This window comes from Kitasatospora sp. NPDC058190 (assembly GCF_042883685.1).
Classification (GTDB): domain Bacteria; phylum Actinomycetota; class Actinomycetes; order Streptomycetales; family Streptomycetaceae; genus Kitasatospora.
This window is the reverse complement of sequence record NZ_JBHVVI010000044.1, coordinates 1-54,358: the sequence shown is the minus strand read 5'-3', so window position 1 is coordinate 54,358 and position 54,358 is coordinate 1. Positions and strand designations below refer to the sequence as shown.

General features: G+C 70.7%; 59 protein-coding genes and 8 pseudogenes (1 of these 67 cut by a window edge). 46 read left to right on the top strand and 21 right to left on the bottom strand.

The window, feature by feature from the left end:
- Positions 1–1,927, top strand: the 3' portion of a protein-coding gene (locus ACFVWU_RS21135; RefSeq protein ID WP_387623076.1) for a xanthine dehydrogenase family protein molybdopterin-binding subunit. The gene continues 182 nt to the left of window position 1, outside the view; the window shows 1,927 of its 2,109 coding nt (coding positions 183–2,109); its start codon lies beyond the left edge, outside the window; the stop codon is at positions 1,925–1,927.
- Between the two features lie 445 nt (positions 1,928–2,372).
- Here the strand turns inward: ACFVWU_RS21135 and ACFVWU_RS21130 are convergent, their stop codons facing one another.
- On the bottom strand, positions 2,373–2,546 hold the full coding sequence (locus ACFVWU_RS21130; RefSeq protein ID WP_387623073.1) for a CsbD family protein: 174 nt from the start codon (positions 2,544–2,546) through the stop codon (positions 2,373–2,375).
- Positions 2,547–2,732: 186 nt separating this feature from the next.
- Here ACFVWU_RS21130 and ACFVWU_RS21125 point away from each other — a divergent pair, with 186 nt between their 5' ends.
- Positions 2,733–3,128 carry a thiol-disulfide oxidoreductase DCC family protein gene (locus ACFVWU_RS21125; RefSeq protein ID WP_387623070.1) on the top strand — a complete coding sequence of 132 codons (396 nt, stop codon included), beginning with the start codon at positions 2,733–2,735 and terminating at the stop codon, positions 3,126–3,128.
- 135 nt (positions 3,129–3,263) lie between these two features.
- Here the strand turns inward: ACFVWU_RS21125 and ACFVWU_RS21120 are convergent.
- Positions 3,264–4,475 (bottom strand): annotated as a pseudogene (locus ACFVWU_RS21120) (IS3 family transposase).
- A 79-nt stretch (positions 4,476–4,554) separates the two neighbouring features.
- On the opposite strand from ACFVWU_RS21120, the pseudogene ACFVWU_RS21115 reads away from it, so the two are divergent.
- Positions 4,555–5,203 (top strand): annotated as a pseudogene (locus ACFVWU_RS21115) (metallophosphoesterase).
- Positions 5,204–5,729: 526 nt separating this feature from the next.
- On the opposite strand, the pseudogene ACFVWU_RS21110 reads toward ACFVWU_RS21115, so the two are convergent.
- Positions 5,730–6,188: pseudogene (locus tag ACFVWU_RS21110) on the bottom strand (IS5/IS1182 family transposase); the annotation flags it as partial.
- A 368-nt stretch (positions 6,189–6,556) separates the two neighbouring features.
- Positions 6,557–6,757 carry a hypothetical protein gene (locus ACFVWU_RS21105; RefSeq protein ID WP_387623067.1) on the bottom strand — a complete coding sequence of 67 codons (201 nt, stop codon included), beginning with the start codon at positions 6,755–6,757 and terminating at the stop codon, positions 6,557–6,559.
- A gap of 9 nt (positions 6,758–6,766) precedes the next feature.
- Here ACFVWU_RS21105 and ACFVWU_RS21100 point away from each other — a divergent pair, with 9 nt between their 5' ends.
- Both ACFVWU_RS21100 and ACFVWU_RS21095 read left to right on the top strand, forming a co-directional pair.
- Positions 6,767–7,333: an STAS domain-containing protein gene (locus tag ACFVWU_RS21100; protein ID WP_387623064.1), complete on the top strand. Its 567-nt coding sequence runs from the start codon at positions 6,767–6,769 to the stop codon at positions 7,331–7,333.
- Positions 7,324–7,812 (top strand): ATP-binding protein, encoded by a 489-nt coding sequence (locus tag ACFVWU_RS21095; RefSeq protein ID WP_387623061.1) that lies wholly within the window; start codon positions 7,324–7,326, stop codon positions 7,810–7,812. Before ACFVWU_RS21100 ends, ACFVWU_RS21095 begins: the two co-directional genes overlap by 10 nt.
- Before the next feature lie 251 nt (positions 7,813–8,063).
- Here ACFVWU_RS21095 and ACFVWU_RS21090 read toward each other — a convergent pair.
- Positions 8,064–8,408: pseudogene (locus ACFVWU_RS21090) on the bottom strand (plasmid stabilization protein).
- Between the two features lie 172 nt (positions 8,409–8,580).
- Here ACFVWU_RS21090 and ACFVWU_RS21085 point away from each other — a divergent pair.
- The 15 genes and pseudogenes from ACFVWU_RS21085 to ACFVWU_RS21015 all read left to right on the top strand — a co-directional run bounded on the left by ACFVWU_RS21085 (position 8,581) and on the right by ACFVWU_RS21015 (position 18,495).
- Positions 8,581–9,498: a SigB/SigF/SigG family RNA polymerase sigma factor gene (locus ACFVWU_RS21085; RefSeq protein WP_387623058.1), complete on the top strand. Its 918-nt coding sequence runs from the start codon at positions 8,581–8,583 to the stop codon at positions 9,496–9,498.
- Positions 9,499–9,567: 69 nt separating this feature from the next.
- On the top strand, positions 9,568–11,376 hold the full coding sequence (locus tag ACFVWU_RS21080) for a thiamine pyrophosphate-requiring protein (RefSeq protein WP_387623055.1): 1,809 nt from the start codon (positions 9,568–9,570) through the stop codon (positions 11,374–11,376).
- A gap of 102 nt (positions 11,377–11,478) precedes the next feature.
- Positions 11,479–12,199: pseudogene (locus ACFVWU_RS21075) on the top strand (enolase C-terminal domain-like protein).
- Positions 12,168–12,521: an STAS domain-containing protein gene (locus ACFVWU_RS21070; protein ID WP_387623052.1), complete on the top strand. Its 354-nt coding sequence runs from the start codon at positions 12,168–12,170 to the stop codon at positions 12,519–12,521. The pseudogene ACFVWU_RS21075 and the gene ACFVWU_RS21070 overlap by 32 nt, the downstream one beginning before the upstream one ends.
- Before the next feature lie 16 nt (positions 12,522–12,537).
- Positions 12,538–13,023, top strand: a complete 486-nt coding sequence (locus tag ACFVWU_RS21065) for an HAD family hydrolase (protein ID WP_387623049.1) — start codon at positions 12,538–12,540, stop codon at positions 13,021–13,023.
- Positions 13,010–13,060 (top strand): annotated as a pseudogene (locus ACFVWU_RS21060) (hypothetical protein); the annotation flags it as partial. The gene ACFVWU_RS21065 and the pseudogene ACFVWU_RS21060, both read left to right, overlap by 14 nt.
- Positions 13,061–13,488: 428 nt before the next feature.
- The gene (locus ACFVWU_RS21055) at positions 13,489–13,812 is read left to right on the top strand and encodes a SpoIIE family protein phosphatase (RefSeq protein WP_387623047.1); all 324 of its coding nucleotides are present in this window, start codon (positions 13,489–13,491) and stop codon (positions 13,810–13,812) included.
- 120 nt (positions 13,813–13,932) lie between these two features.
- On the top strand, positions 13,933–14,592 hold the full coding sequence (locus ACFVWU_RS21050; protein WP_387623044.1) for a nucleotidyltransferase domain-containing protein: 660 nt from the start codon (positions 13,933–13,935) through the stop codon (positions 14,590–14,592).
- A complete protein-coding gene (locus tag ACFVWU_RS21045) occupies positions 14,589–14,843 on the top strand; it encodes a BON domain-containing protein (protein WP_387623041.1) in 255 nt (84 codons plus the stop codon). Before ACFVWU_RS21050 ends, ACFVWU_RS21045 begins: the two co-directional genes overlap by 4 nt.
- Positions 14,840–15,571 (top strand): metallophosphoesterase, encoded by a 732-nt coding sequence (locus ACFVWU_RS21040; protein ID WP_387623038.1) that lies wholly within the window; start codon positions 14,840–14,842, stop codon positions 15,569–15,571. The genes ACFVWU_RS21045 and ACFVWU_RS21040 overlap by 4 nt, the downstream gene beginning before the upstream one ends.
- A 13-nt stretch (positions 15,572–15,584) precedes the next feature.
- Complete coding sequence (locus ACFVWU_RS21035; RefSeq protein WP_387623035.1) at positions 15,585–16,226, top strand: DedA family protein; 642 nt, start codon at positions 15,585–15,587, stop codon at positions 16,224–16,226.
- Between the two features lie 415 nt (positions 16,227–16,641).
- The gene (locus ACFVWU_RS21030) at positions 16,642–16,866 is read left to right on the top strand and encodes a DUF6480 family protein (protein ID WP_387623033.1); all 225 of its coding nucleotides are present in this window, start codon (positions 16,642–16,644) and stop codon (positions 16,864–16,866) included.
- Positions 16,867–17,185: 319 nt separating this feature from the next.
- Positions 17,186–17,644, top strand: coding sequence for an SRPBCC family protein (locus tag ACFVWU_RS21025; protein WP_387623031.1), 459 nt, complete (start codon positions 17,186–17,188; stop codon positions 17,642–17,644).
- Positions 17,645–17,815: 171 nt separating this feature from the next.
- Positions 17,816–18,253: a hypothetical protein gene (locus ACFVWU_RS21020; protein WP_387623028.1), complete on the top strand. Its 438-nt coding sequence runs from the start codon at positions 17,816–17,818 to the stop codon at positions 18,251–18,253.
- A 29-nt stretch (positions 18,254–18,282) separates the two neighbouring features.
- The gene (locus ACFVWU_RS21015; RefSeq protein WP_387623025.1) at positions 18,283–18,495 is read left to right on the top strand and encodes a DUF6296 family protein; all 213 of its coding nucleotides are present in this window, start codon (positions 18,283–18,285) and stop codon (positions 18,493–18,495) included.
- Positions 18,496–18,550: 55 nt separating this feature from the next.
- On the opposite strand, the gene ACFVWU_RS21010 is transcribed toward ACFVWU_RS21015, so the two are convergent.
- Positions 18,551–18,907, bottom strand: coding sequence for a CBS domain-containing protein (locus tag ACFVWU_RS21010; RefSeq protein ID WP_387623022.1), 357 nt, complete (start codon positions 18,905–18,907; stop codon positions 18,551–18,553).
- A gap of 224 nt (positions 18,908–19,131) precedes the next feature.
- Between ACFVWU_RS21010 and ACFVWU_RS21005 the strand changes: the two genes are divergently transcribed.
- The 11 genes from ACFVWU_RS21005 to ACFVWU_RS20955 all read left to right on the top strand — a co-directional run bounded on the left by ACFVWU_RS21005 (position 19,132) and on the right by ACFVWU_RS20955 (position 28,185).
- Complete coding sequence (locus tag ACFVWU_RS21005; protein WP_387623019.1) at positions 19,132–19,458, top strand: hypothetical protein; 327 nt, start codon at positions 19,132–19,134, stop codon at positions 19,456–19,458.
- Positions 19,459–20,205: 747 nt separating this feature from the next.
- The gene (locus ACFVWU_RS21000) at positions 20,206–20,772 is read left to right on the top strand and encodes a DJ-1/PfpI/YhbO family deglycase/protease (protein ID WP_387623016.1); all 567 of its coding nucleotides are present in this window, start codon (positions 20,206–20,208) and stop codon (positions 20,770–20,772) included.
- 787 nt (positions 20,773–21,559) lie between these two features.
- Positions 21,560–22,066 (top strand): hemerythrin domain-containing protein, encoded by a 507-nt coding sequence (locus tag ACFVWU_RS20995; RefSeq protein ID WP_387623014.1) that lies wholly within the window; start codon positions 21,560–21,562, stop codon positions 22,064–22,066.
- A 45-nt stretch (positions 22,067–22,111) separates the two neighbouring features.
- Positions 22,112–22,672: a hemerythrin domain-containing protein gene (locus ACFVWU_RS20990; protein WP_387623012.1), complete on the top strand. Its 561-nt coding sequence runs from the start codon at positions 22,112–22,114 to the stop codon at positions 22,670–22,672.
- 342 nt (positions 22,673–23,014) lie between these two features.
- Positions 23,015–23,266 (top strand): hypothetical protein, encoded by a 252-nt coding sequence (locus ACFVWU_RS20985; protein WP_387623009.1) that lies wholly within the window; start codon positions 23,015–23,017, stop codon positions 23,264–23,266.
- 423 nt (positions 23,267–23,689) lie between these two features.
- Positions 23,690–24,199 carry a beta-class carbonic anhydrase gene (locus ACFVWU_RS20980; protein WP_387623007.1) on the top strand — a complete coding sequence of 170 codons (510 nt, stop codon included), beginning with the start codon at positions 23,690–23,692 and terminating at the stop codon, positions 24,197–24,199.
- Between the two features lie 28 nt (positions 24,200–24,227).
- A complete protein-coding gene (locus ACFVWU_RS20975) occupies positions 24,228–24,515 on the top strand; it encodes a hypothetical protein (protein WP_387623004.1) in 288 nt (95 codons plus the stop codon).
- A 407-nt stretch (positions 24,516–24,922) separates the two neighbouring features.
- Complete coding sequence (locus ACFVWU_RS20970; RefSeq protein ID WP_387623001.1) at positions 24,923–26,005, top strand: Ku protein; 1,083 nt, start codon at positions 24,923–24,925, stop codon at positions 26,003–26,005.
- 18 nt (positions 26,006–26,023) lie between these two features.
- Positions 26,024–26,587, top strand: coding sequence for a DUF488 family protein (locus tag ACFVWU_RS20965; RefSeq protein WP_387622998.1), 564 nt, complete (start codon positions 26,024–26,026; stop codon positions 26,585–26,587).
- A gap of 458 nt (positions 26,588–27,045) precedes the next feature.
- Entirely contained in the window at positions 27,046–27,462 is a 417-nt protein-coding gene (locus tag ACFVWU_RS20960; RefSeq protein ID WP_387622996.1) for a DUF5709 domain-containing protein, read from the top strand.
- An 84-nt stretch (positions 27,463–27,546) separates the two neighbouring features.
- Complete coding sequence (locus tag ACFVWU_RS20955) at positions 27,547–28,185, top strand: endonuclease (RefSeq protein WP_387622993.1); 639 nt, start codon at positions 27,547–27,549, stop codon at positions 28,183–28,185.
- 472 nt (positions 28,186–28,657) lie between these two features.
- Here ACFVWU_RS20955 and ACFVWU_RS20950 read toward each other — a convergent pair whose 3' ends face one another.
- Both ACFVWU_RS20950 and ACFVWU_RS20945 read right to left on the bottom strand, forming a co-directional pair.
- Entirely contained in the window at positions 28,658–29,050 is a 393-nt protein-coding gene (locus tag ACFVWU_RS20950) for an STAS domain-containing protein (protein WP_387622990.1), read from the bottom strand.
- 422 nt (positions 29,051–29,472) lie between these two features.
- Complete coding sequence (locus ACFVWU_RS20945) at positions 29,473–29,796, bottom strand: hypothetical protein (protein WP_387622987.1); 324 nt, start codon at positions 29,794–29,796, stop codon at positions 29,473–29,475.
- Positions 29,797–30,032: 236 nt separating this feature from the next.
- On the opposite strand from ACFVWU_RS20945, the gene ACFVWU_RS20940 reads away from it, so the two are divergent.
- On the top strand, positions 30,033–30,299 hold the full coding sequence (locus ACFVWU_RS20940) for a hypothetical protein (RefSeq protein WP_387622984.1): 267 nt from the start codon (positions 30,033–30,035) through the stop codon (positions 30,297–30,299).
- A 752-nt stretch (positions 30,300–31,051) separates the two neighbouring features.
- Here ACFVWU_RS20940 and ACFVWU_RS20935 read toward each other — a convergent pair.
- Complete coding sequence (locus tag ACFVWU_RS20935; protein WP_387622982.1) at positions 31,052–31,390, bottom strand: hypothetical protein; 339 nt, start codon at positions 31,388–31,390, stop codon at positions 31,052–31,054.
- A 724-nt stretch (positions 31,391–32,114) separates the two neighbouring features.
- On the opposite strand from ACFVWU_RS20935, the gene ACFVWU_RS20930 reads away from it, so the two are divergent.
- Complete coding sequence (locus ACFVWU_RS20930) at positions 32,115–32,387, top strand: hypothetical protein (RefSeq protein ID WP_387622979.1); 273 nt, start codon at positions 32,115–32,117, stop codon at positions 32,385–32,387.
- A gap of 880 nt (positions 32,388–33,267) precedes the next feature.
- Here the strand turns inward: ACFVWU_RS20930 and ACFVWU_RS20925 are convergent.
- Positions 33,268–33,441, bottom strand: a pseudogene (locus ACFVWU_RS20925) (pirin family protein); the annotation flags it as partial.
- Positions 33,442–33,536: 95 nt separating this feature from the next.
- Here ACFVWU_RS20925 and ACFVWU_RS20920 point away from each other — a divergent pair.
- Positions 33,537–34,691, top strand: coding sequence for a tyrosine-type recombinase/integrase (locus tag ACFVWU_RS20920; RefSeq protein ID WP_387622977.1), 1,155 nt, complete (start codon positions 33,537–33,539; stop codon positions 34,689–34,691).
- A 53-nt stretch (positions 34,692–34,744) separates the two neighbouring features.
- Here the strand turns inward: ACFVWU_RS20920 and ACFVWU_RS20915 are convergent, their stop codons facing one another.
- From ACFVWU_RS20915 to ACFVWU_RS20875, 9 genes and pseudogenes are all read right to left on the bottom strand, one after another.
- Positions 34,745–34,936: a helix-turn-helix domain-containing protein gene (locus ACFVWU_RS20915; protein WP_387622974.1), complete on the bottom strand. Its 192-nt coding sequence runs from the start codon at positions 34,934–34,936 to the stop codon at positions 34,745–34,747.
- Positions 34,937–35,615: 679 nt separating this feature from the next.
- The gene (locus tag ACFVWU_RS20910) at positions 35,616–37,613 is read right to left on the bottom strand and encodes a putative Ig domain-containing protein (RefSeq protein WP_387622972.1); all 1,998 of its coding nucleotides are present in this window, start codon (positions 37,611–37,613) and stop codon (positions 35,616–35,618) included.
- A gap of 476 nt (positions 37,614–38,089) precedes the next feature.
- On the bottom strand, positions 38,090–38,929 hold the full coding sequence (locus ACFVWU_RS20905) for a TIGR03943 family putative permease subunit (RefSeq protein WP_387622969.1): 840 nt from the start codon (positions 38,927–38,929) through the stop codon (positions 38,090–38,092).
- Positions 38,926–39,933, bottom strand: a complete 1,008-nt coding sequence (locus tag ACFVWU_RS20900; RefSeq protein WP_387622967.1) for a permease — start codon at positions 39,931–39,933, stop codon at positions 38,926–38,928. Before ACFVWU_RS20900 ends, ACFVWU_RS20905 begins: the two co-directional genes overlap by 4 nt.
- Positions 39,934–40,389: 456 nt before the next feature.
- Complete coding sequence (locus ACFVWU_RS20895; protein ID WP_387622964.1) at positions 40,390–41,562, bottom strand: hypothetical protein; 1,173 nt, start codon at positions 41,560–41,562, stop codon at positions 40,390–40,392.
- Positions 41,555–42,334, bottom strand: coding sequence for a TIGR03943 family putative permease subunit (locus tag ACFVWU_RS20890; protein ID WP_387622962.1), 780 nt, complete (start codon positions 42,332–42,334; stop codon positions 41,555–41,557). Before ACFVWU_RS20890 ends, ACFVWU_RS20895 begins: the two co-directional genes overlap by 8 nt.
- On the bottom strand, positions 42,322–43,335 hold the full coding sequence (locus ACFVWU_RS20885) for a permease (RefSeq protein WP_387622960.1): 1,014 nt from the start codon (positions 43,333–43,335) through the stop codon (positions 42,322–42,324). The genes ACFVWU_RS20890 and ACFVWU_RS20885 overlap by 13 nt, the downstream gene beginning before the upstream one ends.
- A 501-nt stretch (positions 43,336–43,836) precedes the next feature.
- Positions 43,837–44,538 (bottom strand): TIGR03943 family putative permease subunit, encoded by a 702-nt coding sequence (locus ACFVWU_RS20880; protein ID WP_387622957.1) that lies wholly within the window; start codon positions 44,536–44,538, stop codon positions 43,837–43,839.
- Positions 44,526–45,481, bottom strand: a pseudogene (locus tag ACFVWU_RS20875) (permease). Before ACFVWU_RS20875 ends, ACFVWU_RS20880 begins: the two are co-directional and overlap by 13 nt.
- Positions 45,482–45,838: 357 nt before the next feature.
- Here ACFVWU_RS20875 and ACFVWU_RS20870 point away from each other — a divergent pair.
- From ACFVWU_RS20870 to ACFVWU_RS20825, 10 genes are all read left to right on the top strand, one after another.
- Entirely contained in the window at positions 45,839–46,807 is a 969-nt protein-coding gene (locus ACFVWU_RS20870; RefSeq protein ID WP_387622954.1) for a metal ABC transporter solute-binding protein, Zn/Mn family, read from the top strand.
- Positions 46,804–47,712, top strand: coding sequence for a metal ABC transporter ATP-binding protein (locus tag ACFVWU_RS20865; RefSeq protein ID WP_387622952.1), 909 nt, complete (start codon positions 46,804–46,806; stop codon positions 47,710–47,712). The genes ACFVWU_RS20870 and ACFVWU_RS20865 overlap by 4 nt, the downstream gene beginning before the upstream one ends.
- Positions 47,702–48,631: a metal ABC transporter permease gene (locus ACFVWU_RS20860; RefSeq protein ID WP_387622950.1), complete on the top strand. Its 930-nt coding sequence runs from the start codon at positions 47,702–47,704 to the stop codon at positions 48,629–48,631. Before ACFVWU_RS20865 ends, ACFVWU_RS20860 begins: the two co-directional genes overlap by 11 nt.
- Positions 48,628–49,464, top strand: a complete 837-nt coding sequence (locus ACFVWU_RS20855) for a metal ABC transporter permease (protein ID WP_387622948.1) — start codon at positions 48,628–48,630, stop codon at positions 49,462–49,464. The genes ACFVWU_RS20860 and ACFVWU_RS20855 overlap by 4 nt, the downstream gene beginning before the upstream one ends.
- Before the next feature lie 25 nt (positions 49,465–49,489).
- The gene (locus ACFVWU_RS20850; RefSeq protein ID WP_387622946.1) at positions 49,490–49,984 is read left to right on the top strand and encodes a Fur family transcriptional regulator; all 495 of its coding nucleotides are present in this window, start codon (positions 49,490–49,492) and stop codon (positions 49,982–49,984) included.
- 47 nt (positions 49,985–50,031) lie between these two features.
- Positions 50,032–50,307 (top strand): hypothetical protein, encoded by a 276-nt coding sequence (locus tag ACFVWU_RS20845; protein ID WP_387622944.1) that lies wholly within the window; start codon positions 50,032–50,034, stop codon positions 50,305–50,307.
- Between the two features lie 2 nt (positions 50,308–50,309).
- Positions 50,310–51,341 carry a CobW family GTP-binding protein gene (locus tag ACFVWU_RS20840; protein WP_387622941.1) on the top strand — a complete coding sequence of 344 codons (1,032 nt, stop codon included), beginning with the start codon at positions 50,310–50,312 and terminating at the stop codon, positions 51,339–51,341.
- Complete coding sequence (locus ACFVWU_RS20835; protein WP_387622938.1) at positions 51,338–52,360, top strand: WD40 repeat domain-containing protein; 1,023 nt, start codon at positions 51,338–51,340, stop codon at positions 52,358–52,360. The genes ACFVWU_RS20840 and ACFVWU_RS20835 overlap by 4 nt, the downstream gene beginning before the upstream one ends.
- The gene (locus tag ACFVWU_RS20830) at positions 52,330–52,752 is read left to right on the top strand and encodes a (2Fe-2S) ferredoxin domain-containing protein (protein ID WP_387622935.1); all 423 of its coding nucleotides are present in this window, start codon (positions 52,330–52,332) and stop codon (positions 52,750–52,752) included. The genes ACFVWU_RS20835 and ACFVWU_RS20830 overlap by 31 nt, the downstream gene beginning before the upstream one ends.
- Before the next feature lie 84 nt (positions 52,753–52,836).
- Entirely contained in the window at positions 52,837–53,175 is a 339-nt protein-coding gene (locus ACFVWU_RS20825) for an ArsR/SmtB family transcription factor (RefSeq protein WP_387622932.1), read from the top strand.
- 77 nt (positions 53,176–53,252) lie between these two features.
- Here the strand turns inward: ACFVWU_RS20825 and ACFVWU_RS20820 are convergent, their stop codons facing one another.
- Both ACFVWU_RS20820 and rpmG read right to left on the bottom strand, forming a co-directional pair.
- Positions 53,253–53,516 (bottom strand): type B 50S ribosomal protein L31, encoded by a 264-nt coding sequence (locus ACFVWU_RS20820; protein ID WP_387622928.1) that lies wholly within the window; start codon positions 53,514–53,516, stop codon positions 53,253–53,255.
- 27 nt (positions 53,517–53,543) lie between these two features.
- A complete protein-coding gene (gene rpmG / locus ACFVWU_RS20815) occupies positions 53,544–53,708 on the bottom strand; it encodes a 50S ribosomal protein L33 (protein ID WP_033349073.1) in 165 nt (54 codons plus the stop codon).
- 163 nt (positions 53,709–53,871) lie between these two features.
- Here rpmG and rpmB point away from each other — a divergent pair, with 163 nt between their 5' ends.
- Together rpmB and rpsN are read left to right on the top strand one after the other, a co-directional pair.
- A complete protein-coding gene (gene rpmB / locus ACFVWU_RS20810) occupies positions 53,872–54,108 on the top strand; it encodes a 50S ribosomal protein L28 (RefSeq protein WP_387622923.1) in 237 nt (78 codons plus the stop codon).
- On the top strand, positions 54,108–54,358 hold a 251-nt coding region (rpsN, locus tag ACFVWU_RS20805; protein WP_387622916.1), incomplete at its 3' end, for a 30S ribosomal protein S14. The genes rpmB and rpsN, both read left to right, overlap by 1 nt.

Below are 54,358 nucleotides of genomic sequence, written 5' to 3'. Positions count from 1 at the left end.
CGAAGCACTCGACGGTGTGGTCGCGGTGCTCACCCCCGGCAATGCAGAGCGCCTGGCTTCCACCGAGGACAGGGAGCTGGCGGTCCTGCAGGACGAGGAGGTCGCCTTCCGCGGCCAGGTCGTCGCCGTGGTCGTCGCCGACAGCTCCGAGGTGGCGCGGCACGCAGCCGCTCTCGTCCGGGTCGGCTACGCGCAGGGGGCCCACGACGCCGAGCTGAGGGCCGACCGCGACGATCTGTACACACCCGAGACGGTGAGCCCGGACTTTCCCACTGACACCGCCGAGGGCAACGTCGACGCCGCGATGGCAGCTGCGGAGGTGACCGTGGAGGAGACGTACACCACTGCGATGTACCACAACAACCCGATGGAGCCGCACGCCACGGCGGCGTTGTGGGACCCGGCGGGTGACGGCTTCCTCACCCTGTGGGACTCCACACAGGGCGTTCATCCGACGCGCGCCGCCTTGGCGTCGGTCTTCGGTCTCGATGAGGCACGGGTCCGGGTCGTCTGCCCGTACGTCGGGGGAGGGTTCGGGTCCAAGGGGCAACCACACGTCAACGTGGTGCTCGCGGCGCTGGCCGCGCGCGCGGTCCCCGGCCGGCCCGTGCGGCTGGCCCTGACCCGACAGCAGATGTTCTCCCTCGCCGGCTACCGCACGCCGACCATCCAGCGGTGCCGCCTCGGTGCCAACCGGGGCGGCACGCTCACCGCCATCGCCATCGATGTCGTCGAACAGACGTCACGCATCAAGGAGTTCGCCGAGCAGACCGGTGTCCCCGCGCGCATGATGTACGCCGCGCCGAACCGGCGGACCACGCACCGACTCGCCGCCCTCGACGTCCCGGTGCCGTCCTGGATGCGCGCCCCCGGCGAGTGTCCCGGCATGTTCGGCCCCGAGGTGGCCATGGACGAGCTGGCCGAGCGCCTGGGCATGGACCCGATCGAACTGCGGATCCGTAACGAGCCCGACGTCGAACCCGGCTCGGGCAAGCCCTTCTCCAGCCGCAACCTCATCGGCTGCCTACGGGCGGGCGCAGCGCGGTTCGGCTGGTCGAGGCGGGACCCGCGGCCCGGCGTGCGCCGCAGCGGCGACTGGCTGGTCGGTACGGGCGTCGCGGCCTCCACCTACCCGGTCAACCGCATGCCGGAGTCGACCGCGACGATCCGGCGGGAAGGGGAGCACTACGTCGTCGAGATCGGCGCGGCCGACCTCGGCACCGGTACGTGGACGACGCTGCCGCAGATCGCCGCGGACGCGCTCGGTGTACCGGTGGCTCGCGTGGACGCGCGAATTGGCGACACCTGCTATCCGATGGCGTCGGTGGCCGGGGGTTCCTCAGGCATGACGACGTGGGGCTCGGCCGTGGTCGAGGCCGCGCGCGCCTTCCGCGACAAGTACGGGACCGAGCCGCCGGACGGGGCCCAGGCGTCCGGCTCCGTCGGGCCGCCCGACGACCGCTACGCGATGCACGCCTTCGGGGCGCAGTTCGCCGAAGCGCACATCCACGCGGATACGGGCGAGGTCCGCGTGCCACGCCTGCTGGGCGTGTTCGCCGCGGGCCGGATCATCAATCCGCGCACGGCGCGGTCGCAGTTCATCGGCGGGATGACGATGGGGCTGTCCATGGCGCTGCACGAGAACAGCGTGGTCGACCCCCGCACCGGCCATGTCGTCAACCACGACTTCGCCGAATACCACATCACGGCCAGCGCGGACGTCGACGAGATCGAGGCGTACTGGCTCCCCGAGCACGACCCCCACGTCAACGCCATGGGGTCCAAGGGCATCGGGGAGATCGGCATCGTCGGCACGGCCGCCGCGGTGTCGAACGCGGTGTGGCACGCCTGCGGCGTGCGCGTACGGGACCTGCCGATCACGCTGGACAAGGTCCTGCACGCACTGGAGGATCAGCCCGAGCGATGACGCCACACCCGCCCACCAGACACCCGGTCACCCACACCAAAGGTCCAGACAACACGGCCAGCGAAGTCCATTCCACGCCCACCAACACCAGGTGAGACCTGGCCAGGACGCTTCCACGTGGGGCAGAGCTTCTCGTGCAAGGAGCTGGCCTCCCACCATGGGTCGTAAAGCCTTTCGCGCCGGCGCTACTTCCGTCCCTTGCCGACGGCGGGTGGGGGCGCCACAGCGCCCCGCCAGCCACTGGCTGGGGGAGGATGGGCTCGGCCCAACGAGCCACGCCGAAGGACGGTGGTGGCGGCGGAGCGTCGGGTGCAAGTGCAGCGGCGCACCCCTCTGATCCGGTGAAGTCGAGGGCAGGACGCACGCACGCAACGAGAACGCACGCACGGAGGTCCGTCTCCCAACACCACTAGTGCCGGGAGGCGGATTTACCTTCAGTGTCTGGTCAGTGCTTGAGGGCATCCTTTGCCTTCTGGCCGGCTTGGAGCATGTCACCCTTGACCTGCTCGGCTTTGCCCTTGGCCGTGAGGGTCTCGTTTCCGACGGCCTTGCCGGCAGCTTCCTTGACCTTGCCCTTAACGGTCTTTGCCGTGTGTTCCATCTTCTTACCTGCGCCCATGACCATCCTCCTCATGAACTCGGATTCTTGTGCTGCGTCTGCCCCGTATCGGCACACTCATGCCCGAAAATCTATGGAATTTAGCGCGAGGTGGCCGTCGACCCACGACCCACTTGGGTCAAGCCGGGCGGCGCGGGGGCGGCCAGGGGGGAAGAATGAAGGCATGGGTAATGGTTCCGGGATCCGTTGCTGATCTTTGATGGGGACTGTCCGTGGTGCTCGAAATGGGTCCGGTGGGCGATGCGTTCCCCGGGAGCGAGTCGGTCCGCGGGCGGATGGGAAGCGATGGCCTTCCAGATCGCGGATCTGCCGGCACTTGACAAATGGCTTGGCGGGTGGGGTGTGATGACGCCCGCCCGGTGCCGGCATCATCTGCTGTGGGTCACACCCAGGGGAAGGCTGTATTCGGGCGTGGAGGCGTGCGCGAGGCTACTGATGCGCTCGCACGGCCCATGGGCGTATCTGGGCGGTCTTCTGGCCCTGGCGCCAGTCAGGGCACTGGTCGGCCTCGTGGCGCTGCCAGTGGCTCAGTACAGGCACCGGACCTACCGCCATTCCCTTCCCGCGCCGCTGGATCGATGATCTGGTCGGCCAGTCAAGTACCTGGTCGAGTCTCTAACGCCGAGCATCCGTCGGGCGCATCGTGAGCGACGCCTTGGCGGACCTGACGGGTCCGCACCGACATCGGGGGCTCCCTCCGAGGTGTGGACACCAGTGCTATGCGGCGAGTGCCAGCGTAACTGATCGTTGTTCGAACTCGATCGGGCTGAGGTAGTTCAGCGCGGAGTGCCTCCTGCGGGTGTTGTAGCGGGTGATCCAGCGGAAAACCGCCAGGCGGGCGGCGCGGGGCTTCGGGCCAGCGCTTCGCGCCTTGGAGGGTCTCCCGTTTCAGCGTGGAGTTGAACGCCTCGGCGGCGGCGTTGTCCGCGCTCGTTCCGACCGCGCCGCGGCTCCTGGTGACGCCCAACTCCCGGCAGATGTCGGCGAATTCCTTCGACACGTACTGCCCGTTGTCGCTGTGGAAGATCGCGCCGTCCAGGCTTCCGCCCCGGGCGGCGGCCGCCGCCTTGAGCGCGTCCGTGACCAGCTCGGTCCGCATGTGATCTGCGATCGACCAGCCCACCAGGCGCTTGGAGCACAGGTCCAACACCGTTGCCAAGTAGAGGAATTGCCCGTCACCGACCGGGAGATAGGTGATGTCCCCGACGTAGCGGGTGTTCGGCTGAGCGGCGGTGAAGTCGCGTCCCAGCAGGTCCGGAACCGGCACCGCCGAAGGCTCGGGGACGGTGGTGCGGACCTTCTTGCGCAGGTGCACGCCGACGATGCCCCGCTCGCGCATCACCCGCTCGACGCGCTTGCGGTTGACCCGGCACCCGGCATGTCGCAGCTCGGCGGTCACCCGCGGGCTGCCGTAGGTGCCGTCCGTCTCGGCATGGATCGCGCGGATCCGATCGGCGAGCTCGTCATCGGCCTGTCTGCGGGCCTCACGGGCCGGCGCGGCGGCCAGCCACCGGTAGAACCCGGACCGGGAAACCTCCAGCACCCGGCACAGCCGCTTCACCCCGAAGGCGTCTCGATGGTCCTCAACGAACTGGAAGCGACTCATCACCAGTTCGTCTCCCCGGCGAAATACTTCGCCGCCCGGCGCAGGATGTCCCGCTCCAGCTCAAGCTCCCGTATCCGGGCCCTGAGCTGCTTGTTCTCTTGCTCCAACACGGTGCCGGAGCCTACCGGGGCGCCCGAACCGAAAGCCGGAACGCTCTCGGCATCCTCCCGGCCCCGGGCACGGTGGGCGCTGATCCAGTTCTTCAGGGTCTCGTGGTTGACCCCGAGATCATCGGCGACGGAGCGAATCGTGCGCCCCGGCTCCGATAGGTACAGCGCCACGGCGTCCGCCTTGAACTCCGGCGAGTACACCTTCATCACCACAGGGGGACTCCTCTTCCTCTGGATCTCCGTGATCCAGTGTCTGGGGTGTCCACTTCGGGTGGAAGGTCCATCGCCGTGGCTGACGACTGTCCCCCGGGCCGGCGCGGAGGACCTGCCGGGACTCCTGCGGCCTGCCTTCGCCATCCTCGCCGACCAGGCCGACCTGTTGCTGCTGGCCGGCGACCTCACCTGGCACGGGACCTCGAGGAGGCGGCGGTGGGGTGGAGGTCGCCGGTCTGCCCGTTCCGGTGATCGCCGTCCTCGGCGACCACGACAACGATGCCGACCGGACGGACGAGGTACTGCCCGCCCACGGGGTCCAGGTGCTGGAACGCAGCGCGACCGTGGTCCGGGCGGACCGGCGGCTGGTCGGCGTGGCCGGTACGAAGGGTTTCGGCGGCGGGCGGGTTCGCCGGCAGGAGGCGGCGAGTTCGGCGAGCCCGAGACGAAGGCCTTCATCCGACACACTGGCGGTGTGCGGACGGCGGAGCGCGCTGGAAAGGGATGGCGGCTGAGGGCTGCGACGTGAGGATCGCGCTGACGCACTTCGCCCTGGTGTTGGACGCGCTGGCCAGGGAGCCGCCCGAGATCTCCCTGTTCCTCGGTAGCCACCACCTCGCCGAGGCGATCGCCGAGGCCACAACGTGGCCCAGCCGGTCATCGGTCGCGCGTTCGCGGTCTACCGGCTGCACGGACCGGACGAACGGTCCGGCGGCGGAGAGCGTTAGGGGCGGACTGGTCCGGGTACGCGCGAGACGGCGGGGGCGGTCGAACCGGAACGGAAAGGACTCCACCATGTTGTTGCTAGGACTTCTGCTGATGGCGGCATCCGGGGCCTTCGTCGGGCTGCTGATCGCGGACAACCTCGCCGGTGGGCCCGAGTACCAGGTGACGATCCTGGGCAACCACCTGGTGACGCTCAACACCCTGGGCGTCTTCCTGTCCGGAGTGGCACTTGCGCTGATCTTCTGCCTGGGCGTGGCCGTGATGTCGCTGGCCCGGCGGGCCTGGGTCGTGGGCACGCGACCGACGGTCTACCGCGAGGCCGGAACGGTGCCGCCGCCGATATCCGCACGACCCGCCGCGCCGGAGGCCGGCGAGGCGGCGCCGCCGGAGGAACGGGCCGCCCGACAAGGCGATCGGGCCGTCGCTGCAACACCGGTCCAGCCCTCGCGGAGGGGCCGGATTCGGCACCTGCTCGGTCACTGACCGCGCGACGCGCGGGCTGTAAGAAGTCATCTCATTTGGAGAGCCTCCGAGTGCAGATGAGGGGTACTGCGATGCTGGTGAAGACGGCGAAGTGGTCGGCCTTGCGACGAGCGGGATCAGGGCCTGGCTGCCGTGGACGTTGGCCGCGGAGATCGCGAGCGACAGGGGTAAACCGGTGCGTTTGGTGAGCAGGCGGATCTTCGACCCGTACCAGGATTCGGACCTGTCAGCTCCCCTTTTTTGAGGGCTCTCATGTTCACCGAGTCGACCGCGCACCTCGACCAGTCCAGTTCGCCCCGCGCCGAGCTCGTCCAGGACGACCCGATGGAGCTTGGCCCAGACCCGGGCCTTGCTCCACTCGGTGAAGCGCCCGGTGGGCGGTAGGACCGGACGGGCCGAAACAGGGCGGCAGCTGAGCTCAGGTACCCCGAGGTATCGGCGCTGCCCACGACCCTGCGGGCGGGTCGGCGCCGCAGGCACCACCAACTGGAACAGCTCCCACAACTCGTCCGGCCAGGCGCTCCACGATCATCACGCCCAACCATCCAAATGAGATGGATTCTAGGACGATCACGAACACCCTGCCTCGGGCGCCGCCCCGAGCACCTGGCACGACGACGGCTCCATGGGAGTCCTGGCCGTGACCTCCCGACAAATGCTCGTGACCGCTCACCGCCCCGCAGGCGGTTGGCCCGGTCGGCGTCCACCGGACCGGGCGGCAGGGTGCGGACCGCGTCGGCCGCGGTCTGGAAGGCGCGGACGCGGCAGGTCGACGCGTCGTTCCACTCCAGGAGGAAGGCGATCCGTTGAAGCGCCTCCGTCGGGTCCATCGCGGCGCCCGCCTCAAGATTCGTCGTCCGGTGCGCCGCCGCTCACCGCCCCCGGGTGAGCGCGCGGGCGGCGGCCCCGAGGAGCACCACCCCGCCGGTGGCGAGCAGGCCGTGGTGCTGGGAGGCCCACAGCTGGGCACTGTGCTCGCGGGCCTCGTTCATCCAGCGGGAGCGGACCGGCGTCATGGTGATCGCCTCCGCCTTCTGTATGTGGGCGCGTGTAGCCACGATGGTCGTGGGCAAACGCGGGGCATGGACGAGGATCAAGTGGTGTGCCCGGCCGCACCCGGGACGACGGCCCTTGAATACCCGATTGTCCGTGCCGCGCGGCATGATGGTCGGGACGGCACGTCGCCATCCCCGCCGGTCAGGGGGCGCGCCATGCAACGGCCAGCCGAAGATCCCGCCAGCGCTGAGGGGGAGCAGGACAGCAAGGGTCTGCGCGTCGCGGTGGGCCGCAAGGGACCGGTGTGGATCGTCACCGTCACCGGAGAGCTGGACCACGACTCGGCGGATGGGCTGCGCACCGCGCTTTCCCGCCCCGGTGACGACGGCATCGAGCGGATCGTGGTCGACCTGGCGGACCTGCGATTCTGCAACTCCGCGGGCCTGAACATCCTGCTGCGTGCCCGGATTGAGACCGAGGCCGCCAGGCTGCGCCTGGAACTCGCGGGTCTGCGCCCGATCGTGGCGCGGGTGTTCGGGGTTGATGGCGTGCTGCGGATCCACCCCGATCTCAAGTCGGCGCTGAACTCGGCCGGCGGACCGTCCGCGGACGGGGGCGAAAGGGATAAGGGCGGAAGCCCCGAATGGACATGAGAGGACCCAGCACGCACCGCTCCGGGCGAGCACCAGCAGCCGCCGGGGAGACGAAGCGGCTCGCGTTCCCCGGCAGCGAGGGCGCGGTTCAACGCAGCCGTGAGTTCAGCCGGGAGGCCCTGCGGTCCTGGCGCTGGCTGCCCGCCGTCGACGACGAGGAGCGGGCCGCCGCCGAGGACGTCCTGCTGATGGTCTCGGAACTGGTCACCAACGCCTGTCTGCACGCCCCCGGCGGGCCGCGTGAACTGCGGCTGAACTGGAACGGCTCCCGGCTGCGGGTGGAGGTCGCCGACGCCAGCCCGGTGCCGCCACGGCTGCGTCCGTCCGTCGACCCGGGCCGGCCGGGCGGGCACGGCCTGCGGGTGGTCGACCGGCTCTCCCGCGCTTGGGGCAGCGTGCGCGAGGACGGCGGGAAGCTGGTCTGGCTGGAGGTGCCATCCCCGCTCGACCGTCGCGTTGTCGACCTTCACGAGCAGTGAAGCAGTGAGTTGACGGTCGGTCAGCGCTGTCCGGGGTGCGGTTCGGGTGGCGGTGCCGGATCGGGGTCCGGGTAGGGCTCGGGCCTGGGGAACGGCGGAATGGGCGGCGGGGGCGTCGTCGGATCCGGTTCCTCGCCCGGCCGCGGCGCCGGGTTGGGGTGGGGGATCGGTTCGGTGTCCGGATCCGGGGGCGTCGGAATGGTCATGGCGCACCTTCGTCGGGAGTGCCGGTTGGGCTCGTCGGGGTAACCTCAGCGGCCCAGCGCGTGGGCCAGTTGGCGCTTGTTCATCTTCGAACGGCCCTTGATGTTGCGGTGCTTGGCCTCGTTGTACAGCTGGTCGTAGCTCGGGCCCTGGTGGTCTTAGGTCGGGCCCTGGGCGCCCTTGTGGGAGCGCTGTCCGCCGCGGCGACTCGACGACATGTCATGGGTCGAGCTGCGGCTCCTGCTCTTCGACTCGCCGTGCCGGGCGCGTTCCTTATTGACCGTCCGGGCCGCGATCTCCTTGGCCCGCTTCTCGCTCTCTCCCCGATCGAGCGCGCTCTCCTTGATGTGCTCGTACTGGCGTTCCCGCTTGGGGCTGGATCCTCGGGGCATGACCGCCCCCTCCTCTCAGGGTCGAGGTCGTTGCCTGAATGCGTATACCCGGATAAAACACAAGAAATCGTATGAAACATGAATTCGATGTCGCGTGTTGGGTAGAACATCCATGCGGCGGTCATGGCGGTCGATCGGCCGCCCGGCACCCCGACGACATCTGGAGAGACCGGTGTCCACCTCCCTGGAAACAGCTCACCCCGGCGACCGGGACGTCGTCGTCCCCTCGGGCACCCCACCCGACCTTCCGCCGAGACCCACCGAGGCCGAACTGCGCTCGATGGGCAAGACCGAGGCGCGTGAACTCAGCGACGCGCTGTTCGGGCGCCTGGCCGGGCTCGCCCGGGAGACGCACGCCTACAGCTATGTGCGCGGCACGATCATCGAGCTCAACATGCCCCTGGTCCGCTTCATCGCCGGCCGCTTCCGGTACCGCGCCGAGGGAATGGAGGACATCCTCCAGGTCGGCACGATCGGCCTGATCAAGGCTGTCGACGGCTTCGATCCTGACCGCGGCGTCGAGTTCGTCACCTACGCCATCCCCACCATCGCCGGGGAGATCAAGCGCTTCTTCCGCGACACCTCCTGGCCCGTCCGGGTGCCCCGCAGGATGCAGGAGCTGCACGTGACGGTGGCCCGCGGATCCGACCGGCTGGAGCAGGAACTCGGCCGCCTCCCACACCTCGAGGAGATCGCCGAGGACCTCCACATCACCGTCGAACAGGCCACCGAGGGACTGGTCGCCGGCCGGGTCCACCGCCCCAGCTCCCTAGACGCGCTGCGCGACCAGAAGACCGACGAGTCCGGCAGCGCGCTGGTGGACCGCCTCGGCCGCTGTGACCCCGGCATCGAACTCGCCGACTTCCGCACCGCCGTACGCCCGCTGCTCGCCGAACTGCCGCGGCGCGAGCAGATTGTCCTCAAGCTCCGCTTCTGGGACGGCTGGACGCAGTCCCAGATCGCGGCCCGGATCGGCGTCTCCCAGATGCACGTCTCCCGACTGCTCACCGCCACCCTGGCCCGGCTGCGCGAGCAGCTGGAGGACCGCGACGCCCCGGGCTGGCGGGACGAGTTGGAGGAATCGGTCTGACTTCCATGTTTCTGGCCCCCCGTAGCGGATAACCGCTGCGGGGGGCCGTCGGCGTGAAGGAGAAGCATCGTGTCCCCGAAAGTTTCCGATCACATTCTGGAGCGGCTGCGCGCCTGGGACGTCGAGTATGTCTTCGGCTACCCCGGCGATGGCATCAACGGGCTGCTCTCGGCTTGGGGCCGAGCCGAGAACCACCCGGTGTTCGTCCAGGCCCGGCACGAGGAGATGGCCGCGTTCGAGGCCGTCGGTTACGCCAAGTTCTCCGGCCGCACCGGGGTGTGCGCGGCGACCTCGGGCCCGGGCGCGATCCATCTGCTGAACGGGCTGTACGACGCGAAGCTCGACCATGTTCCGGTGGTGGCCGTGGTGGGGCAGACGGACCGCAGCGCTATGGGCGGCTCCTACCAGCAGGAAGTCGACCTGCTGAGCCTGTTCAAGGACGTCGCTGCCGAGTACTGCCAAATGGTGACGGTGCCTGAGCAGCTGCCCAACGTCGTCGACCGCGCGATGCGCACCGCCGCCGCGCGGCGCACGCCGACCGCCGTCATCGTGCCCGCCGACGTCCAGGAGCTGGACTACAGCCCGCCGCAGCACGCCTTCAAGATGGTGCCCTCCAGCCTGGGCACCCCGCACTGGACCGTCGTCCCCGAGGAGGACGAGGTGCGCCGGGCCGCCGACGTGCTCAACTCGGGCCGCAAGGTCGCGATGCTGGTCGGCCAAGGCGCGCGGCACGCCCGGCGGCAGGTGCAGGAGACGGCCGAACGGCTCGGCGCTGGCGTCGCCAAGGCGCTGCTCGGCAAGGACGCGCTGCCCGATGTCCTGCCCTACGTCACCGGGTCGATCGGCCTGCTCGGCACCCGCCCCTCCTACGAGTTGATGCGCGACTGCGACACCCTGCTCACGGTCGGCTCCAGTTTTCCGTACACCCAGTTCCTGCCCGAGTTCGGTCAGGCCAGGGGCGTGCAGATCGACCTCGACCCGTTCATGGTCGGGCTCCGCTACCCCTACGAGGTCAACCTCGTCGGCGACGCCGCCTGCACGCTGGACGCACTGCTGCCGCTGCTGATCCGCAAGGAGGACCGCAGCTGGCAGCGCACTGTCTGCGACAACACGGAGCGCTGGTGGGAGGTCATGGAGCGGCGGGCGGAGGTCGAGGCGTTCCCGATCAACCCCGAGTACGCGATCCACGCCTTGGACCACCTTCTGCCCGACGACGCCATGGTCGCCGCCGACTCCGGCTCCGCCGCCAACTGGTACGCCCGTCACCTGCGCTTCCGCGGCGGGATGCGTGGCTCACTGTCCGGCACCCTGGCCACGATGGGCTCGGGCGTGCCGTACGCGATCGGTGCCAAGTTCGCGCACCCGGCCCGGCCGGCGATCGCCATCGTCGGTGACGGCGCGATGCAGATGAACGGCCTCGCCGAGCTGATCACCGTCGCCAAGTACTGGCGGCAGTGGGAGGACCCGCGGCTGGTGGTGGCGGTGCTCAACAACCGCGACCTCAATCAGGTCACCTGGGAGATGCGGGCCATGCAGGGCGCGCCGAGCTTCCGGCCCTCCCAGGAGCTGCCGGACGTCGACTACGCGGGCTTCGCCCGTCGCACCCTGGGCCTGGCCGCCGAGCGTGCCGTCGACCGGGGAGACGTGTCCGACGGCTGGCGGCACGCCCTGGCCGCCGACCGGCCGTTCGTGCTGGAGCTGCGCACCGACCCGGCCGTGCCGCCGATCCCGCCGCACGCGAGCTGGGAGCAGATCCAGGCCGCTGCGGAGTCCGGGCTGCGCGGGGACGAGGACCGCGCCGCCGTGGTCCGCCAGGGGTTCAGGGCCAAGGTCCAGGAACTCCTGCCCTCCTTCGGAGGCCGCCATGTCCATCGTTGACCTGGTCCAACGCAGTATTGACCTGGCCCTGCGCAACATCCGCACCGGGCACTTCCAGCGCTCGCTCGCCCTGGCCGCCGCCGCGGGCTCGGTGCGCGCCGCCTGGCCCGTCCGCGTGCACGGCAGCGGCGGCTTCACCACCTACTCCGCCGGACAGCAGGAACGCCAACTGCGCCACTGGACCGAGGATCAGGGCATCCCCGCGTCAAGGTCAAGATCGGCGAGTCCTGGGGCGCCCGCGAACACCGCGACCTCAAACGGGTCCGCGCCGCCCGTACCGCCGTCGGCGACCTCGTCGAGCTCTACACTGACGCCAACGGCGGCTACCGGCGCAAACAGGCCGTCCGGATCAGCATCGCCCTCGCCGACGAGGGCGTCACCCGGTTCGAGGAAGCCGTTTCCTCCGATAACCTCACCGGCCTGCGCGCCGTACGCGACGCCGACCCGCCTGACGCCACCGCGGGGGAGTACGGCTGCGACCTGGCCTACTTCGCCTGGATGCTCCGCCGTCGACTGCCTCCAGGCCGACGCCACCCGCTGCGACGGCCTCACCGGCTGGCTGCGCGCCGCCGCCCTCGCCCAGGCGTACGGCCTGGACGTCTCCGCCCACTACACCGCCCGCCTGCACGGCCACGCTGCCGCGACCGTACCCAACTGCCGCCACCTGGAGGATTCCACGACCACGTCCGTATCGAGCGGGGCGCCGACGGCGCGCCCGGCCACGGGCTGCGCCTGGCCGCCGCCTACCGCACCGGATGACGCGCCGGGCCGACGGAACGGAAGGAGCCGACATGGCAAACAGCCCGCTATCGGAACCCCGTGACGGGCTCGTCACCCGGAGCAGGCCGTGGGCCGAAGGCACCCTGCTCACCCTCCTCGGGGAGCTCGACCGCGACTCGGCCGACGACCTGCGGAGCGCGCTCGACGACGCGTTGCGACCGCCCGGCACCGTGCTGGTGATCGACTGCGCCGGGCTGGGCTTCTGCGACTCCACCGGCCTTAATACCCTGCTCCGGGCCCAGGCCCGCGCAGCTGCGGAGGGCAGCCGCATCGATCTGGCCCGCCCCCGGCCGATGGTCCGGTGGATGCTCCAACGGACGGGCACCGCCGAACTGTTCACCATCCGTGACACCCTGCCGGCCTGACGGGACGGAGGAGGCCATGACGACCGCGGTAGCACTCCTCGACGTCGACGGCACCCTGCTCGACACCGCGTACTTCCACACCCTCGCCTGGTGGGAGGCCCTGCGGCAGTACGACCGCACCATTCCCACCGCCCGGGTCCACCGGGCCGTCGGCATGGGCGCCGACCAACTCCTCGACTATCTGCTCGGGGCCGCCCGCGACCCGGGAGACGACGAGGGGATCACCACCGCCACCGACGCCCTCTACGCCCGGGTTCTCGCCCCACATCCAGCCGTTGCCGCGCGCCGCCGAGCTGCTGCGCGTCTGTGCTGGCAGGTCATCCTCGCCAGCTCGGCCTCCGAACCGGAGCTCGCGGTGCTGCGCCGGGCGCTCGACGCGGACGACGTGATCACCGCGGCCACCTCGGCCGCCGACGCGGCGGCGACCAACCGGCGCCGATCTGGTCCGGGCCGCCATGGACCGCGCGGGCGCGGAGCCCGGTCACGCCGTGTTCGTCGGTGACACCGTCTCGGATGTGACGGCGGCAGCCCGGGCCGGGGTCGCCTGCATCGCGGTGGAGACCGGTGGCTTCGTCGGGGTGGACCTCGGCGCGGGCGCCGCCGAGGTCCACCGCGACACCGCCGAGCTGCTGGCCGACCTGAAGCGCAGCCTGCTCGCCCGCCTCCGGACTGACCCCTGTCTGGGCTGTCACCCTGCGTTCGCCGGTTGCACAGTGGGAGCAGGGCGGCAAGCGCCGTCCTCGGGCAGGGGAGCACCGGCGGCGCTCCCCCTGAACGTGGCGGAACCGGGCGGTTGCTGGCCGTCGGGGACGTGGCCGGGCACGGGCGTCGGTGCGGCCACTGGGATGGTGGCGCTGCGACACGCGCTGCGCGGCCCCGCCGTCACCGGGGCGGGCCCGGCACGGCTGCTGAAGTGGGTGAACCCGGTAGCCCTGCGCGCGTCCGGCCAGGTCACCGCCACTGTCGTGTGCGCTGTTCGATCCGGCCGGCGGCGATCTACGCTGGGGCCCGGGCCGGGCACCTGCCGCCGATCCTGGTCGGCCCGGACGGCGCCGAGGTGCTGCCGCTGCCGCACGCCGTGCTGCTCGGCGCGCTGGACGACGCCCGGTTCGAGGAACGAACCATCCGCTTGGCTTTCGGGGACGTCCTGCTGCTCTACACCGACGGTCTGGTGGAGCGCCGGGACCGCCCGGTCGAGGAGTCCGTGGACCAGCTGACTCCGCGCTGTCGGTGCCCCCGGCCCGGACTTGGAGGCCTACCTCGACCGGCTGCTGGAGCTCAGCCCGGCTGACACCGAGGACGACACCTGCTCGGTCGCCGGTCGGGTCGAGTAGCCCGCGCCCGCGTGAACTCCTGCCGCCGGGGTACCCGTGGGAGCGTCCGAACGGACCGTACGGCCGAGGAGGACGCGATGGACCAACGCGTCGAACAACCCGATCCGCCCCGGTCGCCGCGCCTGCGGACGGACGACTGGCCGCTCGGCGATGGCGCCGGGCGCCTGCCGCCCGACCGGACCCAGGCCATCCTGGAGGCGGCGAAGCGGATCGGCTCGCTGCTCAAGGCCAAGGACCACCCGTTCGCCCTGGCTGGCGGGGTCGCCGTCTACGCGCACGGAGCCGTCGTGCGGCTCCAGCACGACGCCGACTTCTGCATCCGCAAGGAGGACGCCGACGCCGTCACCCGCACCCTGCGCGAGGCCGGACTCCAGGTGTTCCTGCCGCCTGAGGACTGGCTGATCAAGGCCCGCTGCCTGGGCCAGGACATCGACCTGATCCTCGAACTCGCCGAACGCCCGGTGACCTCGGAGCTGCTGGACCGCGCGGAGGTGTTGCCGGTGGACTCCGTGCACATGCCGGTGCTCCCCGCCACCGACCTGGTCAGCAGTCTGCTTGCGGCTTTCTCCGAGCACCACTGCGACTTCGGGGCGGTGCTCTCGGTGGTGCGGCCGCTGCGGGAGAAGGTCGATTGGCAACGCGTACGCGCAGAGCGCGGCGACGCGCCGATGCCGGCCGCCTTCCTCTACCTGCTTGAACGGCTCCAGGTGATCGAACCCGAGGAGGCCGTCCGATGAACGGCGCCGACGACACCGAGTACCGGCTCGCCCATCTGCGCGACCGCCTGGCCGACGACGAGGCCGGCGAACTCGGCCTGCGGATCGAACTGCACGGCGCCCACGTCACCGTGTCCGGCACCGTGCCGACCGAGGAGCGCCGGGTCGCCGTCGAGCGCATCGTAGCCGACGTCCTGGCGGGCCTGACGGTGCACACCGACATAGCCCTGGCCGACGGCCGGCCACCGCTCGGCGCGGAGGACCTGCCGTGATCCGGGTCGCCGCTGTCGGGGATGTCCACCTCGGCCCGGACAGCCGCGGCCTGCTGCGGCCCGCTTTCGCCACCGTGGCGGACCTGGCGGACCTGTTGCTGCTGGCCGGCGATCTCACCCGGCACGGGACTCTGGAGGAGGCTGCGGTTGTGGGGGAGGAGGTCGGCGGCCTGCCCGTGCCGGTGATCGCGGTCCTCGGTAACCACGACTACGACGCCGGTCGACCGGACGAGGTCACCCGGATCCTGACCTCGTACGGGGTGCAGGTGTTGGAACGCACGTCGACCGTCGTCCGGGTGGACGGCCGGCTGGTCGGCGTCGCCGGGACGAAGGGTTTCGGCGGTGGATTCGCCGGCCGCAGCGGCAACGAGTTCGGGGAACCCGAGATGAAGGCCTTCATCCGGCACAGTCGGCAGTGCGCGGACGGTCTGCGTACCGCGCTCGACCGGCTGGCGGCCGAGGGGTGCGACCTGCGGATCGCCCTGACCCATTTCGCTCCGGTGCCGGACACCCTGGCCGGGGAGCCGCCCGAGATCTACCCCTTCCTGGGCAGCTACTTGCTCGCCGAGGCGATCGACGCGGGCGGGGCGGACCTGGCCGTCCACGGCCACGCGCACCTCGGCACCGAGCGCGGCCTCACCGCCTCCGGCGTCCGGGTGCGCAACGTCGCCCAGCCGGTCATCCGCCGGGCCTTCGCGGTCTACCGGCTGCGCGCGCCGGTCAGCTGACGAGGTGTGGCCGATGCACTGGATCGTCGACTGGCTGCGCGGCCTGTCCGGCCCGGTCGTGTACGCGGTCATCGCCGGCATGGTCTTCACCGAGGACGCCCTGTTCTTCAGCTTCTTCATCCCCGGCGAGACCGCCGCCGTCCTCGGCGGCTTCATCGCCCATCAGGGTGGTGCCTCCCTCGGCTGGATGGTCTTGGTAGTGGTCTGCGCGGCCGTCCTCGGCGACTCCGCCGGCTATGAGGTCGGCCGTCACCTTGGTCGGGCACTCCTTCGCACCCGTCCGCTGCGGCGCCATGCCAAGCAGGTCGGCACCGTGCAGGATCTGATCCGTCGGCGTGGGCCGGCCGCCGTCTTCGTCGGCCGTTTCATCGCTTTCCTCCGGCCGCTGGTGCCCTCGCTGGCTGGGATGTCCCGCATGCCGTACTGCCGGTTCCTCTTCTACAACGCCCTCGGCGGGGTTGCCTGGGGCATCGGCTTCACCCTCCTCGGTTACTTCGCCGGAGTGGCCTACACCAGCGTGGAGGGAACGGTCGGAGGGGTCGCCGCAATCGCGATCGTCGTGATCATCGCCGTCGCCCTGCTGGTCTGGTACCTGCGGCGGCACCGTTCGCGGGATCATAAGCCGTCGGACGACAGCGGCGGACGAAATCCCTGAACCGTGCGGCCCTGACCGGCCGCACGGACGGTCAGCGCCGCGTCCTCGCCGACCTCGACCAACTCCCACCGGCGCCGTGACGGCCACCGGGCGGGTAGCCGAACTCGGCCGGGCCAAACCCGCTCTGTGGTCGCCGACCTACTCGACCGTCGGCGCGCCACCGGGCTGGCGATCGGCATCACCATGGAGCGGTTCGGGGTGACCCCACACACCGCGATGATCTTGCTCGCGCGGGTGACCCAGCGGCTGAGCACTGACCTCGACACCGTGGTCGGTCGGCTCGCCACCAACTGTCCACCGCCGCCCCCGGACCCCGACGGGGAGGGCCAGGATTCCCGCGACCCGGTGGCGTTTCCGACGGCCCGTTCCGGGCAGCCGCCGCATTGTCGAAACTGCTTCCACCTGGGACGACATCATGACCACGCCAGATCCCGAACCCGACCGCACCCCGGCGCTGGACGAACACGGCGCGCTGCCCGGCGGGGACACCCCGCCGGCCGAGGGGGGAATCCACGGCATCTCCCATCCGGAGCCGGTCGAAGTCCGGCGGGCCTGGGGGCCCTGGCCCGCCGTCTTGATCGTGCTGGTGGCGCTGGCGGTGTCCACGATGCTGGTAGGCATGATCTTCATGCTGGACTGACCCGTGGCCGGACAACCGGCAAGGCGGGGAGGACATTCGGGCACACGGGAAGGGTGACCTCGTCTGGGAGAGCGTGGACGGCTTCCTCCAGGTGGGGATTACCCGCGAGATCGCCACCGTCCTCGCTGCGGTGACACCGCAGGGTCGGCTCACATCTCGCGTACACGGCGACCTCCGAGTCTGGGGCTCAGTCCTGCAACCCGGGGACGCCGCAGTCGGCCACCGCGCCGGACCCGGTGGGATGGTTACGCCGGCCACGGGCGGGCACACGCGCGGTCGGCCGGGAACGTCCCGGTCGCAGCACGCGAGGAGGCCACAGATGAGCATGGTGAAGGAGTCCGTCGACGTCGACGTCCCCCTGCACGCCGCGTACAACCAGTGGACGCTGTTCGAGGAGTTCCCGCGCTTCATGGAGGGCGTCGACTCCGTAACCCAGCTGGACGACCGCCACAACCACTGGCGGACCAGCATCGGCGGCGTCAGCCGGGAGTTCGACACCGAGATCGTCGACCAGCTTCCCGACGAGCGGATCGCCTGGCGGACCACGGACGGCGATGTGGAGCAGAAGGGCGTCGTGACCTTCCAACGGCTCGACGATCGGCACACTCGCATCAACATGGCCATCGACTTCCGGCCCGAGGGCATGGCCGAGAAGGCCGGCGACGTCCTGGGCGTGGTCGACCGCCGGGTGAAGGGGGATCTGGAGCGGTTCAAGGAGTTCATCGAGCAGCGCGGCCGGGAGGAGGGCGGCTGGCGAGGCCGGATCAACCCGGGCTGAGCCCCCGGGGCGCTGTGCGGCTCCGGTCCTCCGGGACCGAGCCGCACACATGCCTGCAGGTAGGACCAGCATCGCGGGCGGCTCGTGAACCGGGACCACTGAAGCGCCTACCCGCCCGGTGCCGCTCACACCGGACGGGTTCGTCCCGCCCGGGCGGGGTAGGCGCGCGGCATGGAGGACATCGGACCCCCGGCGGACGGCTCGTCCGCCGACGACGTGGAAGCGCTCGACCTGTGCGACCACTGCGGTCAGGCCGTCCCCGAGACGGACCTGCTCAGCGCGCTGGTGCCGGACTCATCAGCGCTGCATCCGACCGACCCCAACCTGGACGGCAAGAGGGTGATCATCGCCTGCTCCGTGGACCACCTCGCCGAGTTGGTGGCGTACTACCGCCATCGTGTCTTCGTCCCCGAGGAGCAGTGGGCGGGGAGGGTCTGCCGGGCGCTCACGGACTGCGACGGACCCGTCCCGCTCGGCACGGTCGCCCGGTTGAGCGGCCTGTCCGTACGGCAGGCGGAGCAGGGCGTGGAGTGGCACAACGCCCGCGCCCGCGAGTGGCAGGCGCGCTACGGTGGCCGCGCGGCCACCGACGGGGACGATGACGAGTGACGGGACGACGAGTGACGAAGGGACGAGCCATGAAGACCGCCAAGCACTACCGCCTGGTCGTCACCGACCCCAACCGCGAGATCGTGCTCACCGCCACCGGGGCGATGGGCAGTGAGGGTACCGAGGTGTACGTGGACGACTCCGGCGCCGTCCGTGCCGAGATCGACGGCGAGGGAGAGGTCCGGACGATCATCACCACGCTCCCGCTGGGCCGTCCGGCCCGCGCCGAACCGCTGGACTGAGCCCGTCGGAAGGCCCCGGACGACCCGGTCCGGGGCCCGAATATGCGGATCTGTGTCAGGTATTGGGCGCCGCGTCGCTGATGGCGGCGAGCGCGGAGCCCGGGTCGCGGTCCATCGCGAGGTCGCCGAGCGACACGATACCCACAGCCTGGCCGTCGTCCAGCACGGGCAGGCGGCGCAGGGCGTGTCGGCGCATCAGATCGACGGCATGCTGGACATCGTCGTCCGGAGCGACGCTGACCAGCTCACAACTGCAGACGTCGCCGACGTTCGTGCTGTCCGGGTCCTTGCCCTCGGCGAGCACCCGGACCACCAGGTCGCGATCGGTCACCAGGCCGCACAACTGTCCGTCGTCGGACACCAGTACATCGCCGATGGCGGTGTCGCGCATCCACCGGGCCGCGTCGCGCACCGAGGCCAGCCGGGGGACGGTGACCGTCCGGCGGTCATGACATCCCTGATCTTCTGGGTCATGTCTCCTCCACAGCAGTCGGTCCCCTCTGGAGGGCGTCTGCCCGGCACCCTTGCCAGAAAACCGGCGGCGGGAAGCCGGTCACCGGGGATCAGCCAGCGAGGGCGGCGCGCAGCTTCGCGCGGTGGGCGGTCAGCCAGTTTGGCGAAGCCTGGAGGTGCGGGGTGAGCAGCCGGACGCCGGCCGGGGTCGTGCGGGGCGAGGAAGTGGCGTTCGCACTTGGCGCAGTACTGGAACATGCTCCAGGCCTCTTTGGCACCAGGGAAGTCCTGGGCCTGAAAGGCATCCGGGACCACCAGCCGGTAGGTCACCGGCTCGCCGAGGGCCTTCGTCATAGCCACGGTCATCTTGGTGAGGGTCAGGGCCTCTCCGGCGACACTCACGATGGCGCTGACGGTGCCCCGCCGCAGGACCGCCAGCGTGGTGTGCCCGATGTCCTGAACGGCGATGCCCGCGAGCCGGCTGGTATCCATCAGGAGCAGCAGTCGTAGGGCGAGCGAGACGCACTCGCGGGTGTCGTCCAGGGTCCACCACACCGCTTGCTGGACACCGGCGTTACTCGGTCGCCGGGGCGAGCAGCCTGGGCCTTCTCTCGGTCGGCGGACCTGTGCTCCCAGAAGTTCGTCACCAGGTAGGCGCCGTATACCCGCCGTCGAAGCCCGCTCCAGGCTCCACCCTGGATCACCTCCGCCCCCTCACGCCGAAGTGCCTTCGCGGTGGCCGAGCCGGGTGGCGGGTCACGGCGCGGACAGTGAAGTCCCGGTCCGGTTCGGCGGGATCGCGGCCGCGAGGGCGCCGCCCTGGCGACCGGTCGCGCCGACAACGGCCACTATCTGTGCTGTGTCTCGGTTCCGCCCTCACGGTGCGGCCGTGTCCGCCGCCAGGGCTCCGGCTGGTCCGGTTCGTCCTCGTCCTCCCGGCCCGCCGCGGGCGCGTCGGCGAGCGACGGCCGGGGGCGCGGCTGACCGCTGCCATGCATCGGGGAGCGGTCGGGTTCGTCGTGCGCGGTCTGCCGGTGGCCAGTCCTTCGGCGCATCGCCACGGCCCAGGATCTTCGTCTGATACTCACCGTGGACCTCCGAGGTGCGGGACGGGCGTCCTCGGCCCGCCGGTGCCACGCGGCTAACCCAGATCGGGAACGGCCAATCCGACATGGTCGTGGGAATGCCGGGTACCCGCTGGCATCCGGGGCGCGGCCGTCCGCGCCCGACGCGCATCACCGCTGCCCAGGAGGAGAGATGACCCACCACACCAAGGTCCTGGCGATCGTGACCAACTACGGCGTCGAACAGGACGAACTCCTCGTCCCCGTACGGCACCTGCGCGACGACGGCGTGCGGGTCGACATCGCCGCCCCCGACCGGGACGACATCCGCACCCTGGTCCGGGACAAGCGACCGGGCGAGACCGTACGCCCGACCCATACCCTCGCCGAGATCGACCCCACTGACTACGACCTGCTGCTCATCCCCGGCGGCACCCTCAACGCGGACCGCCTCAGGCTGCGCCTGGAGGCGGTGGCCGTGGTGCTTGCCTTCACCACCTCCGGCCGGCCGGTCGCCGCCGTCTGCCACGGCCCGTGGCTGCTGGCCGAGGCGGGCGTCGCCTACGGCAAACAGCTCACCTCCTACCCCTCGCTGCGCACCGACCTCGCCAACGCCGGCGCGACCTGGGCGGACGAACCGCTGGTCACCGACGACGCCAACGGCTGGCGGCTGATCACCTCCCGCAACCCCGACGACCTCGAACACTTCCTGCAGGGCATCGACTCCGCACTCCGCGCCCGGGCGGAGGCCGTCGCCTGACCGCCTGACCGCCTGACCGGCGACGGGACCGCGGGCCGATACTGGGACGGGAAGCGGTGGTGCCCGTCCATCCCCGTGGACTCCTCCCAGAACGCCGGCCCCGGCCGCTCGCCGTCGGCGCAGACCGCCACCCCGGGCCAGCCCGTTCGGCGTGCCGAACCCGGCCGCCGGGGTGGCTCGACGCCCGACCCAGCACCGCGACCGGCTTGCCGTGCCGTAGCGCCTCGGGAAGGAAGCGGATGGCGTCCGGATCGGTGGGCAGCGCGCGCTCGCAGCCATCCGGTACCACCAGGGGGTCGTACAAGGGCATCGCCGAGCGCTGCGCGCACCTGGGGTTCGGTGCCCCGGCCCTGCTTGTGGCCGGGTGGGGTGAATGTCAGGCGGCACTCCTCGTGGAAGTCGCCGAGCGCTTCGAGGACAGCTGCGCGTGAGTGGTCCGGCTGCCCAGGCGGGACGTCCCCCCTCGTAGTCCCTTGCCGGCACCGTCCTCGACGGGACCTCCGAGTACCGCAGGTACACGCCCGGATAGCCGGTCGCGAGCAAGGCGGGCAGGACGCGGCCGCCGATCAGGCCCATCCGGTCGCCGCCGGTGCCTGGTCGGTTGCCTCGCGCATCGCCCGCGCCGCTTTGCTGACGTTGGCCGTCCCGGCGGTCGTTCCGGAACCGGGACGTGTCTGACGGCTGCCCCCGGACCTGCGGCGGTAATCCTGTCGGCGGTTCCGCGTTTGGCGCCGGTCCGCCCGGGGACACGCCCGGGCGGCGGGGGCCGTCGACGAGGAGGCCGACGATGTCGAACGATGCCATCGTCCTGCTGCGGGAGGACCACAAGGAAGTCCGCCGCCTGTTTCGCGAGTACCACGGGCTCGCCGAGGGTGACCGCGATGACCCGGCGCGGCACAGGACGGTCCAACGGATCATCGAGTCGCTGACCGTCCACACCTACCTGGAGGACGAACTGCTCTACCCCAGGATCCGCCAGGAGGTGCCCGGGCTCGCCGAGTCCATGGACCGCGCGGAGCAGGAGCACCACGTCGCGGACCTGCTCTGCGAGGAGCTGAGCCGGATGGCCCCCGACGACGAGGGCTACGACGCCAAGACCGCCGTCCTGATCGACGCCGTCGAAAGGCACATCGAGCAGGAGGAGAGCGACTGGTTCCCGCAGGTGCGGGCCACGCTCGGCCGCAAGGAACTGCGGGAGATGGGCGAGCGGATGCAGGCCGTGCGCGAGACCGCGCCGCGCCACCCGACCTCCGGCGGCATGCTGCACCGCATCGCCGACGCACTGGAGGGCTGACCCGGACCCGCTGGCCGGAGTGACACCTCGCAGGAAGGAACAGCCGTGCACCACGACGAAGACCTGCTGGACCAGCTCACCGCCGACCACCAGGCCGTACGGATCCACTTCAGCGAACTCAGCGGCCTTCCCGGCGGAGATCCGCAGCGCAAGGAGCTGGCCGACCTCGTGACGGACCAGCTGGTGCGCCACACCCGTGCCGAGGAAGAGCACCTGTACCCGCTCGCCCGCGACCGACTGGCCGACGGGCCGGCCCTGGTGGAACGCGAACTCGCCGACCACCGCGCGGTGGAGGCCCTGCTGACGGATCTCCGTCCGACCAGGGTCGGCTCGCCCCACTTCGACCGTCTGGTGGCCCGCCTGACAGAGGAGGTCACCCGGCACGCCAGCGAAGAGGAGGCGCAGCTCTTCCCGGCCGTGCGGGCCGTCACCACCGAGGCCGAGCTGCGCGTCCTCGCCGCTCGCGCCCGCGAGACCAAGGAGCTCTCCTCCGGCCGGCCTCGGCACCAGCGCCCGACCGAACGGGCCGCCGACCGTCTGCCGCCGCCCGAGCGCCCGCTCATGGAAAGGCTGCGGGAGTTCCTGACCCCGGGCGGACCGCACTGACCCGTCGCACCCGGAGCGCTGATGTGCCACCACGGCTGGTGGAGACCGACTGGGGGACCACGATGGGCTCGGTGGTAGCCCGGTCGAAGCAGCTGCTGCGGGAGCGCGGACCGGGCTCGATCGGGCTTCCCATCACGACGATGGTCACGGTGCCGTCAGTGCGGCGGATCGCGTGCGCGCCGAGGGTGGGGCTGCCGGAGGAGACCGCGACGGTGCTGCCGCCGACCCTTTGTCTGCGCGGCCGTCCTCGGCGACTCTGCCGGCTATGAGATCGGCCGTCACCTTGGTCGGGCGCTCCTTCGCACCCGGCCGCTGCGGCGCCATGCCAAGCAGGTTGACACCGTGCAGGACCTGATCGTCGGCGCGGGCCGGCCGCCGTCTTCGTGGGCCGTTTCATCGCCTTCTTCCGGTCGCTGGGTCACCCTCCTCGGCTACTTCGCCGGAATCGCCTACGCCAGGATGAGGGAATGGTCGGCGGGGTCGCCGCCAGCGATCGTCGTGATCACCGCCGTCGCCCTGCTGGTCTGGTACCTGCGGCGGCACCGCTCGCGGGATCATGAGCCGTCGGACGACAGCGGCGGACGAAATCCCTGAACCGTGCGACCCTGACCGGCCGCACGGACGGTCAGCGCCGCGTCCTCCACCGGCCAGCTTCAGGATCTCTCAGGCGGTGGAGGCGGAAATCTTCTTCGCTCCCGCGCCCGCCAGCCGCGCAGGTGAGACCCGCCCCGGCCTGAAAGCCGGGCTGCCCGCGCGACACCACCCCGCGAACCTCCTCAGCGCAAAACGGGACGCGTCCTTCCTGTTCGGTTCCACTAGGCCCGCCGCTACGACACCATGCCCGGGGCCGAATGAAGCGAGCACGGATGCGTAGCGCGGTCACCTCGGCCATGGTGGACATTGGCGGAGCGGGTCGGCGGAGCGACGCTGAAAGGAACCCGCGCCCGCGACGACCGGGCAGCGGCCCGCGTCTCGGCTCCTGCCGCCCGCGCTGCCCGGCCAAGGGAGGAGGCAGAGATGTCGGCCACCGACCGATACCTGAAGAACAACGAGGAGTACGCCGACCGCTTCCCCGGCCCGCTTCCAGGGCCGCCGTCGGAACAGGTCGCCGTGGTTGCCTGTATGGATTCCCGCATGGACATCTACGCCATCCTCGGCCTGCGCCCGGGCGAGGCGAACGTGATCCGCAACGCTGGTGGAGTCATCACCGACGACGAGATCCGCTCCCTCGCGATCAGCCAGCGGTTCCTGGGAACGCGTGAGATCATCCTCATCCACCACACCGACTGCCCGCTGCTCAACATCAGCGACGACGTGTTCAAGAAGCAGATCCAGTCCGAGACGGGGATCAGACCGTACTGGCCAGTGGAGAGCTTCCGGGACCTGGAGACCGACGTCCGGCGCTCGATCTGGCGGGTCAAGAGCAGCGCGTTCCTGCAGCACCGCAACGCCGTCCGAGGGTTCATCTACGACGTCGCCACCGGACGGCTGACCGAAGTAACTCCACCCACATCGCCGGTGCACTGAGCCGGCCCGGCCTGGGAAGGGACAAACAGTGGCTGCGGACATTCAGATCGAATCCCTGGGCGATCACGAATACCTCGTGCGCTTCCCCACGGCCGGCGAAGAGATCACCTCCCGCTTCCAGGCGACCGAGGCCGTAGTCGACCAGCTGCACATCCCGGGCGCCGATGAGGTGCGGATCGTGCAGGAGACCGCCGTGTTTCTCGCAGAGCGGCAGCCGGTGATCGACATCCCGCCGATGATCGACCTCGACGATGTCGCAGCCGCCTACGGCGACGACTACCTCGAGGAACTCAGCCGCCGCCTCAATCCCCTATGACGCCAGGTCGGGCCGTGACCAGCGAGGCGAGCAACCAAGCCACCAGCGCCGGAGCTCTAGGGTTTGCGACCGGCATCGCCGGGAAGCCGGCGGGTGTCGGAGCTCATCCCCCTGGACGACGTCATGACCACACCTGATCCGTCGAGCGGCACATCGACCAGGAGGAGAGCACCTGGTTCCCGAGGATCCGGTCCACGCTCGGCCGCAAGGAGCTCCGGGAGATGGGCGAACGGATGCAGGCCGTGCGCGAGACCGCGCCGCGCCACCCGACCGGCAGCGGCATGCTGCACCGCATCGCCGACGCACTGGAGGGCTGAACCGGGTGAGACGGCCCGGCCCCGGAGACCAGGAAGCGGCTCGGCTAGTGGAGGCGGAAGCCGCCGGGTGACGTGGAAGGGAGGCCGGTGATGGCCAGACCAGTGTGGACGGGCGTACTGACCTTCGGGCTGGTGACTGTGCCCGTCGCTCTGTACACCGCCACCGAGGATCACTCGGTCAGGTTCCACCAGTTGCAGCGCGACACCAGTGACCGGGTCCGCAACAAGCGGGTCAACGAGCGCACCGGCGAGGAAGTCCCGTACGAGGAGATCGTCAAAGGCTACGAGATGGCCGAGGGCGAGTACGTGGTCATCGAGCCGGAGGAACTGGAACAGATCTCCCCCGGCCGGTCCAAGACCATCGACATCTCCGGGTTCGTCGACCTCGACCAGGTCGACCCGATCTTCTTCGACCGGACCTACTACCTCGGGCCCCGCGGACCCGAGTACGCCAAGATCTACGCCCTGCTGGCGAAGTCCCTCGCCCGCTCCAACCGGGCCGGGCTGGCGATGTTCGCGATGCGCGGCAAGGAATACCTGACCGCGGTGCGCGCCGACCGCGGCCTGCTGGAGCTCCACACCATGCACTTCGCCGCCGACGTCCGCGACCCCGAGCGCGAGGTCGACGCCCTGCCCGGGGAGGACGTGAAACTGTCCGCGCAGGAACTGGAGACCGCCGAACAACTCATCGGCACGCTCGAAGTCGACTGGAACCCCGACGACTACCACGACACCTGCGCCGAGCAGGTCCGCAAGCTCGTCGAGGACAAGGCAGCCGGCCGGGAGATCGTGCGCTCCGAAGGCCCGCCCGCAGAGGCCACCAATGTCGTCGACCTGATGGACGTGCTGCGCCGCAGTCTGGAAACCGCCGAGGGCGGCAAGACCAAGACGGAGCCGGCTACGGCCGGTGAACGGCAGCGGGCACGCAAGCCCGACCGCACACCCAAGGCCGCCGCCGGGACCAAAACCACCTCCACCAAGCCCACCGAGGCCCCAACCCCCGCCAAGAAGCGGGTCACTGCGAAGAATGAGGACCTCGACCAGCTCACGAAGGCCGAGCTCTACCAGCGGGCGGCCGAGCTGGACGTCCCGCACCGCTCGACGATGAACCGCGACCAGCTCCAGGAGGCCGTCCAGAAGGGCGGGCGCAAGCGCCTGCGCGCCGCCTCCTGAGTCAGGGAAGCGATCACGATGGCACAGCCACCTGATCCCGTCACCCTGCTGACCTTCGGGCACGGTCTTGCGACGCGTGACCAACTGGCCTCGTTCCTTCACCACGCGGGTGTGCGGGTCGTGGTGGACGTACGAACCGCTCCCGGTAGCCGCCGCAACCCGGACGCGGGACGCGGGGCGCTCGCCTCGTGGCTGCCCCAGCACGGCATCGACTACCGGTGGGAGCCGCGATTGGGTGGCTTCCGGAAGGCGGCCCCGGAGTCCCCGGACACCTTCTGGGAGAACACCTCGTTCCGCGGATATGCGGGCTACAGCCGCCACCCCGACTTCATCGCCGCCATGGACGAGCTACTGGCGCAGGCCTCTGTCACCCGCACCGCCGTCATGTGCGGCGAAACGCTCTGGTGGCGCTGCCATCGACGGATCATCGCCGACTTCGCCGTACTGGCCCGACGCGTCCGGGTGCAGCATCTGGCGCACAACGGACGCCTGACGGAACACCGACCAACGGGCGGGGCCCGCCTGCGCGACGACGGACTGCTCGTCTTCGACGGTGAATGGGGATCCTCATCCGCGCACTGATGGACATCGACCCGCAGTACCCCATGGCGGATGAGAAGGCCCGCAAGGAACTGCTCGCCGCCAAACGTCTACTGAAGACGGAGGCTGCCGAGGACGCAGAGCCTCGATGACGGTCGCCCGCCAAGCCGCGAATTCCTGCTTCGACAACCCGCAGCGGCCCCACAGCAGTGCAGTTCGTGTTAGCTCGGCCTACCCGGGTAGCCGCGCGGGTGGAGCGAGCAGAGGAGGGTGGTGCCGTGGACCACCACGAGCTCCGCGAGCGGGGGCGGCAATCGCGGATCGACGTGTCCAGCCGGCGGTCGCGGCGGGCTCAGGGAACGGCCGTTCTGCTCTCACGGCACTTCCATGACGACCGGAATCAACCCAGTACCCCGGAAATGACAACCTCATCATCCCCCGAAAGACATGCCTCGCCGCTGCTCGCAGACGGGCAGGGCATGTCCTAGCAGGAGCGAACCATGAACGCCGAACCCCACGATCCTGGAGTCCCGCCCGACGACGAGGGCATCCCCGACCTTCACGGCGAGGCACCCACTGCCGAGCGCGCGGAGGATCCGCAGCGCCCGGCCGTCCCCGTCGACCGTCCGGTCGCGGCGGAGTCATATGGCACCACCCCGGCCGAGCAGCAACACGGCGAGCCGCTCGCAGATCGACTGGCCCAGGAGGAGGCGGAGATCCCATCCCAGGCGGCTGACGATACGACCGAGCCGACGGCCGGTCGGCTGGTCTCCGAGGACGAGGGCCTCCGCGAACGCACTACCCAGCAGGAAGTGGCCGAGGAAACAGATGATCACGCGGGGCTGTCGGCCGAAGAAGCAGCCGTTCATGTCCGCCGCGTCAACGTGGAGGATCTGGATCTCCCGGCCGAGGAGTAGCAGCAATCCCGATCGGTCACGTGCAGTCCCAAGAGTGGACCGCGCTGTTGTCGGACAGCGCGGTCGGGAAAGGAGGTTCGTGCGATGGACGAGAAGAAGATGACTGCGCGTCTGCTGCGAGAGCACGGGCGGACCTACGCTGAGGAAGCTGGGATTCGCCTGCGCAACACCCCGGCTCCGCTCTACCAGCTGCTCATGTTCACCGTGCTGTGTTCAGTTCGGATCAAGGCCGAGATCGCCGTGGCGGCAGCCCGCGAACTCTTCAAAGCAGGCTTCCGAAGCCCCGGAAAAATGGCGGGGTCGGACTGGCAGGCCCGTGTCGACGCCTTGGGCCGCGCGCACTACGTCCGTTACGACGAGAGCACGGCGACCGCGCTCGGCGACGGCGCCGAGTTGGTCCTGGACCGTTGGCACGGCGACCTGCGCAAGCTGCGTGATGAGGCAGACGGGGACATCGGGAAGCTGCGCAAGCTACTCCAGGAGGTGCCCAGGATCGGACCTGTCGGCGCGGACATCTTCTGCCGCGAGGCACAAGCGATCTGGCCCGAACTGCGCCCTTATTTCGACCAGCGAGCCCGGAAGGTCGCCGCCTCGCTCGGCCTGCCCCGGGACCCGGCAGCACTGGGCGACCTGGCCCCAGGCAAAGCCATGGCACGGCTGGCCTCTGCCCTGGTCAGAGTCGGACTCTCGAAGGAAACCGCGAAGGAACTGAAAGCGGCATAGCCGCAATGTTGTTGTTCCTGTGGCACGCCGCCATTCACCAAGACGGACCGAGGCGACCGGGCAACACGCCTGCACTCGGACGCCCGACCGCTTGGTGGCCGGAACGGACATCTTCCGGTGACGGGCTTCGCCGCCTCGATCGACGGGTCTCCCGCGCGGCTACCGATGCCGTGCATTGGGTAGAGCAGAGAGGTTCACCGGTATGAGGCTGCCCCCGACCGCGTACGTCGGCCAGCCTCTTCAGACCGGCCGGAAGGCGTTGGCGCGGTGATCTTGGTGGCAGTTTCGTGGCGATGCGAACCAACTTGACTCCGCACCCCCTCGGTTCGAATGGCGGTCGGGCCGACATAGGAGGATAGCGACACGGGGCGGTTTACACATTGAAGGCGACTACGACGGCCTCGGGCGGCCCGTGTCCACCGGGCGTGCCGGGCAGGGTCAGCGCACGCGCGAGAGCCTGTCCACGATGGCCTCACCCGTTTCCGGCAAGTGCGGCGCGGACGCTGTCGCGGACGGTGAAGACCTCGTCGGTCCCGGTGATCTCCAGCAGCCGCCTGGCCTGGGACGACAGCGCGGCCAGCACCAGCTCCACGCCCGCCGCCTGCGCGGCGGCACGGGCGGACAGCAACACGTTCAGGCAGGTGGAGTCGCAGAATGCCAGGCCGGAGAGATCGACGACCAGCAGCTGCGGGCGATCGCCCACCGCCCGGTCGAGCGCGCGCTGCAGCCGGACGCGCTGGTCCTGGTCCACCTCGCCATCAAGGCGGACGACCTCGGCCCCGCCGGGAGTCCGCGCGGTGCTGATCCGCAGCAGCGGGGCGGCGATGCCGGTGCTCTTGAAGCGGAAGGGTTGCCGGGTCGACATCGTCGGGCCTCCTCCGGCGTGGGAAGCTGTCCCGTCTTTGAGCCTGCCCCCTCCAGACCTCTCGCGCCAGTGCATCGCGTCGACTGGACCATGCACAGGCGAGCTGACGGCCGATGGCGTGCCGGTGTACGCGGACGAGGCCGGCACCTTTTCGTGGAGATCGATGGGCAGGCAGCCCGGCCGCTCGCCGCCCCGGCTGGGCACGGTTCCGGCTGCGATACGCCTGTGCAGTCGCCGGCCAGGATGGCGACCTCGGTGAGAACCCAGCTGCGCGGATGGCCGCAGGCCGGGCACGACTGCGCGCGGGCGCGGGCCAAGTTTGCTTCGGAAGCGGGTTTGGTGGTCACGGTGGGCATCCTGACGAACCGGACCGCCGGTGGCGCTCCGCCACGCACGGCAGGTATCGCACCAGGAGGGCCGGATCAGGAGTGTCCGCACGCGGGCGGTGGTTGCGCATCGGCCCAGCGGGCGACGAGCTGGCAGCCGCGAATGGCCTCGTCGATCACGGCGGCGGAGCGGGGCTGCTGCGCAAGGTGCGCAAGGGCGGACACGGCCTGGTTGGTCGCCCACATCCGCAACCGCTTAACGTCGTCGGCGCCGAGCCGGCCGGTGCGGGCGAACCGTTCCCGCTGCGTGCGCACGCCCCGCGCGTCACCACTGCCAAGACCTGTCTCGGTGCGAGCAGTGGTTTTCTGCTCGGCGAAGTAGCGGTTGATGACACGGCGGGCGTCGATTTGCTCGTTCACGACTGCCCCCGACCCGATGAACTCACTTACACCGTGGCGCCCCGTCTCAAGGGCTGAGTGCTGGCGTTCGAGCGGTGCTGCTGACCCGTGGGAGGCCCACGATAGGCCACCCTTGGGCGCGGACCGCGTCGGATGGGCTCGACGCTGTCGCCCGGAGGGTGCACCGCTGCACCGGGGAAGCCCGGACGGCCTACCCCGGGGTGTGGGCCGCGCAAGTCTGCTCGACGCTCGACGTCATGGGATCGATCGTCGTCTTGTTCGAGCTTGAGCAGGACGAGGCACTGGGGCCGGACGGCGTGGAGCCGGTGGTGCTGGCCGTGCACGCCGCCGGCGCTGACCCTGAGGTGCCGGAGGATCCGCTGCCGCGCACCCTGTGCGGTCTGGACACCGGTCCGATGGAGCATTCCCACTACCGGCCCATGCGTCCGGGCGAGCCCTGGTATCCAGCGCCGCTGGCTGATCAGCGGTGCCACGCCTGCGAGAGCGCGCTGCACGCGCCATGAGCCGCCGGAAACCACCCGGTGTCCGCGCGGCGAACGGCTCCGACCCAGTGCAGGGCCGGACGACGCCGCGGTCGCGCGCCGGACCGTCATCCCGATTGCCGCCACGCTGCCCGGGGCATGGGGGGTGCTGTGTGAGGGCCGGGAAATCGATTTCAACCGCCGAGAACGACGGTGCGGCGAGCAGGCCGTCGACGAGGGTGCCACTGCCCTCGGACTTGAGGACGGGGTGGCGTCAGTGCGGGCCTTGCCGGATGCGAGGGCGAACATCACGGCGGCGGTGACGGCGGTCCTAGACATCCCGAACCTCAGAGTGGTGCGGATGGAAGCCGCTGACCGGGACGATGGTCGACTGTGCGACGAGGTAGATGCCGAGCGGCGCGAGGCCGATCCCTCATCGCCCTCAAGTATTCACGCCACTGAGGGCACGCTCGGTAAGCCGGGCCCAGGCGGGGCGGCCAGCCGATGGGCAGCGGCTCTCAGGCGGGTGGTGGGTGCGGCTCGCAGGGCTCGAGCTTCAGCCCGAACATGGCGCTCCTGCGATCCCGCTGCCTCATCGCGTCTTCCTCGCTTCCGCACCTTCATTCGCACCTTCACGGAGTGTTTCGAGGCGTCGTGCAGCAGCGGTAATGGCACGGCCGCGTCGAAGGGCGACCTGCCAGGGGTCGTGGTCGAGACGGTCGATGACGGACTTGATGGTGAAGCTCTGGGCGCGATCGCAGGGTCTTCGACCTCGGACCAGGTCAGCGGCGCGGCTACCGGCGCCCCTGGCGGCCGGACGGCGGGCAAGTCGGCGAGGCTGCGGGCGAAGGCGCGGACGTCGTCGAAGGGGCTGCGGCGGTCCAGGGCACGATGACGTGCAGGCCACGGGAGCCGCTGGTCATCGCGACTGACGGCAGGCGCAACTCGTCGAGCAGCTCGTGCAGTTGTAGGGCGGCCTGGCGGACCAGGGCGAAGTCGTCGTCGGGAGGGTCGAAGTCGAAGACCAGGCGGTCGGGGTGGTTCGGCCTGCTGGCGCGGGAGAGGAACCGGTGCGCAGTGATGCACGCCTGGTCGGCGAGGAAGACCAGGGTGGCGGTGTCGTCGCACAGCACGTAGGTCGAAGGGCCCTTTGGGCACTGCCCAGGGCTTGAGGACGCCGTCCACCTCAAGCAGGAAGTCGAAGTGCAGGGTGCTGGCACCGTGATCTGCACCACGAAAGCGGGCTCGTCCGACACCCGGCGTGCCCTGCTGCCGGTGGGCTCGGTGGTCCTGGAGAAGTCCCGCTTTCGGCAGTAGACGGCGAGCGCGATTCGTGGGCACGATCATCTCTCTGCCCGTCGAGCCGGTCAGGTGACCGGCTCGGGTGCCGGTACAGGTCCCGGCATCGGGCCAGGGTGAGGGCCCGGTTCCGGCGCGGGCGCAGGGGGTGGCTGCGGATCGGGCTCGGGCTGCGGAGGAGCCGGCGGTACCGGATCGGGACCACCCGGCGTGGGAACCGGGCCGGGCACGGGTTCGGGCTCCGGCCCACCGGGGCCTGGAGCCGGTGTCGGGTTGGGCGGCACCGGATCGTTCGGAGGTGTACCCATCTTCTCGCTCCTTCCGGCTGACCATGTCCGCCGTTGAACAGCGGAACCGAGATCAATCAAGTCCGGCCGATGGTCAGAGCAGCCGGTCACCACCAGCGCCGATGCCCGGGGCCACCTGGCTGCCGCCCATATCTCCACGGTAGAGCGGGCCCCACAGCGGCAGGTCAGCTCGGCCGCGCCCCTCGCCGAGTCCCCAACCGTGCGGCATGGCGGCTGGCGCCGAGGCGCCAGTCACGCGAGCATCGGGGCCATGACGGAACCCGAGCCTGCACCGGTGAGCCATGACGCCCATTACCTGGGCGAGACAGCCCGCCTCTACGGCTGGCAGGTCATGCGCGAGCAGGACGGGGCGATGCGGTTCTCACTGCTCGACTGGACGCTGCGGGTGGAATTCTTTCCGGACGGCCGGTTCTCGTCCGCCAGAGCGAACGGTCCCGGCAGCGCGGACACCCAGCTGGACTTACGGACCGTGCTCGACGCGCTCGAAGAGTACGGCAGCCCTGCATTGCCCAAGGAGTCATGAATCATCGGCCCTCGGCCGACGCCAATCCCCACCCCGGCTGGAAGGACGAGGTGGGGGTACGTAACTGGCACGCGGGCGCTCCCACTTCCGGGCCCCCACGACCGATGTCTGGGAAGGACTCCTCAAGGCAGAAGCCGCATCCGAGCTCCTGTCCTCGACGATCCATGGCGTGAAGGGCCAGGAGTTCCCGGCCGTGGAGCGACCCTTCCGGCGAGGATGCGCAAGGATGCTACCGGTCGGACGGTCCTCGACGACTGGGAGTTCGGGTTTCAGAGCGAAGCCAGGCGCGTTCTCTACGTCGGGGCGTCCCGAGCACAGGCGCTCCTGATGTTGGTTGCCCCGGTGAGTCACACGGAGCGGGTGACGAAGCTGCTGTCGAGGGACGGCGTCCCGTACCAGGTCTGCCCAGCGGTGACTGGAGGGTAGCTGCCAGGGTCCTGGCCCGGTCTGGACAGGGCCCACCGCAGCCTTTCGCGAGGCGGGCTCGTGCCGTGCCGACTCGCTTCCTGGCGACATAGGAACGCCTGCTTTGGCCTGCTCGGAGAGGGGGTCGGAGCAGTCCCGTCTTTGGCAGTTTCGTCCTTGCCGGCTTCCGTCCTCGCCGCCCCCTGCAGCGCCAGTCTGACCGTCCGTGAATGTGTCGGCGGCGATGCGCACGAAGGCGTCGAATGTCAGCTGACGATGCGTCGGATAAGTCAGCATCGAGTCAGCATCGGTCCGGGCAGACGCTGTTACGGATGGTCGAACCCTGTGATGCGCCAGCTGCGGGAGTGCCGGCCGACGGGGCCTGGCCGAGAGCTCGCGTGAGGGTGCCGAGGGTGCTGCGGGCAGGGAGTGCAGTAGTCGGCCTGCCGCACTTCCCGCCCGACGACTGCGCAGGTCAGCGGGTGCGTCCGCGCGGCTTCAAGGGGATTCCCGGGAGTTCGGGGGCGGGGAGGCGGTCGCCCGGGTAGCCCTGGACCTCTCCGAATCGGACGGAGTTCGCGGAACTCATCCATTCCTCGCGCGCTCGGGTAATGTCTTCGTGAGACCGCCCGATGAAGTTCCACCACATATCACGGGTTTGCCGTTTCTTCCCAGGTCAGAGGCCTGGTGGACCATCTGCCGTCAGCAAAACGTCAGCATTGGACGGGACGGAGGCCGCCGGCGATGGCAGCGAGGAACCTGGTGCACGGCATGGGCACCTTCTTCAAGGACTGCGAGCACCCGCAGGGCCGGTGGTCGAGGTGCTCCCACGAGTACAAGATCCGCTACCGCAACGCGGCCGGCAGGCAGACCGAGGAGTCCGGATTCCCCACGCAGGCGGAGGCGATCGACCGGCTCACAGAGCTCTACCGCGCGAAGCGCGCCCGGCCGGAGAATCAGACCAAGGCGGACCGCATCCGCAAGTACGGCGTGATGCAGTTCGGGGCGTACGTCGCGGAGTGGAAGGCCGGCCAGCGCGACCTCGGCCCGGCGTCGCTGAAACACCTCGACTCACTCCTTGAACACCACCTCTTCCCCGCCTTCCACAGCCGCCGGATGGGCACGTTCGACCACAAGGTCGTCGACGCCTTCATCCAGACCATGGAGCGCAACGGCGTTGGCTTGGCGACCCAGTCCAACGCCTTCGACAAGCTCAAGGCGATACTCCTCGACGCGCACCGCCTGGGCTTGTACGACGAGAGCCCGCTCGACGGCGTCAAGCCGCCCCAGTACGACCCGAATTGTGCCGTCATCCCGTCCCCCGCCCAGCTCCAGGGCATACGCTCCTCAGCAGACGACACCTTTCTCCTGATCGCCGACCTCATGAGCGGGTGTGGCTTGCGCAACGGCGAGGCCGCCGCCGTGAACGTCAACAACATCGTCGCCGAAGACGTCTACCGCGTCACCGAACAGGTCAACCAGACCACCAAGGGCTACGCCCCGCTCAAGCACCGCAAGGAAGGCGACTACCGCGACGTCCCGCTGCCAGCCCGAACTCGGCTCAGCATCCTCTCGTACGCGGACAAGTACGGCACCGTCGACGGCTACCTCCTCCGCCACCCCTTGGACATCACCAAGCCGTTCCCGTACTACTACCTGCAGAACGAGTGGCAGAGGATCAAAAGGGTCAACGATGTCGACATCCCCGAGGGCATGACGATCTACGGCCTGCGCCACTTCTTCGCCTCGAACTGCCTCGGCCACAACATCCCCATCACCGACGTCGCCGAGTGGATGGGCCACAAGAGCATCGACATCACCTTCAAGATCTACCGCCACCTCATGCCCGGCTCCATCGGCCACGCCGCCCAGGTGCTCGACCTCGGCCTCGCGGCCTGACACGCGTGGGGCCCTGTTCCACACCGGAACAGGGCCCCAACGTTCGGCCGGATTTAGGTGCCGGACATCCGCTGCTGCTTCACCCAGGCCTGGACCTCCGCGACCTTGAACTGCAGCTTGGCGTTCTGCCCCCGCCCGAACCGGTACGGAACGAGGCCGACCCGGGACGCCTCCCGATAGACCCACTGAACGGACATGTTGAGATACTCCGCAGTCTCCTTGACGGTCATGAACTGTGAAGACACAGGCCCTCCTCTGCGATGGCCGATCGGCGCTGCTGGGTGCAAGAGAGCCAAGTGTGGGTTGCACATGGAGATTTGGGCCTGCGGTGATCTCGTGATAGGGCCCCTGGCTGAGTGCCACGCGGCCATCCGGGCAAGGGCCGCCGACGCGGTCCCCCCCGGAGGTGCCCGCGATGCTCGACGCCCGATCCGGGCCGCTGTCCTCGGCGGACTGCGCGCCGCCGCGACCCGGATCGCCATGCTGGCCACCGGGCGGCCCTGACACCGTCTCAACCCGATCGAACCTGGCCCAGGGCGCCTGCCGGTACGGAGGACGGGAGCACATGCGCGTGGCGGCGCCGATCACGCCGAGCCCGGTTCGAGAATCAGGGGCCATCGCCGGTGCCATGCCTACGACTCCTCGTACAGTCGGGCGTCCGGCACCGGGTGAGCAGGAGGGGACCTTCACCACCCGGGCATCGGGGCACGGCGGCTGACGATGGTACGGCCGAGTCGCCACGCTCCGCCGGGCTCGGGTGTGACGAAGCCCGTAAGAGCACGAGGCCTGTGCTACCCGATCGCTCGGATAGCACAGGCCCTGGTTCAGGTGCGGGCTGCGCCCGGCCGCGTGGTCGACTGGCCGCCGGGGTGGAGTCGGAGGGCCGCAGTTCGCACGAGCTGCGGCCCTCCGGCGATTGGGAGGTCAGGAGGTGGTGAGGGCGGTGTCGTCGATGACGAAGCTGGTCTGGAGGGAGGAGTCCTCGGTGCCGGTGAACTTGACGGTGACGGTCTGGCCGGCGAGGGGGGAGAGGTCGTAGCTGCGCAGGGTGTAGCCGTTGCCGGCGTTGACGTTGCTGAAGGTGGCCAGGGTGGTGGTGCCCGCCTGGACGGTGAGCGTGTCGTAGGCGGTGGTGCCGGTCTCGGCGGTGTCGATGTGCAGGTAGAAGCTGAGGGTGGCCTTGCAGCCCGCGGGGATGGTCACCGACTGGGAGAGCGTGTCGGTGTGGCTGGTGCCGTAGCCGTCGAGCCAGGCCTTCCAGCTGCCGCTGTGCGCGGGTTCGCTGCTGCTGTTGTCGATGACGCCGGTGCTCGCCGTCCAGGGGGCGGCGCTGCCGGTTTCGAAGCCGGGGTTGCCGAGGAGTTGGGCGGCGGTGCAGGTGCCGCCGGTGCCGGTGACGGTCCAGCCGAAGGTGGTGGAGCCGCTGGCGCCGGTGCCGTCGGTGGCGGTCACGGTCGCGGTGTAGCTGCCGGCCGTGTTGGCGGTGCCGGTGATCAAGCCGGTGGAGGAGTTGACGGACAGTCCGGTGGGCAGGCCGCTCGCGGTGTAGCTGAGGGTCTGGCCGGAGGCGGAGTCGGTGGCGTGGATCTGCAGGCTGACCGAGGAGCCCTGGGCGCTGGTCTGGTTGCCGGGGTTGGTGACCGTGACGGTGTTCCCGCCGGTGCTGCCGGAGGTGAAGGCGGCGGTGCCGTTGGGGGTGCCGAGTCCGGTCGGGCCGTCGTAGCCGGTGCCGGCGGTGCACAGGTAGGACGGTGAGCAGCTGCCGTTGGCGCCGCTGGTCACGTCGTACAGCGAGCCGGGGTGCGCGTACGGGTAGGAGGCCGGAGTGGTGCCGGCGGCCGGGGTGCCGGCGAGGGCGTAGACGGCGGCGATGATCGGGGAGGAGGCGCTGGTGCCGCCGTAGACGTTCCAGCCGGAGCCGCCGTAGGTCTGGTAGACCGCGACGCCGGTGGCCGGGTCGGCGACGGCGGAGACGTCGGCGACGGTGCGCTTGGCGCAGCCGGTGTCCTTCTGCCAGCCGGGCTTGGGGTCGTAGGCGGAGCAGCCGGAGCCGGCACCGTTGCCGCCCGAGCTGCTGCCCCACACCGACTCGCTCCAACCACGGGCGTTGGAGGCGCGGTTGAGGCTGGTGCCGCCGACCGCGGTGACGTACTGCGAGGCCGCCGGATACTCGACGCCGTAGCCGGAGTCACCGGAGGAGACGGTGATGGCGACGCCCGGGTGGTCGAAGTAGCTGGAGTCGGAGCTCGGGTCGGTGGAGTCCTCCGAGCCGCCGTAGCTGTTGGAGACGTACTTGGCGCCCATCGAGACGGCGGTGTTGACGGCTGCGCCCAGGTTGCCCATGTTCGCGTCGTCGGACTCGACCAGCAGGATGTGGCAGTTGGGGCAGACCGCGCTGACCATGTCGACGTCGAGCGAGATCTCCCCGGCCCAACCGCTGTCGGCCGTCGGGTAGCTGGTGCCGCCGCGCTGGTCGACCTTCTTGAAGCAGCCGTTGGCGGTGGTGCAGGCCGGCAGGCCGTACTGGGAACGGTAGGCGGCGAGGTCGGACTCGGCGTTGGGGTCGTCCTGGGCGTCGACGATGGCGACGGTGGCGCCGGAGCCGGCCGAGGCGGGGAGCTTGTACGCGGAGGCGAGGTCGCTCGGGCCGTAGCCGGAGGGCGTGATGTTCGGCGCGAGGGTGGCCTGTTGGGCGATGTCCGTGCGGGCGAGCGCGAGGCAGGCCATCTCGCCGGGGTGGCTGGGGGCGGCGCACAACCGCTTGGTGGCGACGGTGGAGTGCGGTGTGCTGTCGGCGGTCGCGGTGGCCGTGGGGGCGGTGACCGCGAGCAGGCCGGTGGCGGCCAGGGCCAGGGCCGGCAGGGCGGCGAGGAGTCTGCGCGGCTTGGGCAGCCGCGGGCCGCTGGGGGTGTGGTGGCGCAAGGATCGACCCTCCGTGGGGTGAGGGCGCGGCCGGTGCCGGCATGGGGGTGCTCGCCGGTACGGGCTCGGGCCCGTGCTGACGGATCACGGCATGTGCGGGCCGGTCCCGGCGGATGTCCGTGGACCGGCTGGTGCTTGCGCTGTACGGGAGGTGGGGATCCCCGGGGAAGCTGCAGGCGTTGAGGGCATGACAGGCCTACGCCGTGCCGGAGGACGCGCCGCACGCGCAGCTGGTCGCGTGGCGTGCTCATGACGTTACTGACGGGTTGTCTACGTCATCAAGGTGCCGTTCGCAGCCTTTACCGGGCCTTGCCAATGAATTGCCCAATGGCTGAGGCAAGTTGGTGCGAAGGGACTCCGAGGAGTCGCGGCCGGATCGCAGTCCGCCTGCTGGTCGACGGCGAGCTGGCGTGGCCGGGCGAGCGCCCGTTTCCCGGACGGGGAGGCCAACCCCGACGCCTGCCCCGCGTAAGCCGCTACCGGTCCGAGGGCGGCGTGTCCCGGTACGGGGCGCGGGGCTGGGGGACGGCGTGTTGTTCGGAGACGTCGATGCGCGGCGTGGTGGTGGTGGGGGCGTCCGGGGTGGGTTTCCAGGTGCCGGTGAGGTCCACCCAGCTGTCGGTGGCGGGGGCTGGATCGTCGGCGTGCACCAGGACGCGCAGGCGGCGGGCGTCCGCAGCGCAGCAGCTGACGACCAGTCGATTGAGGTACCACTCGCCGGGCTGGGCGCCGGGGGAGACGAAGCCGGTGAGACGGACCTTGCGGCCCTCCAGACTCCGCTCCGGGTTGTGGCTGCGGCCGATGAACTCGGTGAGCGACATCGGGGTGATCACGCCGGCCCAGGGGTCGGTGGCGGCGCCGGATGTGCTCGGGGCCGGCGGCGTCGCCAGCGGGGTGTAGTCGGTCTGCTCGACGACGGCGTCCGTGCCGTCCCGGTTCGCGCTGAACGAGCCGAGCGGGGGAGGGGCGAGGCAGAGCAGCAGGACGGCGGGGACGGCCAGCAGCCACGCGACCCGGGGGCCGTGATCGTGCTCGTGCTCGTGCTCATCGTGGTCGGTGGGGCGGTGCCAGACCGCGTTGCCTTCGGCGTCGCGGCCGAAGCGCATCACCGGCTTCCGGCGCCGTTCCGTCAGCTGGCGTACGACGCCTGCGATCCCGAGCCCGACCAGGACGAGCCCGGAGGCGATCAGCGGGAGACGCAGGCCCTCCTTCACGTACTGCAGGAACACGTCGCTGCCGACGGTGATCCGCAGCAGGGCCGCGCCGACCAGGGCGACGAGCAGGGACGGGGCGAGACCCCGGACGGTGGTCTTCACAGCAGGACCCCTCCGATCACGATGCTGGCGAGGACGGCGACCGCGAAGGTCGTGGAGGAGAAGCGGGCGGCGAACGTGCGCCCGAAGGCGCCCGACTGGAGGGCGATGAGCTTGAGGTCGACCATCGGGCCGACCACCATGAAGGCCAGCCTGGCGGTGGGGGAGAAGCCGGTGAGCGAGGCGGCGACGAAGGCGTCCGCCTCGGAGCAGACCGCCAGCACCACGGCGAGGCAGGCCAGCGCCGGTACGCCCAGCCAGGGTTCGTCGGCGAAGATCCGTAGCACCGACGGCGGGACGAGCACGTTGAAGGTGGCGGCTGCTGCGGCGCCGACCACCAGGAAGCCGCCAGCGTGCAGGAAGTCGTGCTGGAGGCCGTGCCGGAACTCCTCCAGCGGGTTGCGCGCGCCCTCGCCGTGACCGGCCGGGCCCTTGGGCAGCCGCAGCCACTCGGGCCGGCCGAACGCCACCCAGAGCCAGCCCATCACGACTGCCGTGAGCAGTGACGCGAGCAAGCGGGCGAGCACCATCTCCGGTTTGCCGGGGAAGGCGATCGCGGTGGCGACCAGCACCACCGGGTTCACGGCGGGCGCGGACAGCAGGAACGCCAGGGCCGCCTCCGGGGCCACACCGCGGCGCATCAGACTGCCGGCCACCGGGACCGACGCGCACTCGCACCCCGGCAGCACGGCTCCGGCCACCCCGGCCACCGGGACGGCGAGCGCCGGGTTTCTCGGCAGCACCCGGGTGAACACCCGTTCCGGGACGAACGCCCCGATCGCCGCCGACACCACGGTGCCCAGCACCAGGAACGGCACGCCCTGCACCACGATTGCGACCATGACCGTCCGCCAGGTCTGAACACCGCCCGCGTTCCATACCCATACCAAAGCGACGGCCGCCCCGGCCGCCGCCAGTACCCCGAACAGCAGCGCGGGCCTCCAGCGGGGCGGGGTTTCCACCGGTGCCGCCGGGAGGTGCAGGGCGCTGCCGAGACTCGTCTCCATCAAAGGTGACCGCCCCTCAGCCCGCTCGCCACCGAGCCGCGGCGAGACCTTGTCTGCTCACTGTCATGCGAGAGCGGGGATAGAGTAGCGGTGATAATCATCTTCATCTAGGTCTTCCGCGGCTGCTGGACGGGTCGGTACTCTGCGGTCACGGGATCGGTCCGGCATGCCTGCAGCCTGCACGCTCGCGGTGGGCTGCCCTTGCCCTCAGTGGCGCCGATGCCGACGGCGGGACCGGACGTCGGTTGCGGCGCCGGACGGTCGCCAGAGGCGATCAGCACGGCGAGCACCGTGGTCACGGGCATGGCGGCGGTCCCGCGCCGTAGAGCCTGCGGGCGCCCATCGACGGGTCGGCCCGGTGCAGTTCCCACGGTCTGGTACCTGGTGATCGCCCTGCTGGTCCTCAACCGCCTCTGGCACTACCGGCACGCCCTCCCGTGGGACCGGCTCGAAGCGCTACGGTCGTACGACGGCAGTCCAGTTGGGCGCGGTGGTCGGGGCGAGCGCGCGGAGGTGGTTCAGGACGGCCGGGTCCTGGGCGTCGAGCCAGTCGGCGAGTTGGCGGAAGGACACGCAGCGGACGCCGTCGCGGTGGCACAGGTCCTTCATGGCCGTCTCGGCCGCTGGGAGGCCGGGGCCGGTGCCGTGCCCGGGGGCGAGATCGGTGTCGATGACGAGCGGCGCGCGACTGCCGTGGTAGACGCGGTCGAAGGCGTTCAGGTACGTCTCCGGGGGCTGGTTCGCGGAGAGTACATCGCCTGCCCCGGAGGGGATCCGCTGGAGCGGGAAGTCCCAGATGCCGTCGGTCTGCGCCGGCCAGCGCTGGGTGTCGCCCGGTGAGCTGGCGTCGTAGCGCCAGCCGGCGTCCTTCTCGGCGGGGAGCAGGTTCGTCCGGCCCTCCAGGCACGGGGCGCGGCCGCCGGCCAGCTCGGTCTGGTAGTCGAAGGGCAGCGGGGGGAGGTCGGTGAAGCCGGTCCCGGTCTTCCAGAAGTTCACCATCGAGTAGCTCTGGCCGATCTCGCTCTGCCAGTCGGCGGTCGACCAGTCCCGGCCGCCTTCGGGGCCGCAGAACTGGCCGATGAAGCCGTCGGCGATCTCGTCGCCGTCCAGCCAGGCGCGGCCGAGCTGCTGCAGGGTCGCACGGACCTGGGCGTCGGTGGGGAAGGGGACGGCGGCGGTGCCGACCTCGTGCTGTGGCGGCTGGTACTGCCACCGCACCGAAGCCGGGAGCACATCGACGCCGCGCAGGAAGAACGTCACGTCGGCGCCGCTCGACCTGGCCGACGTACGGGCGCCGGAGAACAGATGGTTGCCGTCCTCGGTGGGGGCGTCGAAGGAGAAGACCACGAACTGCGGTGGCTGCTCACCGGGCTTGAGCCGGACGGGAGCCGGCTGGCCCGGTTGCGGGCCGGTGTCGGAGGTCGACCCGTCGCCGAGCACGGTGACGGTCGGGTCCGTCGCGTCGGCGCCGGGCGTGGACGTGGCGGAGGGCGTGCCCGGGCCGCTTCGGTGGTCGGGGACGGCGGGCATGAAGGCGAGCGCGGCGCCGACACCGAGCGCGAGTACGGTGGCCGTGCCGCGGCGGGGGCCCGTGGGTCTGCCGGTCGGAGCCGACGGGCGCTCACTCATAGGGGTTCTCCGGTTCGGCGATCCGGCGGACCAGGGTCGCGGTCAGGGTGGGAACCGCGCCGTCCTGGCCGCTCGCCCCGTCCGGCTGCCACTCGCCGGTCACCTCGACCCAGGCGCCCTCGGGCGGTGCGTCGGCGCCGTGGATCACGACCTTGCTGCTCGACGCGTCGGCGGCGCAGCAGGAGATCGTCAGCCGGGCGAGGTCCCAACTCCCGTCGCCGGGGCCGGGCGTGGCGAAGCCGGTGAGCCGGATCCGGTGGCCCTTGAGTGAACCGTTGCTGTCCCAGAGCGCGCGGGAGTCGAAGTCGGCGATCCGCATGCCGACCGGGTCGGTCGCGGGCAGCGGCGCGAAGCCGCTCGCCGCCTCGGCGGGTTTGACGGCGGTGTTGTCCGAGTGCCGCGCGGTGAAGGCGCCGAGTGCCCTGGGCTGGAGCAGGTAGATCGCCAGTACGGGCAGGAGCAGCAGCCACGCGGTGCGGGGAGCGCCGTGCTCGTGCCCGTGCCCGCGTTCGTGCCCGCGTTCGTGTCCGTGTCCGTGTCCGTGTCCGTCGTCCGTGTCCCTGCGGTGGCCGGGCCGGAACAACTCCCGGGCGGCGACCATCGCGCCGATCAGCCCGACCACGACGAGCAGTACGCCGCTTGCGATCAGGTACGGCCGCAGGCCCTTGCGCACGTACCGCAGGTACAGCTCGCTGAAGAGCGAGATGTGCAGCACCGCCGCGCCGACCAGGATGTGCAGCAGCGCTCGGACCTCGCGCCTCACAGGAGCCACCAGCCGGTCAGGGTCGCTGCGGTGACGGCGACGACGAAGGTGGCGGCGCAGAAGCGCCACGCGAAGGCCCGTCCGAAGGTGCCGGCCTGGAGGGCGATCAGTTTGGCGTCCACCATCGGGCCGACGACCATGAACGCGAGCTTGGCGGTGGTGGAGAAGGAGGTGAGCCCGGCCGCGACGAAGGCGTCCGCCTCCGAGCAGACCGCGAGCAGGACGGCGAGTGCGGCGAGCACGAGGACGGAGACGCCCGGCAGCCCGGCCAGGTCCTTGAGCAGGCCGCGCGGCACGGCGACGTTGAGGGTGGCCGCCGTCATCCCGCCGATCACCAGGAAGCCGCCGGCGTGCAGGAAGTCGTGCTCCAATGAGGCCCGGAAGGCCGGCCACCCGGTCGGCCCGCTCGACGGCACCTTGGGCCTGAGCCACTCCGGGCGGCCGAACCGCGACCAGAGCAGCCCCATCACCACCGCGGTCGCGAGGGAGGCGATGAACCGCGCGGCCACCAGTTCGGGCTGCCCCCGGAAGGCGACGGCGGTGGCCACCAGCACCACCGGGTTGACGGCCGGTGAGGAGAGCAGGAACGCCAGCGCGGCCGCCGGAGCCACCCCGCGCGCGATCAGCCGCCCGGCTACTGGCACCGAGGCGCACTCGCAGCCGGGCAGCACGACCCCGGCCGCGCCGGCGATCGGCACGGCGAGCAACGGGTTCCGCGGCAACGCCCGTTCAAGCAGCCGGGCCGGGACGAAAGCGGCGATCGCGGCCGACAGCACCACGCCGAGCAGCAGGAACGGCAGCGCCTGCACGCAGACGGCGACGAAGACCGCCCCCCAGGCCTCCAGCCACGCCGGTCCCGACCAATCGCCCAGGAACTGGCGTCCGACCAGCACGGCGATCATCCCGGCGACCAGTGCTTCGAGCGAGCCGGGCGAGCGGACCCGGCGGCGGGTGCGGTCGGCGTCCGCAACCGGGTGCGGCCGGGACTCGACGGCGGTCTCGTCAGCCATGGCGACCGGATGCTCCTTCGCTGCAGGAAGCTGAGGTACGGCCGCACCCCACCGCGCGGCCGGGGGCGAGTCTAGGCGGTGCCCGCGGAGGAACGCCCGAGACCCCGGACAGAGCCCCCGCCGCGCCCCGGGGCCTGCTCTCCGATCCGAGACGTCGCCGACGGGCCGGGGCACAGCTGCCGACCACACGTCCTGGCGCAGCAGCGGTCCCGCGCGCCCTCACGGGTCCTCACCACCGGCACCCGGCCAGCAGGTCAACTGCCTGCCAAACGCTGAGCAAGGTCTCGGCAACGCCGTCACTTCGAGTCGGCGCCCCTGGTTGGCTGAGAAGCCGGGGCCGGACGAGGGTTCGGAGGGCCGCGCGGAACCGGGGTTTCGGTGCCGGCGGCTGAATGCTCGCGAACTCGTCCAGGTCCGGCCCCGCGGCCGGCTGCGCACGCTGTGTGGGGCACAGCGAGCGGACTCTGCGCAGCCGGCACCGCCCGGTCCCGACCACGGAGTTCAGGGCTGCGGTGGGTCCCGGTAGGGGTGGTCGGGCCGGGCGATGGGTGTCATCGCGGTGGCGTCCAGGACGGGGCTTCCGGTGCTGGGCCGCCAGACTCCGGTGACCGTGACCCAGGTGTCGGTGGCCGGGGCCGGGAGCCCGTGGATCTCGACCTTCACCACGCGGGCGTCGGCGGCGCAGCAGCTGACGATGATGCGGCTGAGCTGCCAGGTGGCGCCCACGGGGGTGACGAAGCCGGTGAGGCGTACGGTACGGCCCTTGAGGGATTGGCTGCCGTCCCAGACTGTCCGGCCGGCGGTGTCGGTCAGCGAGAGCGGGACCGGATCCTGAGCCGGGAGTGCCGGGAAGGTGGTGCGCTTGGCGATCACGCCGGAGCCGTCCCGGGCAACGGTGTAGGAGCCGAGGGCCGGCGGGGCGAAGAGCAGCAGCATGGCCGCGGGCGGCGCGAGCAGCCAGGCCACCCTCGTTCCGGCGGCGGAGTGTGCGTGGCCGTCGTGCTCGTCCTCGTCAGGGCGGATTCCACGCACGGCGGTGACGAGGGCGAGCAGCACGAGCACGATGCCCGAGGCGATCAGCGCCGGTCGCAGGCCTTCCTTCACGTAGCGCAGATACAGATTGCCGAGCAGGCTGACGCGTAGCAGGGCCGATCCGGTCAGCAGGAGCAGCGCGGCGGGCAGCAGGCGCCTCACAGCAGCCACCCTCCGACCATGGCGCTGACCAGGAGGGCGGTGGCGAAGGTGGTGGTGGAGAAGCGGGCGGCGAAGGCGCGGCCGAAGGTGCCGGCCTGGAGGGCGATCAGCTTGAGGTCGACCATCGGTCCCACGACCATGAACGCCAGGCGGGCGGTGGGGGAGAAGCCGGACAGCGAGGCGGCGACGAAGGCGTCGGCCTCGGAGCAGATCGAGAGCACCACCGCGAGCACGCCGAGCAGTGGTACGGCCAGCCAGGGGGTACCGGCGAAGGTTTCCAGCAGGGTTGGCGGTACGGCGATGTTGAACGTCGCCGCGGCGGCGGCTCCGAGCACCAGGAAGCCTCCCGCGTGCAGGAAGTCGTGTTGCAGGGCCCGGGTGAAGGCGGTCCAGCGGCCGTGTCCGTCCTCGCCGGCTGGGCGCTCGCGCAGTCGCAGCCACAGCCAGCCCATGACCATCGAGGTTGCGAGTGAGGCGAGCAGACGGGCGAGGACCATCTCCGGGTGGCCGGGGAAGGCGATCGAGGTCGCGACCAGGACGACCGGATTGATGGCGGGAGCGGACAGCAGGAAGGCCAGTGCCGCCGCCGGAGCGACTCCGCGTCGGATCAGGCTTCCGGTGACCGGCACTGATGCGCATTCGCAGCCTGGCAGCACGGCCCCGGCGGCCCCGCGATAGGCACCGCCAGCACGGGGTTGCGGGGCAGTACCCGGCTCAGCACCCGGTCCGGCACCAGGGCGCCGATCGACGCCGACACCACCGTGCCCAGCAGCAGGAACGGCAGGCCCTGGATCACCACCGCCGCCAGCACCGTGCTCCACGCCTGGAGCGCGGGCTGCTCCAGCCAGGCCAGCAGGTCGGGGAGCGCCAGCAGCCCGGCGGTGCCCACCACCAGCAGTGCGACGGAGCCCAGGGTCAGCGTCAGAACGATCCGCACGATCAGCTGTAGCACGTCGGAGGGCCTCGGCCGCAGCGGTGACGTCGCCCCGGATGCCGATTCGTCGAGCACGGTCACCCACCTTCGCACGCTCCGCTGCCGGCCAGCGGATCAGGGCGCGAAGCGTGGCGGGTCGGGGCGGGATCGGGCAGCTCGCCATGGGTGCTCGGTGAGGGGCCCCAGGTGATCTGACCGGGGTGGCCAGGCGGGCCGCCGGTGATGGTTCGCTGGTCGCCAAGCTTTGGTAATGATTTCCATCTCGCGCCTGAAGCTGCTGGTGATGAAAACCGTTTCCACCTATGGTGTTGCCGTCCAACGGAGCCGGACCCCGCCCAGACGGCGGATCCGGCAGGTTTCGAGGAGCAGCCCGCCATGCGCGTCGTCCCGTCCAGCAAGCCCCGCCGTCTTCCGAGAATCGTGCTCGGCGCGACCCTGGTCGCAGCCCTCGCCGCGACCAGCGCGTGCTCGACCAGCTCGCCGGCGAAGAGCACGTCCGCAGGGTCGAGCGGCACCGCGAGCTCGAAGGTGATCCAGGTGGTGGCGGCGGAGAACTTCTGGGGCTCGATCGCCACTCAGCTGGGCGGTGACCACGTGAAGGTGGCCAGTGTGATCACCAACCCGGATACCGACCCGCACTCCTACGAGCCGACGGCCAACGACGGCCGGACGGTCGCGGGCGCGGACTACGTGATCACCAACGGGATCGGGTACGACGCCTGGTCGGACAAGCTGCTGTCCGCGAACCCCGCCTCCGGCCGCACCGCGCTGAAGGTCGGCGACCTTCTGGGGAAGAAGGAGGGCGACAACCCGCACCAGTGGTACTCGGCGGAGAGCGTCACCAAGGTGATCGACCAGATCACCGCCGACTACAAGAAGATAGACCCGGCCGACGCGGCCTACTTCGACACGCAGAAGCAGACCTTCACCACCCAGACGCTGGCCAAGTACAACCAGCTCGAGGCGGACATCAAGGCGAAGTACGCGGGTACCCCGATCGGCGCGTCAGAGTCGATCGTCACGCCGATGTCCGAGAGCCTGGGCCTGAAGATGCTCACCCCCGATACCTTCCTGGACGCGGAGAGCGAGGGCACGGACCCGACCGCCGCCGACAAGGCCACGATCGACCAGCAGATCTCCGGCAAGCAGATCAAGATCTACGTCTACAACACGCAGAACTCCAACCCCGACGTGGCCGCCCAGGTCGACGCGGCCAAGAAGCAGGGCATCCCGGTGGCCCAGGTCACCGAGACCCTCGCCCCCGCGAACGCCACCTTCCAGGACTGGCAGACCCAGGAGCTCCAGGGCATCGCCGACGCACTGAAGCAGGCGACGGGCAAGTGAGCATCCACCCGACCGAAGAGGTCCGTACCGAGATGGTCCGTACGGAGATGGAGTGCGCCGCTCCCGGCGAGGAGCCGGTGCTGTCGCTACGCGGTGCGGCGGTGCGCGTCGGTGGACGGACCCTGTGGTCGGGTGTCGATCTGACCGTGGGGGCCGGGGAGTTCACCGCCGTCCTCGGCCCCAACGGGGTCGGCAAGTCCACCCTGGTCAAGGTGCTGCTCGGGATCCTTCCGGCGGCGGCAGGCGAGGTGCGGGTGCTCGGCGGCGTGCCCGGCGAGCGCAACTCGGCGGTCGGCTACCTGCCGCAGCGCCGCAACTTCGACGCGAGCGTGCGCATCCGTGGGATGGATGTGGTGCGGCTGGGCCTGGACGGGGATCAGTGGGGGATCCCCGTCCCGGGCCTGGGCCGGGCGAAGCGCCGGGCGGCGCGTGAACGTGTCGAGCAGGTTGTGGAACTGGTCGGCGCGACCGGGTACGCGCACCGGCCGATAGGGCAGTGCTCGGGCGGTGAGCAGCAGCGCCTGCTGATCGCCCAGGCACTGGTACGGCGTCCGCGCGTACTGCTGCTGGACGAACCGTTGGACAGCCTGGACCTGCCCAACCAGGGCGCGATCGCCGGGCTGCTCGGCCGGATCTGCCACGAGGAGGGGGTGTCGGTGGTGATGGTCGCGCACGACGTCAACCCGATACTCCACCACCTGGACCGGGTGGTCTACATCGCCGAGGGTGGCGCCCTCTCCGGCACCCCGGCCGAGGTGATCACCTCCGAGACGCTGACCCGCCTCTACCGCACGCCCGTCGAGGTGCTGCGCACGAGCGACGGCCGGCTGGTGGTGGTCGGGCAGCCGGAGGCGCCCGCCGTCCACACCGACCGGCACGGCGAGGGAGGCCGCGATGGCCACTGATGTCATTTCGCTGGCCTCCGACGCGACTTCGCCGGCGTTCTCCTGGAACCTCCTCGCGGACTTCCAGGACATGTGGTCCTACCTGTACATGGTGAACGCCTTCCGGGCCGGGCTGATCGTTGCGGTGGTGTGCGCGGTGGTGGGCTGGTTCATGGTGCTGCGCCGGCAGACCTTCGCCGGGCACACGCTCTCGGTCGCGGCCTTCCCCGGCGCCTCGCTGGCCGTCCTGGCCGGCTTCTCCATCTCGCTCGGCTACCTCGGGTTCTGCGTCGCGACGGCCCTGGTGATAGCGGTGCTGCAGCGCAAGGGCCGGGACGGCGGGGCAGAGGAGTCCGCCGTCACCGGCACCGTCCAGGCGTTCGCGCTGGCCGGCGGCTATCTGTTCATCAGCCTCTACAAGGGCCTGCTGGAGGGGCCGACGGCGCTGCTGTTCGGCGACTTCCTGGGCATCACCACCGAGCAGGTGGTGACCCTCGCGGTGATCGGTGTGGTGGTGCTGGCCGTGCTGGCGATGATCGGGCGTCCGCTGCTGTTCGCCTCGGTGGATCCGGAGGTGGCGGCCGGGCTTGGCGTGCCGGTGCGGCTGCTGGGCACGCTGTTCCTGGTCCTGCTGGGCGCGGCCACGGCCGAGGCGAGCCAGATCACCGGCACGCTGCTGGTGTTCGCGCTGATGGTGATCCCGGCCGCGACGGCCCAGCAGCTCACTGCCCGGCCGGGGTTGAGCCTGCTGCTGTCGGTGCTGCTCGGACTGGTGGCCTGCTGGGCGGGGCTGATCGCGGCGTACTACCAGCCGTACCCGCTGGGCTTCTTCGTGACGGGCTTCGCCTTCGCCGCCTTCGTGCTCGCGCACCTGTTCCGCTTCACCCGCGAGGCCGTCGGCCGCGCCCGCACCCCGCTCGCGATCGGAGGAGCCGCATGAGTGCGGTCGTCACCCAGGCGTTCTTTCAACACGCTCTGCTGGCCGGGACGTTCATCGCGCTGGCGTGCGGTCTGGTGGGCTACTTTCTGGTGCTGCGCGCCCAGATCTTCACCGGTGACGCGCTCAGCCATGTCGCGTTCACCGGTGCGATGGCGGCCCTGGCGGGCGGCTACGACCTGCGGCTCGGGCTGTTCGCCGCGACCATCGGAGTGGGCCTGCTGATCGGCGGGCTCGGTCGCCGGGGCCGCGCGGATGACGTGGTGATCGGCAGCGTCTTCGCCTGGATCCTCGGCCTGGGTGCCTTCTTTCTCACCATCTACACCACCTCCCGCAGCGGCGCCCGGGGCGGCGCGGGAACGAGCGTGCTGTTCGGCTCGATCTTCGGCCTGCACGGCAACCAGACCACCGTCGCGGTCGCCATAGCGGGGGCGATCTGTGTGCTCGTCCTTCTCATCGCTCGGCCGCTGCTGTTCGCCACCCTTGATGAGGCAGTGGCCGCCGCCCGCGGAGTCCCGGTGCGGCTGCTCGGCTTCGGATTCCTCGCCCTGGTCGGCGCCTGCGCCGGCGAGGCCACCCAGGCGGTTGGTTCATTGCTCCTGCTGGGCCTACTTGCGGCCCCCGCGGGAGCGGCGATCCGGCTCACCGACCGCCCGTACCGCGCGCTCGCGCTGTCCTCCGCGCTCGCCGTCGCGGAGATGTGGGGCGGCCTGCTCCTCAGCGCCGCCGCGCCGAAGCTGCCGCCGAGCTTCGCGATCATGGCGGTCGCCACCGCCGTGTACGCGGCCACCTTCCTGGTCCGCCCGGCCCGCGCCGCCCGCCCGGCGGCGGCCTGACCACGGGCGCCTGACGGGGGAGAGGATGACCGACACGAAGCCGACCGCCTTGGTGGCCGCCGCCGAGCGGGCCGCACGCCGCCGGGCCAACGGCACGCCCGTCCGTCCCGCCGCCGGTGACGTCGAGCTGATCGGCCGGCCGACCCCGCGCCGCGCCGAGGTCCTCCAGGCGCTGGCCGAGTCCGAGGAGTTCGTCAGCGCCCAACTGCTGTACGCCAGACTGGTCCAGGCCGGCTCACGGGTCGGCCTGAGCACCGTCTACCGCACCCTGACCGCCCTCGCGAAGGTCGGCCGGGCCGACGTCGTGCGAGACGCCAACGGTGAGCGGCTGTTCCGCTACCGGCCCGGCCCCGACCACCGGCACTACCTGATCTGCCGCGAGTGCGGCCTCAGCCTGCCGGTGGACTCGACCGCCGTCGAGGCCTGGGCCGAGCACATCGCCGAGATATCCGGCTTCGACCAGGTCCACCACACCGTCGAGCTGGCGGGCATCTGCCCCAACTGCCGTACTGCCGGCTGACCAGCGGTCGACCCCGATCAACTTCCCTACCGAGGAAGGCATTCGCCATGCCCAGACCGGCATCCCCGCGCCTCGCGGCGCTGTCGAGCGCACTGAAGAACCAGACCCGCGACCTGCTCTCGCTGGCTGACGACGACATCGTCATGATCCGGCAACTCGACTGCACCGAACCGGGATGCCCGCCGGTCGAGACGGTCGTCGCTGTGCTGCCGCCCTCGGGTGCCACGCGCCGCTGGACGCTGCACCATCCCCTGGACGAGATCACCCCCGAACTGCTCGCACGCGCCCTGGCCGAACCGCCAGGTGCCTCGGAAGGAGAATGACCATGACCACCCCCGAGACCGAGCCGGTCGAGGCTGCGACGGCCGAAGACGGCCGGGTGCCCGTCACGGTGCTGACCGGCTTCCTCGGCTCCGGCAAGACCACCCTGCTCAACCGCATCCTCACCGAGCAGCACGGGCTCCGAATCGCCGTCATCGAGAACGAGTTCGGCGAGGTCGGCGTCGACGACGCCCTCGTGCTCGACGCCGAGGAAGAGATCTTCGAGATGAACAACGGCTGCATCTGCTGCACCGTGCGCGGAGACCTCATCCGCATCCTCGGCGCCCTGATGCGCCGCCGCGAACGCTTCGACCGCATCGTCATCGAGACCACCGGCCTCGCCGACCCCGCCCCTGTCGCCCAGACCTTCTTCATGGACGACGAGATCTCCTCCCAGCTGCGCCTGGACGCCATCGTCACCCTGGTCGACGCCGCTCACATCCTCGACCACCTCGACGAGGAGAAGCCGGAGGGCGTGGAGAACGAGTCCGTCGAGCAGATCGCCTTCGCCGACAAGATCGTGCTCAACAAGACCGACCTGGTCACCGAGGAGCACCTGGCCCACGTCGTCGGCCGGATCCGCTCGGTGAACGCGCTCGCCGAGATCCTGCCCGCGCAGCAGGCCAAGGTCGAGCTGGAGAAGATCCTGGACGTGCACGCCTTCGACCTGGACCGGGTACTGGAGGGCGACCCGACGTTCCTCACCGAGACCGAGCACCAGCACGACACCACGGTCACCTCGGTCGGCATCGACCTGGAGGGCGAGCTGGACGAGGACCGCCTCAACGCCTGGCTCGGGCAACTGCTGCGCACCCAGGGCGCGGACATCTTCCGCTCGAAGGGCATCCTCGCCATCGCCGGCGGTGAGCGGCAGTACGTCTTCCAGGGCGTTCACATGCTGCTGGAGGGCGACAACGGCCGCGAGTGGCGCGAGGGCGAGACCCGCCGCAACCGGCTGGTCTTCATCGGCCGCAACCTCGACCGAGAGGCGCTGAACGCCGGCTTCGCGTCCTGCCTGGCAGGGGTGGCCGCATGACCACCACCTCGTTGGACCGCGCCCTGTGGGGCGCGGTGGTCGACGATGCTCCGGTCGCCGTTGCCACCGGTGGCGGCCTGGTCGCGATCGCCGGTGCGGCCGGCACCGCATGGATCCTGGACACCGCCGAGGGGACCCCGGTGGGAACGGTCACCCTGCCGGGCGGGCTCCTCGCCCTCGAGTTCTCGCCCGACGGTGCCCACCTCGCGCTGGCTGGTCCGGCCGGCTACGGCCTGTGGCGGCGCTCGGACGGCCGGTTCCTCGGCTCGGAGACCGGTTCGTGGTCGGCTGCCGTGCGGTGGGCCTCGCCGGACCGGGTTGCCGTCGCCACCGGTCGCCGGGTGCACGTCCTGGACCCCGATGGCGTCCGCCAGTGGGGCACCGACCTCGCGCCGAGCACCGTGACGGACCTGGCCTGGCTGCGCGACGGCCGTCGCCTCGTCAGCTCCGCCTATGGCGGCGTCCGCTGCCATGAGCGGCACAGTGCGCAGCCGGTTGCCGAGTACAAGTACGTGGGCTCCCACCTCGCCATCGCCCTGAACCCGAACGGCCGTTGGATCTGCACCGGCAACCAGGACGCCAGCATCCACATCTGGCGCACCCGCGACGGCGACGAACTCACCATGCACGGCTATCCCGACAAGATCGCCCGCCTCGCCTTCGACGGCACCGGCCGCTGGCTCGCCTCCGACGGCGCCCCCGACATCACCGTCTGGGACTTCTCCGGCAAGGGCCCCGCCGGCACCAAGCCGCGTAGCCTGCGCGCCCACGAGACCGTCACCGCGCTCGCCTGGCGGCCCGGCGGCGGCGCGATCCTGGCCAGCGCGGGAGCCGAGCAGAAGGTCGCGCTGTGGCGGGCAGACGGCGGACGAGCCGGGGCGCTGCTCAGGCCCGTCCACGAACGCGAGCTGCCGGAGCCGGTCACCGCACTCGCCTGGGCGGAACCGGACGTGCTGGTGGTCGCGGACTACGAGGGGCGGGTGGAGGCATGGCCGATGCCGGACGACCTGGGCCGCTGACCCTACGGCCAGGAGGGCGGCCGTGCACGGTGGTCGTCTGTCGCGGCTGCTGCTGCGGCAGTGCCCGCAAGCACACCGGAACCGACCACGACGGCCAACTCGCCCGGCTCCGGGCGGCGGCGGAGAGATCCGGGGGCACGCTGGTGGTCCGGACGACGGACTGCCTGGACGCGTGTCTCCAGTCCAACGTCATCGTCGTTCAGCCCTCCACGCACGGCCGCACCCGCGGCGGCCGTCCGGTCTGGCTGGGGTGGGCGCTCGACGACGACAGCATCGCCCTCATCCTCGACTACGCGCTCGCGGGTGGGCCGGGTCTCGCCGAACTGCCCGTCGCCCTCGACCTGCAGCGCATCACGCCGCCTCGGACGCCCGCCATCACCCGGCGCCGTTGAGGCCCATGGCTGCCCGCCACCGGAATCCGGTCGCGGGCAGCCGACTTCGCATCCGTCCGTACTTCCCGGGGAAGGACCGGCTCGATGGGGCATGCATCGACGGGTACCCCGGTGATCGCTGCTGCCCTCCTGGACGCCCGGACCGCCGAGCGGCTCGCTACCACGCTCCAGGCTCTCGCCGCACCATCGCGCCTGCTCATCCTCGCGCGGCTGCGCCAGGGGCCCTGTCCAGCAACGGAGTTGGCGCAGGCGGTGGGCCTGGAGCAGTCGGCCTGCTCCCACCAGCTGCGCCTGCTGCGGAATCTGGGGCTGGTCACCAGCGAACGGCGCGGCCGCAGCGTCGTCTACGCGCTCCATGACGACCATGTGGCGGCCCTGCTCGACCAGGCCTTCGCCCATGTCGAGCATCTGCGACCGAGGTAGCCGTACCCGCTCCGCGCGAAGGCCCTGGTGGTCCTTGATTCCAGGGACCACCAGGGCCTTCGCGCGCTATCTGTGGTTCAGCCCTTGCGTCGGGCGGCCTGGGTGCCGTAGCGGCGCTCGAAGCGCTCGACGCGGCCGGCGGTGTCGATGACGCGGGCGGCGCCGGTGTAGAAGGGGTGGCTGGCGGAGGAGATCTCCACGTCGATGACGGGGTAGGTGTTGCCGTCCTCCCACTCGATGGTGTTGCTGCTGGTGGCGGTGGAGCGCGTGAGGAAGGTCAGACCGCCGACGCGGTCGCGGAAGACGACGGGGCGGTAGGCGGGGTGGATGCCGGGCTTCATGGGGCTACTCCTCGGGTGTGTTCGGGGTCAGCGCTCTTCGCGGAATTCGGTGTGGCGGCCGAGGGCGGGGTCGTACTTGCGCAGGACGAGGCGGTCCGGGTCGTTGCGGCGGTTCTTGCGGGTCACGTACGTGTAGCCCGTGCCGGCGGTCGATCGGAGCTTGATGATCGGGCGCAGGTCGTTGCGCGCCATGGCGTCCTCCTGGGGCGGATCGGTGGCGGGTGAGCCATCATCATAGCGAAATGGTTTTCGTTTCCATTTAGCTGTAGAGTGGCAACACCAGCCGAGGCCACGGCATTCCCGAAGCCGGAGCCGCAGACGTGGCTGCGCACCGTTCCATCCACCCGGAGTCGTGATGTCCGCCCACTGCCAGCTCACCGGCCGCAAGCCGGGATTCGGCAACACCATCTCCCACTCGCACCGCCGCAGCAGCCGCCGGTTCGACCCCAACATCCAGCGCAAGCGCTACTGGCTGCCCGGCGAGGGCCGCTACGTCCGGCTCACCCTCAGCGCCAAGGGCATCAAGACCGTGGACACGATCGGCATCGAGGCCGCCGTCGCCCGGATCCGCGCCCGGGGGGAGAAGGTCTGATGGCCAAGCAGAGCAAGATCGCCAAGAACGAGCAGCGTCGGGCGATCGTCGCCCGCTACGCCGAACGCCGCGCCGAACTCAAGCGGATCATCGTTTCCCCGGCGAGCAGCCCGGAGGACCGCGCGGCGGCCCGGGCCGAGCTGCAGCGCCAACCGCGCGACGCCAGTGCCACCCGGGTGCGCAACCGCGACGCCGTCGACGGCCGCCCGCGCGGCTACCAGCGCGCCTTCGGCCTCTCGCGCATCAACCC

Bases quoted from the DNA above. Each gene is read 5' to 3' on its own strand.
- ACFVWU_RS21095 (WP_387623061.1), top strand. From the start codon at position 7,324: ATGGACATGAGAGGACCCAGCACGCACCGCTCCGGGCGAGCACCAGCA.
- ACFVWU_RS21030 (WP_387623033.1), top strand. From the start codon at position 16,642: ATGACCACGCCAGATCCCGAACCCGACCGCACCCCGGCGCTGGACGAA.
- ACFVWU_RS21015 (WP_387623025.1), top strand. From the start codon at position 18,283: ATGAAGACCGCCAAGCACTACCGCCTGGTCGTCACCGACCCCAACCGC.
- ACFVWU_RS20895 (WP_387622964.1), bottom strand. From the start codon at position 41,562: ATGAGTGAGCGCCCGTCGGCTCCGACCGGCAGACCCACGGGCCCCCGC.
- ACFVWU_RS20940 (WP_387622984.1), top strand. From the start codon at position 30,033: ATGGGATCGATCGTCGTCTTGTTCGAGCTTGAGCAGGACGAGGCACTG.
- ACFVWU_RS20900 (WP_387622967.1), bottom strand. From the start codon at position 39,933: ATGGAGACGAGTCTCGGCAGCGCCCTGCACCTCCCGGCGGCACCGGTG.
- ACFVWU_RS20955 (WP_387622993.1), top strand. From the start codon at position 27,547: ATGGACGAGAAGAAGATGACTGCGCGTCTGCTGCGAGAGCACGGGCGG.
- ACFVWU_RS20850 (WP_387622946.1), top strand. From the start codon at position 49,490: ATGACCGACACGAAGCCGACCGCCTTGGTGGCCGCCGCCGAGCGGGCC.
- ACFVWU_RS20965 (WP_387622998.1), top strand. From the start codon at position 26,024: ATGGCACAGCCACCTGATCCCGTCACCCTGCTGACCTTCGGGCACGGT.
- ACFVWU_RS20855 (WP_387622948.1), top strand. From the start codon at position 48,628: ATGAGTGCGGTCGTCACCCAGGCGTTCTTTCAACACGCTCTGCTGGCC.
- ACFVWU_RS20835 (WP_387622938.1), top strand. From the start codon at position 51,338: ATGACCACCACCTCGTTGGACCGCGCCCTGTGGGGCGCGGTGGTCGAC.
- ACFVWU_RS21050 (WP_387623044.1), top strand. From the start codon at position 13,933: ATGGACCAACGCGTCGAACAACCCGATCCGCCCCGGTCGCCGCGCCTG.
- ACFVWU_RS21130 (WP_387623073.1), bottom strand. From the start codon at position 2,546: ATGGGCGCAGGTAAGAAGATGGAACACACGGCAAAGACCGTTAAGGGC.
- ACFVWU_RS21000 (WP_387623016.1), top strand. From the start codon at position 20,206: ATGACCCACCACACCAAGGTCCTGGCGATCGTGACCAACTACGGCGTC.
- ACFVWU_RS21035 (WP_387623035.1), top strand. From the start codon at position 15,585: ATGCACTGGATCGTCGACTGGCTGCGCGGCCTGTCCGGCCCGGTCGTG.
- ACFVWU_RS20995 (WP_387623014.1), top strand. From the start codon at position 21,560: ATGTCGAACGATGCCATCGTCCTGCTGCGGGAGGACCACAAGGAAGTC.
- ACFVWU_RS20950 (WP_387622990.1), bottom strand. From the start codon at position 29,050: ATGTCGACCCGGCAACCCTTCCGCTTCAAGAGCACCGGCATCGCCGCC.
- ACFVWU_RS20860 (WP_387622950.1), top strand. From the start codon at position 47,702: ATGGCCACTGATGTCATTTCGCTGGCCTCCGACGCGACTTCGCCGGCG.
- ACFVWU_RS20870 (WP_387622954.1), top strand. From the start codon at position 45,839: ATGCGCGTCGTCCCGTCCAGCAAGCCCCGCCGTCTTCCGAGAATCGTG.
- ACFVWU_RS20930 (WP_387622979.1), top strand. From the start codon at position 32,115: ATGACGGAACCCGAGCCTGCACCGGTGAGCCATGACGCCCATTACCTG.
- ACFVWU_RS21065 (WP_387623049.1), top strand. From the start codon at position 12,538: ATGACGACCGCGGTAGCACTCCTCGACGTCGACGGCACCCTGCTCGAC.
- ACFVWU_RS21025 (WP_387623031.1), top strand. From the start codon at position 17,186: ATGAGCATGGTGAAGGAGTCCGTCGACGTCGACGTCCCCCTGCACGCC.
- ACFVWU_RS20830 (WP_387622935.1), top strand. From the start codon at position 52,330: ATGGCCGATGCCGGACGACCTGGGCCGCTGACCCTACGGCCAGGAGGG.
- ACFVWU_RS21070 (WP_387623052.1), top strand. From the start codon at position 12,168: ATGGCAAACAGCCCGCTATCGGAACCCCGTGACGGGCTCGTCACCCGG.
- ACFVWU_RS20825 (WP_387622932.1), top strand. From the start codon at position 52,837: ATGGGGCATGCATCGACGGGTACCCCGGTGATCGCTGCTGCCCTCCTG.
- ACFVWU_RS20885 (WP_387622960.1), bottom strand. From the start codon at position 43,335: ATGGCTGACGAGACCGCCGTCGAGTCCCGGCCGCACCCGGTTGCGGAC.
- ACFVWU_RS20920 (WP_387622977.1), top strand. From the start codon at position 33,537: ATGGCAGCGAGGAACCTGGTGCACGGCATGGGCACCTTCTTCAAGGAC.
- ACFVWU_RS21045 (WP_387623041.1), top strand. From the start codon at position 14,589: ATGAACGGCGCCGACGACACCGAGTACCGGCTCGCCCATCTGCGCGAC.
- ACFVWU_RS20820 (WP_387622928.1), bottom strand. From the start codon at position 53,516: ATGAAGCCCGGCATCCACCCCGCCTACCGCCCCGTCGTCTTCCGCGAC.
- ACFVWU_RS21100 (WP_387623064.1), top strand. From the start codon at position 6,767: ATGGACGAGGATCAAGTGGTGTGCCCGGCCGCACCCGGGACGACGGCC.
- ACFVWU_RS20845 (WP_387622944.1), top strand. From the start codon at position 50,032: ATGCCCAGACCGGCATCCCCGCGCCTCGCGGCGCTGTCGAGCGCACTG.
- rpmG (WP_033349073.1), bottom strand. From the start codon at position 53,708: ATGGCGCGCAACGACCTGCGCCCGATCATCAAGCTCCGATCGACCGCC.
- ACFVWU_RS20960 (WP_387622996.1), top strand. From the start codon at position 27,046: ATGAACGCCGAACCCCACGATCCTGGAGTCCCGCCCGACGACGAGGGC.
- ACFVWU_RS20980 (WP_387623007.1), top strand. From the start codon at position 23,690: ATGTCGGCCACCGACCGATACCTGAAGAACAACGAGGAGTACGCCGAC.
- ACFVWU_RS20970 (WP_387623001.1), top strand. From the start codon at position 24,923: ATGGCCAGACCAGTGTGGACGGGCGTACTGACCTTCGGGCTGGTGACT.
- ACFVWU_RS21020 (WP_387623028.1), top strand. From the start codon at position 17,816: ATGGAGGACATCGGACCCCCGGCGGACGGCTCGTCCGCCGACGACGTG.
- rpmB (WP_387622923.1), top strand. From the start codon at position 53,872: ATGTCCGCCCACTGCCAGCTCACCGGCCGCAAGCCGGGATTCGGCAAC.
- ACFVWU_RS20840 (WP_387622941.1), top strand. From the start codon at position 50,310: ATGACCACCCCCGAGACCGAGCCGGTCGAGGCTGCGACGGCCGAAGAC.